This is a genomic window from Nocardiopsis sp. SBT366 (assembly GCF_001083815.1).
Classification (GTDB): Bacteria; Actinomycetota; Actinomycetes; order Streptosporangiales; family Streptosporangiaceae; genus Nocardiopsis; species Nocardiopsis prasina.
Window position 1 is genome coordinate 1 of record NZ_LAVM01000040.1, and the last position, 55,594, is coordinate 55,594.

Consider the following 55,594-nt stretch of genomic DNA (forward strand, 5'->3'; position numbering starts at 1 on the left):
CTGTCACGGTCTACAGGTGGGGCCTGCCTTCGGGGACGCCGTGTCTTCGAGGCGGGCCCGTGGGTGGGGGCTCGCCTCGAGGACACGGCGTCCCCGAAGGCAGGCCCCACCTGTAGACCGTGACAGTGGGTGACCGCTCTCGCGACCCAGGGCAGTCCGACTCGCGGTGGTCTCCCACCGCACACGGTTGCAGGTCAGCGCCGGATTCCCACCGGTCTTCCCCCTGGATCGCGACTATGTACTTATGTGTTCCTTATCCGCTGGAACGTCGTCATCGTACAGCAGCGCCCCCCGCACGCCTACGGTGCAGGCGCACCCGGGCAGGGTGCGCACGGACGGAAAACGGGTAACGGGCAGGCGTGGGCCCCAGAACCCCGCCGCTTCCCTCCTCACCCCCCGGAGTCCCCCTTGAAGCTGTACGCCGACACCCCCGTGCGAGCCAGTCTCCAGCTGATCTCGGACCTGTTCGCCCTGGTCTGGGTGGTCGTGTGGGTGCACGCCGCCCTGACCCTGCGCGAGGTCATCCTCTCCCTGAACCGCCCCGGTGAGCTGATGTCCAGCACCGGGGAGGGGTTCACCGAGCACATGAGCACCGCCGCCGAGAACGTCCGGCAGGTCCCGCTCGCCGGGGAGGCCCTGGCCACGCCCTTCGTGAACCTCAGCGAGACCGGTGCGACCCTGAGCGAGGCGGGGGACTCCTTCCAGGAGACCGTGGCCTCGCTCGCCGTCACCCTGCCGACGCTCGTGGCGGTGCTCCCGCTGTTCCTCATCGCCGCGACCTGGCTGCCCATGCGGGCCCGGTGGATCGGCCGGGCCACCGACACGAGGCGGCTCGACCGGCTGGCTCCGGAGGCCCGGACCCGGCTCCTCGCGCTGCGGGCCCTGACATCGGCCTCCGCCACGAGACTCATGCGGGTGCACGACGACCCTGCCGGAGCCTGGAAGGAGAACGACCGGGCGGCGGTGGCCGGGTTGGCCGCGCTCGAGCTGCGGAGCCTGGGACTGCGCCAGGCCACCACGCGGGCGAAGAGGTCCTGACCTCGCGAACGCGGGCCGAGGCGGCCTCGGTCCGCCGCGCCTCCTCGCGGGCTCGGCCCGTACGGCCGCTCCGGCGGCGCGAACCCCGAGCACGCGTCCGGTTGCCGGGTGCCCGGACGCTGCGGACCAGCATGTGGAGACGCGCGACGGTCGGCTGCGCCAACTGGTGACCGACCGTCTCCGCGCCCTGGGACCCCCTTGTGGTCAGGGCCCGGTCAGGGCACCTGGTAGGCGGTGTCCCGGACGTCCGTGACCGCCATGTGGCCCGGGGCGTGCCCGATGGCGAACTCGGGAGCGGACGCCGTCACCGCCGCCTGCGGGGTGACACCGCAGGCCCAGAACACCGGCACCTCCCCCTCCCGGACCTCCACGGGGTCACCGTAGTCCGGCCGGTCCAGGTCGGTGATCCCCAGAGCGGCGGGGTCACCCACATGGACGGGTGCCCCGTGCACGGCCGGGTAGCGCGAGGTGATCCGCACTGCGTCGGCGACTTGACCGGCCGGGATCGGGCGCATGGACACCACGAGGGGTCCCGAGAAGCGACCGGCCGGGCGGCACTCCCGGTTGGTCCGGTACATGGCCACGTTGCCGCCGGTCTCGATGTGGCGGACCGGCACCCCTGCCTCCAGGAGCGGGGTCTCGAAGGTGAAGCTGCACCCGATGAGGAAGGACACCAGGTCGTCCCGCCACAGGTCGGTGACGTCGGTGCGCTCCTCCACGAACTCGCCGTGGCGGTACACGCGGTAGGCGGGCAGGTCCGTGCGAAGGTCACCGTCGAACACCGAGGCCGACACCTCGCCGGGCTCGGTCACGTCGAGGACCGGGCAGGCCTTGGGGTTGCGCTGGGCGAACAGCAGGAAGTCGAACGCGAGGTCACGCGGGAGCGAGATCAGGTTGGCCTGCGCGTACCCGGGGCTGTAGCCGGAGGTGGGCACGCGCAGTCCGCCCCGGAACAGCGCCCGGGCCCGAGCGGGAGAGAGGTCGGCCGGGGACGGACCCTCGGGGCCGGTGCGGTCGGGTGCGTGGTTCATCGTTTCCAGGCCTCTCTCTTCACTGGGCGAGGTGATCACAGGACGAAGCGGATCCGGGTACCGGGGCGGGCCTGGGCGGCCTTGGGCAGGTCGGCGGAGCGCACCACCGCGATCACCGGGTACCCGCCGGTCACGGGGTGGTCCGCGAGGAACAGCACGGGTTCTCCGCCCGGGGGCACCTGGAGCGACCCGGCGACCATGCCCTCGCTGGGGAGTTCGCCCTCGCGGGAGCGTTCCAGGACAGGCCCGGCCAGCCGGGCGCCGACCCTGTCGCTCCGGGAGGTCACCTCGTACTCCCGGGAGAGCAGGGAAGTGACGGCGTGGTCGGTGAACCAGTCCTCGCGCGGGCCGAGGTCCACGCGGAGGTCGACCACGTCGCCGCCGACGGGCCGGACCGGGGCGTGGTCCAGGTGGGGCAGGGCGGCCGGGGCCGGGCCGACCGGCAGCAGGTCACCGGCGCCGGGCAGGGCGGGGCCGAGCCCGGCGAGCACGTCGGTGCTGCGCGAGCCGAGGACGGGCGGCACCGCGACTCCCCCTCGCACGGCCAGGTAGGACCGCAGACCGCGAGCGGGGACGCCCAGGGTGAGTTCGGCCCCGTCGGGCAGGTGCAGGACCTCGTTGACCGCCGCGCCGCGCCCGTCCACACGGACGGGGGTCTGCGCGCCGGTCACCGTGACCGTCACCGCCCCGCGCGCGCGGACCCGAAGGCCGCCGAGGGTGACCTCCAGGGCGGCCGCGCCCTCGGGGTTGGCCAGGAGCCGGTTGGCGAGGGCGTAGGAGGCGGCGTCGGCGGCGCCGGAGCGACCGACGCCCAGGGCGGCGTGGCCGAAGCGACCCGCGTCCTGGACGGTGGTCATCGGCCCGGTCGCCAGGATCTCCAGGGCCGCACCGGACGCACGGTCCGCCGTCCGAGCGGTGTGTTCCCGGGCTCCCGCCCCGGCGGAGGGCGCGGGCTGACCCATGGCCTCGCGCGCCGAGGCGGTTTCGTCAGAGGTCACCGGCTTCACGAGACCTCCTCGAAGCGCACGCGGACGCCGGGGCGCAGCAGGCCGGGCGGGTCGCGGTCCAGGTCCCAGACCACGGCGTCGGTCCGGCCGAGCAGCTGCCAGCCACCGGGTGAGCTGCGCGGGTACACCCCGGTGAACTCCCCCGCCAGGGCCACGGAGCCCTTGGGGACGCGAGTGCGGGCCTCGCCCCGGCGGGGCACGTGCAGGCGCGGGTCGTCGCCGACCATGTAGCCGAAGCCGGGCGCGAACCCGCAGAACGCGACCGTCCACGTCGCGGCGGTGTGGGCGCGCACCACCTCAAGGGGGCTGAGGCCGGTGAGTTCGGCGATGTCGTCGAGGTCCTCCCCGTCGTAGTGGACGGGGATGGTGACGGTCTCCCCCACCCCACGGCTCACTCCGGCGGTCAGGGGCAGCCCGGTGACGGCCTCGGCGACGTGCGCCGGGTCGGTGCCGGGTTCCAGCCGCAGCAGGACGGTACGGGCGGCCGGGACGACGTCGGCGACGCCGGGCAACGGTTCCGCTTCCAGGGCTGCGCCGAGGGCGATCACCTGCGAGAGGTCGGCGACCTCCACCAGGACCCCGGTGTCTGCGCACTTCAGGACGCGCACGGACGACTCCAAATCGGGACGGGCTCGGTCAGTCGGACTGGGCGGAACCGGCGAAGGGCGCGATGCTCACGCCCTCTGAACGCAGCAGCTCGGCCACGGCGCGGGCGATGCCCACCGCTCCGGGGCTGTCGCCGTGCACGCACAGGGAGTCGGCCCGCACGAGGATCTCGGTACCGTCCACCGCCTCGATGGGTTCGCCCCTGGCGATCCGCAGACAGCGGGCGGCGATGGCCTCGGGGTCGTGCAGGACGGCCCCGGGCTCGCGGCGTGAGACCAGGGTGCCGTCCGGCGTGTACGCGCGGTCGGCGAAGGCCTCGCGGTAGGTGGGCAGCCCCGCTCTGTCGGCCTGTTCGAGGAAGCTCGACCCGGGCAGGCCGAGCACCGGCAGGTCCGGGTCGAAGGCGCGGACGGCCTCGACGACCGCCGCGGCCTGCTCCTCGTGGTGGACGATCGCGTTGTACAGGGCGCCGTGCGGCTTGACGTAGCGGACACGCTCGCCGGTCAGCGCGGTGAAGGCCGACAGCGCACCGAGCTGGTACAGCACCTCGTCGGTGAGTTCGGCGGGCGGGACGTCCACGAAGCGGCGCCCGAACCCGGCCAGGTCCCGGTAGGCCACGTGTCCGCCGACGGCCACCCCGCGCGCGGCGGCCTCGGCCGTGGTGCGCCGAAGGACCGAAGGGTCACCGGCGTGGAATCCGCAGGCCACGTTGGCGCTGGTCACGATGGACAGCAGCGCCTGGTCGTCCCCGAGTTCCCAGCGGCCGAAGCTCTCGCCGAGGTCGGAGTTGAGGTCGATGCGCACGTGCTCCTCCTAGTTCTCGTACCCCTTGGTGCCGACGCCACGCGCGGTGGCGTCGGCACCACTGTGCCCGAGGGGCGGTGTTCCGGGCCCCGGAGCGGTGGCCGCCGCTCCGGAACGCTGTCTGCTACTGCCAGAGCGCGGCGATCCCGCCCAGGGCGTTGACCGCCATGTAGACGGTGAGAAGCCAGGCGGCGACGCCGATGACCAGCAGCCAGCGCGGGTAGCGGTAACCGTTGAGCAGGGTCTTCGAGTGACGGGCGGCCACCCACAGGAGGAGGCCGAGGCCGACCGGCAGGATGACGCCGTTGAGGGCGCCCGCCATGACCAGCAGGGTGCCCGGCGCCTGCCCGGAGACCAGGTAGATCGCCAGGGAGATGCCGATGAAGCCGGTGACCAGCTTGCCCTTGTGCCGCTCCAGCCACGGCGAGAACGTGGTGACGAAGGAGATGGAGGTGTAGGAGGCGCCGATCACGGAGCTGACGGCGGCCGCCCACATGATCATGCCGAACAGTCGCATGCCGACCTCTCCGGCGGCCTGGTAGAAGGCCTCAGCGGAGGGGTTGGGCGCGTCCATGATAGCGACGCCTCCGGCGACCACGCCCAGGATCGCGAGGAAGAGGAGGACCCGCATGAGACCGGTGACGATGATGCCGGTGACGGAGGTCTGGGTGATGGCGGCAATGTTCTCGCGGCCGCCCATGCCGTTCTCGATGAGCCGGTGGGCACCGGCGTAGGTGATGTAGCCACCCACGGTGCCGCCGATGATGGTGATGGTGGCGAGGAAGAGGTCGCTGCTGGCCGCCTCGGGCAGGACCGACTGGCGCAGGGCGTCGCCCACGGGCGGGCTGGACACGAGGGCCACGTACGCGGTGAGGGCGATCATCATGACGCCGAGGACCACGAGGATGCGGTCCAGGGCCACGCCGAGCCGCTTGACGGCCAGGATGACGATGGCGACGAGAGCGGAGATCGCGGCGCCCACGCGCGGGTCGAGACCGATCATGGCGTCGAGGCCCAGACCGGTACCGGCGATGTTGCCGACGTTGAAGATCAGGCCGCCGAAGACGATGAGGACGGCGAGCAGGTAACCGGCCCCCGGCAGGACCTTGTTGGCCAGATCCTGGGCGCGCATGTTGGAGACGCCGATGACGCGCCAGATGTTCAGCTGCACGGCGATGTCGACCAGGATCGACACGAGGATCGCGAAGGCGAACGCGGCGCCGAGCTGGGCCGTGAAGGTCGTGGTCTGGGTGATGAACCCGGGTCCGATGGCGCTGGTGGCCATCAGGAACATGGCTCCGAGGAGACCGCTGCTCAGAGTGACTCTGCCAAGCCTCGGACGCACCTTCTGCTGCGGTGCGGGGGGCGTTTCGCCCATGGCTGACTCTCCAGGTGTCCGGGAGGGTTGTGACGCCAACCTCATTGTTGGATTGTTGAACAATACTGCAATCCTGCACCTCAAGTAAGGCACGGATAAGTAAAATCGCGAACCCCCGGTACGTAACATTGGTGGGACCACCCCGTCTCCGGTGTGGGCGCACGAGACAGGCGGAGGGCTCACGTGACGGCGACAGAGGACCACATCGACCGGTTGCCCGCACCCGCCCTGGCCCGGCCGACCAGTCAGGCGGAACGCGTCGCCGACCTGCTCCGCACCTTCGTCATCGACGGCGAACTGGCCCCCGGCGTGCGCCTGTCCGAGGAGAAGCTCAGCCGCAAGTACGAGGTCTCCCGCAACACCCTGCGCGAGGCCTTCCGGCTCCTGAGCCACGAACGCCTGCTCGTGCACCACATGCACCGCGGGGTGTTCGTCAGCCGCCCCACCAGCGAGGACGTCCGCGATCTGTTCAATGCGCGGCGGTCCCTGGAACTTCCCGCCGTGCGCGGAGCGGCCCACGCCCCCGCTGACCTGGTACGCGCCGTGGGCTCCGCCGTCGACGAGGGCGAGTGGGCCCGGGCCCGGGAGGACTGGTGGCGGATGGGCAGCGCGAACATGCGCTTCCACGAGGCGCTCGCGGCCCTGGCGAGCAGTGCCCGGGTGAACGAGTTCATGCGCCAGGTCCTGGCCGAGACCCGCCTGGTCTTCCACGTGATGGCCGCGCCCCGCGAGTTCCACGACCCCTACCTCAAGTGGAACCGGCGCATCCACCTGGCGCTGGCCGACGGGAACGCCGACACCGCCGCCACCGAACTCGGCGCTTACCTGGACACCTCCGAGGAGCAGTTGGTGACCGCGTTCACCGCGATGGAGACGGGATCCCGGAGCCCGAACCCGAAGGTCTGAGGGCGGCGCGCGGAGCTGCGGGAACCACCCCTGCCAGAGGTCCCGAAGTGCCAGAATGGGCCCCGTAATGGAACTGAACGGACGCCCCGTCAGCGCGGGAGAACTCTCAGGCCTCGCCCTGTACGGCTACGGGCACTTCACGACCATGCTCGTCACCGACCTGCGGGTGCGCGGACTCGACCTGCACATGCAACGACTCACCCGGGACTGTGCGGCCCTCTTCGGCGCCGAGCTCGACGTCCCACGCGTACGTGAACTCGCCCGCCGCGCGGCCCGCGCCCATCCCTCTCCGTGCGTGGTGCGGGTGACCGTGCACGACCCGGAGATCGACCTGGGCCGCCCCGCCGCTCGGACCATGCCCCAGATCCTGGTCTCCACGCGCCCCGCGCCGGTGTCGGTCCCGCCGCCGGTCCACCTCGGCACGCGTCAGTTCACCCGGGACGCCCCCGACATCAAGGGCACCGGGCTGTTCGGGGTGATCCGGCAGCGGCGCGCCGCCCAGCTGGACGGACTGGACGACGCCCTCTTCATGGGGGTGGACGGCCGCGTCTCCGAAGGCCCCACCTGGAACATCGGTTTCCTGGACGGCGAAGGGCTGGTCTGGCCCCAGGCGCCCTGCCTGGAGGGGGTGACGGCGCGCCTGGTCGACCGGGTCGCCGGGTCACTCGGGGTCCCTGTCTCCACCCGTCCCCTGGCCGCCGTCGCGGCCACCAGGATGCGGGGGGCCTTCGTCACCAACGCCGCCACCGGGGTGCGTCCGGTGGCCTCGATCGACGGGGTCGACCTGCCCCGGCCCGGGCTCTCGCTGAGGATCGCCCGGGCCTACCAGGAGCTGCCCGGCGACCCGCTCTAGCGGGGCCGGGCCGCGCGGCCCGGCCACCACAGGCGCGGGCCCACGTCCAGGGAGAGGGCGGGCACGAGCAGCGTCCGCACCAGCAGGGCGTCCACCAGCACGCCGAAGGCGACCAGGAAGGCCAGCTGCAACAGGAACAGCAGCGGGATCACGGCCAGCGCGGCGAAGGTGGCCGCCAGCACCACCCCGGCCGAGGTGATCACCCCGCCGGTCACTGTGAGCGCCCGCAGGACCCCCTCCCGGTGCCCGTGCACGAGGGTCTCCTCACGGGCGCGGGACATCAGGAAGATGCTGTAGTCGATCCCCAGCGCCACCAGGAAGACGAAGGCGAACAGCGGCACCACCGGATCGGCGCCCGGCAGCCCGAGGACGTGGTCGAACACCAGGGTGCCGACGCCCAAGGCGGCGGCGAACGAGAGCACGTTGGCGGCCATCAGGAGCAGCGGCGCCACCAGCGACCGCAGCAGCGGGATCAGCACCAGGAAGACCACCAGCGTCACCAGTGGGACGACCACCACGAAGTCCCGCTGCGCGGTCTCCAGGGTGTCGAGGTCGGTGGCGCTCACTCCGCCCACCAGCGCGTCGGCCCCCTCGACCGCGTCCAGTTCGGCGCGCAGGTCGCGAACGGCCTCCACCGCCTCCGGGGACTCCGGGTCGGCGGACAGCACCACCTCGACCAGGACCCGGCCGTCCTCCACGAGAGGTTCGGCCTCCGCGCCGGGCGGACCGGGTTCGGTGACCGGCACCGCCCCCTCCACCTGGGGGACCCGCTCGGACGCGGCGACCACCTCATCCAGGCGGCTCTCCTGGGCGACCACGAGGGCGGGCGCCGCGCTGGAGTCGGAGCCAAACCCCCGGGTCAGGGTCTCCTGTCCATCCACGGCCTCGACCTCGGTGCGGAAGACCTCCGCCTGGCCGGTGCCCTGGGCGCTGAACTGCGGCGCGAACACGGCGGCCGCGAGCAGCAGGGCGGCGGTGCCCAGCCAGTAGGCGCGCGGGCGGCGGGAGACCGTGGCGGCGATCCGCCCCCAGAGCGGGTGCTGGCGCAGGACCTCGTCGGTGGTGTTCCCGGACTCCTCGCGGACGCGGTGCGGGGCGCTGGGCCAGAAGGCGGCGCGCCCGCACAGCGCGAGGGCGGCGGGGAGGAAGGTCATGGCGGCGAGCATCGCGGCGGCCACTCCGAGGGCGACCACCGGGCCCAGGCTGCGTGTGGAGGCGAGGTCTGCGGCGAGCAGGCAGAGCACCCCGAGGATCACGGTTCCGCCGGAGGCCAGGACCGGTCCGGTGACCCCCCGGACCGCGGCGAGCACCGCGTCGGGCACCCGTTCCCGGGCGGCCAGCTCCTCTCGGTAGCGGGCGACCAGCAGCAGCGCGTAGTCGGTGCAGGCGCCCACGACGAGGATGAACAGGATGCCCTGGCTCTGGCCGTTGAGGCTGACCAGCCCGGCGTCGGCCGCCGCGTAGACCAGCGCGCCGGACAGCCCGAGGGCCAGGAGCGAGGCGAGGATCACCAGGACCGGCAGCAGGGGTGACCGGTAGACCGCCACGAGGATGACCAGGACCGCGACGACAGCCACGATGAGCAGGGTGGAGTCGATGCCGCCGAAGGCCGCCACGAGGTCCGCCGCGTACCCCGCGGGCCCGGTGACCTGCGCCTGGACCCCGTCCGGGGAGTGGTCGGCCAGGAGCTCCCGGAGTTCGGTCACGGAGTCGCCGGTGTCGTTCTCCGAGGCGATCGGCACGATCAGCTGGGCTACGGAGGGGTCCTCGGTGCCGGGCACGGGACCGACGACCTCACCGGAGACCCACGGCTGGTCCCCGATCCGCTCTCCGAGGGCGCCCACGTCGGTGAGCTGGGTCTCGGTGAGCTCCTGGTCGGCGGACAGGACCACGATCGCCGGGACGGTGTCGCCGCGGTCGAACTCCTCGGCCAGCTCACCGGCCTCGGTCGACTCGGCCCCGACCGGCAGGAAGGCGCCGGGGTCGTTGGTCTGCACCTCGCCGAGTTTGCCGAGGAAGGCGCCGAGCGGGCCCGCTCCGAGCAGCCACACCAGGCTGACCAGAAGTGCGGCGCCGACCCACCAACGGGATCGTCTGGCCGGGGGTTCGTGTCGTGTCGGCAACGTGGGAAGTCCTTCCGGGCCCGCGTCCAGTGGACGCGCGGCCCCAACTGTGTCCAAATGACTCGGAAACCGAGTCTCTCGGATTTCTAGCTAATTCTTCCCACAACGTAGCGCACCCCGGCGGTGCTCCTCCATCGGGGCTCAGGTCCCGGCCGTCACCTCGGCGTCCTCCTCCGCGCGGGCCGCGATGTTGCTCGCCATCGAGCCGAAGACGATTCCGTGGAAGGGCGTGACCGCCTTCCAGTACAGGTGGCCAGCCAGCCCCCTCGGATGGAACAGGGCGCGCTGGCAGTAGACCGTGCGCCCCTCCAGACGCGCCACACGCAGTTCCAGCCAGGCGGGGCCGGGCAGGCGCATCTCCGCGCGCAGCCGCAGCAGTTCGCCCGGGATGATCTCCTCCACCCGCCAGAAGTCCAGGGAGTCCCCCACCCGCAGGCGTTCGGGGTCGCGTCGCCCGCGCCGGGGTCCCACTCCGCCCACGGCGAGGTCGATCCATCCCCTGGCCGCCCAGGCCAGCGGCCACGAGTACCAGCCGCGATCGCCCCCGATGCCCTCGACCACCCGCCACAGGCTCTCCGGGGAGCCGTCCACGTACCGGGCCCGCCGGTCGGTGTACAGGCTGCCCCCGGTCCAGTCGGGGTCGCTGGGCAACGGGTCAGAGGGAGCGCTGGGCCAGGCCGCGGAGGACCAACGCGTGTCCACGCGGTCCTCGTCGATCCGCCGCAGCGCCAGGCGCACCGCCTCGTCGAACCCGAGCCGCCGCTCGTCCGGCAGCTCGCGCGCCAGGTCGTTCTCCGCCATCACCGCGTCGTGCCGCAACGACTCCACCAGCGGCCGGGCCACCGAGGGCGGCACCGGTGTGATGAGGCCGACCCACAGACTCGACAGTCCCGGGGACAGCACGGGAACCGGGACGATCAGCCGTTTGGCCAGCCCCGCCACGGTGGCGAACCGCTGGATCATCTCGGCGTAGCTGAGGACCTCCGGCCCGCCGATGTCGAAGGTGCGGTTGGTCCCCTCGGGGAGCTCGTCCGCGCGCACCAGCAGGCGGAGCACGTCCCGCACGGCGATCGGCTGCACCCGGCTGCGCACCCACCGGGGCGTGGTCATCGCCGGGAGCCGTTCCGTCAGGTGGCGGAGCATCTCGAAGGACGCCGACCCCGACCCCAGGATGACGGCGGCCCGCAGCACCACCGCGGGCACCGACGCCTCCAGGAGGATCCGCCCGACCTCCTCCCTGGAGGCCATGTGCTCCGACAGCTCCGTGCCCTCCGGGGCCAGGCCCCCGAGGTAGACGATCCGCCCCGTCCCCGCCTGCCCGGCCGCCTCCGCGAAGCGCCGAGCCCCCTCGGCGTCGGTCCGCACGAAGTCCTTGCCACCGCTCATGGAGTGCACGAGGTAGTACGCCACGTCCGCGCCGGACAACGCCTCGGCCAGCCCCTCACCCGAGACCACGTCGCCCCGGACCACCTCCACCCGGTCGCGCCACGGTTGGTCGCGCAGCTTCTCGGGAGTGCGGGCCAGGCAGCGGACCCGGTACCCGGCGGCCAGGAGTTGCGGGACGAGCCGTCCGCCGATGTAGCCGCTGGCTCCGGTCACCAGGGCCAGCCGCCCTGAGGGCGCGCTCATCCGCGACGCTCCTCGGGGCTGTCCTCGCGCTCACGCGCGGATCGCGGCCCGGGCACGCCGTGGTCGGTGCGTTCGTCGGCCGAGGCACCGGCCGCGCCCTCCGCGCTCGCGCGCTCGGCGTCCGCTCCGCCCTCGTCCGCCCCCTCGCCGCGGTGCCGGTACCGCCGGAACGGGTTGTCCGCCGGAAGGTTCCCGGTGAACCGGCCGTACATGCCGAAGGTGATCAGGACCAGACCCACCACGTAACTGAAGATCACGTTGGGGACGCTGAAGGCCAGGATGTTGAAGTCGGTGCTCATCAGGACCAGGTTCACGAGGCCACTGACCAGGAAGGCCCCGCCGACAGTGACGCACACCGTCGACGCGAACTTGCCGCCCAGGATCGCCGCGCCCACCAGCAGCGAGCCGAACGCGATGGACAGGAAGCTGAGCGCGCCGTTCGTGGACAACCCGGCGACCACCTCGCCCTGCGTGTCGAACAGCGGAAGTCTGATCGTCATGCCCGCGCTGCCGAAGCCCACCAGGACCAGTCCGGTGAGCCCGGCCCCGAACCGGTAGACGTGATCCAACCGCCGGTCCGCCCGGCGCGTGGTGTCCAGATCCATGTCGTCGCCCCTTTCGGTGCTCTCAGGCTCTAGAGTCAGAGGTCAGCGGCCTGCGTCACAAGTCGCACCGCTTTCGCAACGTGTTGGGGTGCCATGACCGACGCACTCAGCCCGGGCGCCGCGGCCCGGCTCCTCGGGGTCGCGCCGACCACCCTGCGCAGCTGGGACCGGCGCTACGGCATCGGTCCGCGTGAGCGAAGCCCGGGCGGGCACCGACGGTACTCACCCGCCGACATCGCCCGGCTGCGCGAACTGTGCCGCCTGGTCGGCGAGGGCGTCCCCTCCGCCGAGGCCGCGCGCCGGATCGACTCCGCGACCCGCACCGCGACCGTCCCGGAGCCGCGTGCCGCCTCCCCGGGCGGCCCCGTTTCCCTGTCTACGGTGGCCGTACCCGCGCGCGAGCAAGAGCACACCCCGACACTCCAGGGCGTGGCCCGCGCCGCCATGCGCATGGACTCCGACCTGGTCGAACACCTGCTCCAGGCCGCCGTGGAACGCAACGGGACCGTCGCCACCTGGGAGGACCTGGCGATGCCCCTGCTGTACGGCATGGGCCGGCGGTGGGAGGACACCCAGCGCTACGTGGAGGTGGAGCACCTGCTCTCGTGGAGCGTGTCCTCGGTGCTGCGCCGGGTGCCCGCGCCACCCTCGGCCCCCGGCCCGCACGTGCGCCCCGTCGTCCTGGCCTGCGTCCCCCACGAGATGCACAGCCTCCCGGTGGAGGCGCTGGCCGCGTCCCTGCGCGAGGCGGGGCTGGCCCACCGTGTCCTGGGACCCTGTACCCCGACCGACGCCACCGTCCGCACGGTCGCGCGGATCGGTCCGCGCGCGGTGGTCCTGTGGTGCCACACGAGCGGCGAACACGACGCGGAGACACTGGTGGCCACGGCGCGCGCGACGGTCCGCGCCCCCGAACGCACCGCCCTCTACACGGCCGGTCCCGGATGGCGCGACGCCGGGGACGCCCTGCGCTTCGCGGACGGGCACCTGGGTTCCCTGGCGGAGGGCGTGCGGATGCTCAGCGGCTGACCCCCCGGGCCCGCCGGGCCGGATTCCCCCACCGGACCGGGTTCCATCGCGACGGGTCGGGGACCACCGAGCGCAGCGTGTGCCAGAGGTGGTCTGCGGTGCTCAGGGACATCGCCCCGACCGGGGTGGTCAGCCCCATCGCGAACTCGCGCGCCGGAAGTGAGTCCCCGTCCAGGAAGGCGAGCACGTCGCCGAGACGGTTGGCGGCGAAGAGCCGGGTGAAGAAGTCCGCTCCGGACACCCGGCCGCTGTCCAGGGCCCGCAGCATGACCGCGTCCATGGCCAGGTGCCTGGGGTGGTGCGGGACCGGGGGCACCGGGACGCGGCGCAGTTCCAGGGCACGCGCGATCGCGGCGGTCTGGCGGGCCGTGCCGCTGAAGGTGTAGCCGGTCGAGGGACGCGTGGCGCCCCCGGCCGCACCGACACGGAACAGCCGCCGACCGACCCTGGTGGGCAGTCGCGCGTCGGTCATGGGGATGGCGCCCTGCTCGGACGCGGTGACCTCGAACCCGTGGAGCCCACTCATCTCGCAGTAGTCCGTGAGGGCCCGCTCGTACTCGGCGGTGGTGAGCGCGGCGCGGCCGAACTCGGTGTACTCGACCAGCGCCTCCCTGCTCGAGAGCGGAAGCACGTAGCCGAAGGCCACGCCGTGCCGTGGCTGGGGCGGGCGCAGATCCATGAGCACGGCGGCGGTGGGGTCCAGGGCGTCCTCCGGCAGGCGGACGAACCATCCGCGGAAGTGCTGGAGGAGGCGGGTGCGCCCTCCCCGGGGCGGGCCGGAAGGGCGTGAGTCGAAGACCCAGCGGGCGGTGAGGTCGACCGGATCCCCTCCGGGGGCGAGCGCCCGGACGGTGGCGTGCTCGGGACCGTCCTCCGTGTCGTTCACGCGCAGCGGCCGGAACTCGACCCCGTCGCCCGCCGACTCGCGCACGTGCGCGTCCAGGTCGGTGGAGCGCAGCATCTTGTAGACGTAGGGCCCCGCCGGGGAGCGGTGTTCCCCCCCGTCCGGGCCGATGACCGACAGGTCCGCCCACGAGGCGGCGAGCAGGTGGTCCCATCGACCCGGCCCTGACTCCCAGTAGCACCAGGTCCGAGGGGGCGGGGTGTGCGGGCCGGAGGGCGGCTCCAGGACCGCCGTCCTCAGTGGCGGGTCGCGCCGATCGTTGATTTGCCCGATCCGATGAGCCAGGGTGAGCCCTGCGGCCCCCGCTCCGATGATCACCACGTCGTAGTCGGCCATCCCCCCAGCATGGCCCTTGCGGCGGTCGAAGTCCCTCGACCACCCCGACCAGTCCGGAGGACCGATGACCACCTCGACCGAGGGAATGAAGACCGCCGCCGTGACCGAGGAGTTCGACCACGCCGCGCCCGCCTACGACCGGCTGGTCGCCTCCAGCCCCGGATACCACCACGACCTGCGCTCGTCGGCGCGGCGGCTGTTCCTCCCGGGCCTCGGCGCGGACCGGGTGCTGGTGGACCTCGGCTGCGGCACGGGTGCCTCCACCGCCGCTCTGGCCCGCGAGTACCCAAGGGCCAGGATCGTCGGTGTGGACTCGTCCGAGGGCATGCTGCGCGAGGCCGCGGCCAAGGACTGGCCGAGCGGCGTCAGCTTCCATCTGGCGCGCGCCCAGGACCTCACCCCGGAGTGGGCCGAGGAGGTGCTCGGCGGGCCAGCCGACGCGGTGTTCGCCGCCTACCTGGTGCGCAACGTGCCCGACCCGGACGCCTTCCTGGCGCGTGTGCGCGAGCTGCTGCGCCCGGGCGGACGGGTGGCACTGCACGAGTACTCCGTGGCGGACTCCGTCGCCGCCCGCGCGGTGTGGAACGCCGTGTGCTGGGGCGTGGTGATCCCGACGGGCCGGGCCCTGGCCGGTCGGGACGACCTGTTCCGGTACCTGTGGCGCAGCGTCCTGGACTTCGACGGCCGCGCCACCCTGCTGGACCGCATGCGGGCGGCGGGACTGGGGTCGGTGGCCAGCGCGCCCATGCCGGGCTGGCGGTACGGGATCACGCACACCTTCGTGGGGGCCAGGCCGTGAACCCCGACGTCAACGACCCCCGGGCCGAGCGGATCCGCGCGCCCGAGCCGCGTGGGCCGCGCCCGCGGAGCGCTCCCCGTGTCGCGGTGGTGGGCGGGGGCATCGCCGGGCTGGCCGCCGCGTGCGGGCTGGCCGAGCGCGGAGTGGGGGCGGTGGTGTTCGAGCGCGAGGACGGGCTCGGCGGACGCCTTCGCGGGTGGGACACCACCCTCGCCGACGGCAGCACGGCCACCATGAGCCGCGGGTTCCACGCCTTCTTCCGCCAGTACTACAACCTGCGCGGGCTGCTCCGGCGCGCGGACCCCGGCCTGGACTCCCTCGTGCCGGTGTCCGACTACCCGCTGGTGCACCGCTCCGGTTCCCGTGACCGCTTCTCGAACCTTCCCACCACCCCGCCGTGGAACGCGTTCGCGCTCGCCGCGACGAGTCGGAGCTTCCCCGTCTCGGAACTGGCCGGCGTGAACGTCCCGGCGGTACTCCAGCTCCTGGACGCGGACGTCCCCGGGGTGCACGAACGCCTGGGACACCGCAGCGCACGGGAGCTGCTGGAGGTGACCCGCTTCCCGCGATCCGCCCGCCACCTGGCCTTCGAGGTCTTCAGCCGGAGCTTCTTCGCCGAGCCCGAGCGGCTCTCCGCCGCCGAGATGGCGGTCATGTTCCACGTCTACTTCCTCGGGTCCTCCGAGGGCCTGGTGTTCGACGTGCCGCGCTCGCCCTTCCCCCAGGCCCTGTGGAACCCCCTGGAGGGCCACCTGCGCCGGGTCGGGGTGCGGTTCCGGACGGGGGTCGAGGTGGAGCGGATCGCTCCCGGGGAGCACCTGCCCCACGCGGTCACCTGGCGCGAGGACGGGGAGGGCGACCGGGAGGAGTTCGACGCGGTGGTCCTGGCCGCCGATCCACGCGGGCTGCGCGCCCTCGTGGCCGCGTCCCCCGGGCTCGGGACGGCCGCCTGGCGCGAACGGGTCGCGGGGATCGGGTCCGCGCCACCGTTCCTGGTCTCCCGCTACTGGCTGGACCGCCCGGTCCGGCCGCACCGCCAGGCCTTCCTGGGCACCGCCGGGTATCCGACGCTGGACAACGTGAGCGTCCTGGACCGCTACGAGGACCAGGCACGGGAGTGGGCCGCGCGCACCGGGGGCTCCGTGGTGGAGCTCCACGCCTACGCGCTGCCCGAGGACCACGATCCCGCCGCGGAGCGGAAGTCGCTGTGGGAGCAGGCGACGGCGGTCTACCCGGAGCTGGCGGCGGCGCGCGAGGTGGACTCGCGACACGAACTGCGCGCGGACTGCGCGCTCTTCCCGCCCGGCGGGTACCGGGACCGATGCGCGGTGACCACCCCCGACCCCACCCTGGTGGTGGCGGGTGACCACGTCCGCGTCGACCTGCCGGTCGCGCTCATGGAGGGGGCCGCCACCACCGGGCTGAGCGCCGCCAACGCGTTGCTGTCGCGCTGGGGACTGCCGGGGCACACGCTGTGGACCGTGCCCCGGCGGGGGCGCGACGCGGTCCTGCGCGGCCTGGCCCGGGCCGCCCGTCAGCCCGGCCAGCGACCGGAGGTCCGCAGCAGGTAACGGCGCTCGGCGTAGGCGAGGTCGTCCTTCCACAGACGGCGCGCCACCAGCCGCATCGCGGGCCGCACCGCGCCCGCCACGCGCCGGGCCAGGGCGAAGCCGGTGCGCCCGGAGGCCGCCACCGTCGCCTCGATCACGGCGGTGCGCGGCACCCCGTCGCGGTCGGTGCCGAGCGGGGTGGCGTGGGTCTCCACCACGCTGCCCGTCCCCTCCCCCTCGATGATGCGCATGACGACGGTGCGTGGTTCCGGGCAGGTGAACTCGGCTCGGACCGGCACGCCCCACCTGCCCGCCACCCGGAACCCGACGTCCGCGACCAGCCGGTCCGGGTCGGGATCCGGCCCCTCCGGGACCTCGCTCACCCTCAGTCCGACGAACGAGTAGGGGTGGAACCACGAACCGTGCCAGGGGTCGAGCCGGTTGGCCACCACGTCCTCGGGCTCGCAGCGTCCCGCCAGGCTCGCCACCGCCACGATGCTCGCGTCCGCCCTCGGGCGCTCCGGGACCACGGGGGCCTCCGTCGGCTCCTCTCCTCCGCACTCGTCCAGGCGGACCCACACGAGCACGCCGTCGTCGTGCACCGGGTACGGGCTCCACCCGGGCATCCCCCCGGACTCCAGCGAGAGCCCGTGCCAGCGGCACACCAGGCGCCCCTGCGCCACCGCCCCCCGACACAGCGGCGCCCCCAGATGGGGACAGGCGCCCGGGCCCGCGTGCGCGGTCCCGTCCGGGGTGCGCCAGGCGACGAGTTCGGTTCCGGACACCACCCGTCCGAACGGCCGGTCCGTCCGTACCTCCGAGCTGGCGGCCAGCACGAACCAGTTCCCGGAGGGACGGGCGAGGGCCCGCTTGAGGGCGGCACCGATGACGGAGGGCGAGGCCTCGCGCCAGGTCGGTTCCTGTCGCGCCCAGGTGCTCCTGGGCATGCGCCGCAGCGGCAGACGGCGCGGCTCGGGGTCGGGCAGTGTCATGGGGGCCTCCTCAGCGACCTCTGTCGGACCCCTCCCGGCCGGGAGGGTCAGGTACCGACCCTGGGGCGGGGCACGGTCCGCGCCCAGAGCGCCCGGACCAGGGCGGGCGCGGCCACCGCCAGCTTGCGGGTGTCGGAGACGCGGTGGCGCACGCTCCACACATCGAAGTCGGCGGTGGTGATCTCGTCCAGGATGGCGCGGTAGAGCCGGAAGGCGGTGGTGACACACGGTCGGGCGACCGGCGAGAGCATCGCGATGCCCGGCTCCGCCTCCCGGTAGAATCCCTGGTTGGCCTCCACGAGCGCGGCGAGGGCGTCCCGCACCCGCGGGTCGGGCCGACGGGTGACCGCGCAGTGTTCCAGGAGCTGCCGGTCCACGCCGTGCGCGTCCAGGACGTCGGCGGGCAGGTAGACACGGCCCCTGCGCAGGTCCTCCGACACGTCACGGAGAAAGTTCGTGAGTTGGAAGGCCTCGCCCAGCGCGGCGGCGTGCGGCGCCGCCTCCTCCCTGGGCGCGCTCGTCCCCAGGACCGGCAGGACCTGGAGTCCGATCACCGCCGCCGACCCGTACATGTACTCGCGCAGGTGGGGCAGGTCCCGGTAGGCCGTGGTGTCGAGGTCCATCCGCATCGAGGCCATGAACGCGGTGAAGTAGTCGCTCGGGAGGCCGTACCCCTCCACCGTGTGCGCGAGGGCCCGCAGCACCGGCTCCCGCGGTTCCCCTCCCGAGAACGCGGTCTCCATGTCGGCCCCGATCTCGTCCAGCCGGGCCCGCTGTTCGTCCGGGGTGGTGTCCTCGCCCGGCTCGTCGACGATGTCGTCCACCCAGCGAGCGAACCCGTAGAGGGCGTGGATGCCGGGGCGGCGCTCGGGCGGGAGCACCCGTGTGGCCGCGAAGTAGGTGCGGCCGTGGCGGGCGTGCAGCTCTCGGCACAGGAGGTAGTCGGCGCGCAGCCTCCCCGCCTCGATCCCCGCGGCGTCCAGTTCCCCGGTGGCTGAGGTCATCATCGTGCGCGCCGCTCCGTTCCGGCCACGACGCGCGCGGCCGCCAGTTTCCCTGAGATGAGGACCGTCGGCAGGCCCACCCCGGGGGTGGTCCCGCACCCGGCCAGGACCGCGTTGGCGGTTCCGGGGACGGTGTTGCGCGGCCGGAAGGGCCCGGTCTGCGCGAAGGTGTGGGCGAGGGAGAAGGGGGTGCCCCTGGCCAGGCCCTGTCGTGCCCAGTCGGCTGGCGTGACCATGTGTTCGGCGCGTACCGAGGCGTCCAGGCCGGTCATACCCCTGGCTTCGAGGACGGCCACGATCCGGTCCCTGTAGCGGGGGCCCTCGGTGTCCCAGTCGATGTCGGCGGCGGCCAGGTTGGGCGCGGGCGCCAGCACGTAGAGGAGGTGGTGGCCCTCGGGTGCCAGGCTCGGGTCGGTGACGGTGGGCTGGGTGACCAGGAGCGAGGGGTCGCTCATGGTCCGCCCCTCGTCGATGATCTCGGTGAAGGTGCGCTCCCACTGCGTGCCGAAGGAGATCGTGTGGTGGGCCAGCTGGTCCCAGGTGCGGTCGGTGCCCAGGTGGAGCACCACGGCGGACGGGGAGTAGCGGTGCGGTACGGGACGCCGGGAGCGGTGGTCGAGCAGCCGGTGCGCCGCGGCGAGGTCGGTGGTGAGCACCACGTGGTCGCAGGCCAGGCGCTCGCCTTTCCCGGTGATGACCGCCGTGATCCGGTTCCCCCGGCGCTCCAGGCGGTGCGCCGACTCCCCGTAGCGCAGGTCCGCCCCGGCCTTGGCCGCGGCACCCGCCAGCGCCTCGCCCATGGCGCGCATCCCGCCCTTGGGGAAGTGGACGCCCGCCACGGTGTCCATGTACGCGATGACGGCGTAGGCGGCCAGGGCCCGGTCCGGGGCGACCCCGGCGTAGAGCGACTGGAAGGAGAAGATCCGGCGCAGGCGCTCGTCCTTCACGTGGCGCCCGACCGCCCTGGACAACCGACCGAACCCGCCCATCGCCGCGAGCCGGACGAGGTCGGGGCCGAGCAGGTCGAGGGGTGAGTCGAAGCGAGCGTCGATGAACGAGCGCATCTCCACCTCGTACAGGCGGGTGAGCCAGTCCCGCAGCCGCAGGTAGCCCACCGCCTCCCGGAGGCCCGCGACCCTGGCCACCTCGGCGGCCATCCGTTCGCGGTCGGTGTGGACGTCCACCGTGGAGCCGTCGGTGAAGGCCGCCCGGTAGGCGGGTGCCAACGGCAGGAGTTCGAGTCGGTCGCTGACCGACTCCCCGACCGCCGCGAACGCCTCCTCGAGGAGTTCGGGCATGGTGAGCACGGTCGGCCCGGTGTCGACGCGGAAACCGTCCATGTCGAGGCGCCCGGCGCGCCCGCCAGGATGGTCCTCGCGTTCGACCACCACCACCTCCCGCCCGGCTCCCAGCAGGTGGAGCGCGCAGGAGAGCCCGGACAGTCCGGCCCCCACCACGACCACGGGGTCCCTACCGTTCCTCTGCGCCACGTCGACGGGTCCTCTCGGTGCGGGGTTCACGTACGGGCCGCCGTCTCGGCGAAGCGGCGCAGGCCTTCGGAGACGGCGGGGTGGAGATCGAGTCCGCGGATCCGCCCCAGTCCGCGTTCGGCCAGGAGCCGGCACCGGCTGCGAACCTCCTCGCGGGCGCCGACCCGCTCCAGCACGCGGGCCGCCTCCTCGGCGTCCACCCGTTCGGAGGGGTGGCCGACCCGGGCGAGCACCCGCTGGGCCGCGACGTCCCCCGTCTCGGCCGCCCTCCGGACCCCGCAGGCCAGGAGCAGCGTGTTCTTGCCCTCCCGCAGGTCCTCGCCGGTCCGCTTCCCGGTGTGGTCCGGGGCGCCGTAGGCGTCCATCAGGTCGTTCCTCAGCTGGAAGGCCACGCCCACGTCGGTTCCGTAGGACCGCAGGGCGGTCACCGTGCCCTCGTCGGTCCCGGCCATGACGGCGCCCATGTGCAGGGGGCGTTCGACCGTGTAGGTCGCGGTCTTGAGCTGGTCGATGCGGACCGCCCCCTCCTCGGAGCGGTCACCGTGGGCCTGTGCGCTGAGGTCGAGGTACTGTCCGGCGATGACCTCGGTCCGCATGTCCCGCCACACCGCGTGCGCGGCGGTCCCGGTGGGCAGTTCGGCCAGGGACTCGTGGAGGAGGTCGTCGGCCCAGACCATGGCGAGGTCGCCGACCAGGATCGCGAGGGACTCGCCGTATCGGCGCGCGTCCCCGCGCAGGCCCCTCTCCCGGTGTTGTGTCGTGTACACGGCGTGGAAGGAGGGGGCTCCGCGCCGGAGCGGGGCGGCGTCCATCACGTCGTCGTGCGCGAGGGCGAAGGACTGGAGCACCTCGACCGCCGAGCACGCGCGCAGGGCCGACCTGGAGGCGGGGCCGGTGTCCGCGCCTCCACCGGCGAGCCAGCCCCACCAGGCCAGGACGGAGCGCAGTCCCTTGCCACCGTGCAGTGTGAAGGCGGACATCCTCGCGCAGAGTTCGGCCGCGAAGTCGCGATCGGTTCCGCACGCCTCCGTGACCCTGTCTCCGAGATATTCGGCCAGGAGCCCGTTCACCGCGTCCCGAACACCGTCGAGGTCGGTGGGAAGCGGTTCCTCCAGTGTGTCCGCAGGCGAGACGGTGATGGCTACCCCCGGTGAGTGTCCGATTTTTCGGGAAATACCTTGGAAACCGAGCATCTTACTCTGGAGATCATTTCACGCGGCCCTCTCCGTGGCCAAGCGACACTTGGGGGGCGGCCTAGACTCGACGACAAGTGACCGGAGGGACCGTTCACGGAGCGGTAGGGAGATCCATGGACACCGTGCCCAGCACCGAGCCTCCCGGGAAGGCACTCGGAGACGGCCACGGTCACAGGACACGTGGGGAGCTGTACGAGGCGCTCCAGAACGACGGGCAGCAGCTCGCGGTGCGCCTGGTCCGGCTCCTGCACCGCATGGCCGACCACACGGGGATGAACCCGACCGACTTCCAGTGCTACACACTGCTCCGCGTGAGCGGCACCATGACGCCCGGCGAGATCGCCGACAGCCTCTGTCTGTCCACCGGTTCCGTGACCGGCGTCGTGGACCGGCTGGAGGCACACGGGCTGGCCGAGCGGGCGCCGCACCCGCTGGACCGGCGCAAGATCGCCGTGCGGCTGCTGGAGGGCGCCGAGAGCGCACTCGGACCCCCCGCGCCGGGCATGCGCCAGGCCATGACCGACCTGCACTCCGGCTACACCGAGGCGGAACTCGCGGTGATCGCGGACTGGCTGGGTCGCGTGGGCCTCACCCTTGAGGAACTGATCACCTCGGGACCGCCCGAACCCTGATCCTCCGAGTGTCCTCCGGGTCCCGCGAACACCGCGTCACACGGGACTCAAGTCCGGCATGCCGATTTTGTCGGAACACTCCAAATCGTGGCATTACTTTGCTGCAAGGGACCAACGGCCCTAACATCCCTCGGGACCCATCCGTGGCCGGCAGCGGGACCGGCAGACTCTCCCAAACACCGCTGGTCCCCCGGCGGTGTCGGGAAGGAGACACCATCTCATCCCTGCGCACATACATAAAAGAAAAGACGAACCCCACGGTCTTCGGCGTTTCGGGCCTCGTGATCATCGCCTTCATCATCATGGGCGTCGCGTTCACGGGACCCATGCTGGAGGCCACCGAGGGCGCCCGCACGTGGCTCGGCGAACAGGTCGGCTGGATCTACGTCCTGGCGACGGTGTTCTTCGTGGGCACCGCGGTCTTCCTCATGCTGAGCAGGTACGGGAGCATCCGGCTCGGACCGGACGACTCACGGCCCGAGTTCAGCACACTCGCCTGGTTCGCGATGCTCTTCACCACGGGTATGGGCATCGGACTGGTCTTCTGGGGCGTGGCCGAGCCCATCGAGCACCTGCACTGGCCGCGTGACGCCTCACTCATGCCCGGTCCGGACGGCGCTCCGCTCCCCGAAGCGGCGTCGGAGTCGCTGGCACTCACGTTCTTCCACTGGGGCTTCCACCCCTGGGCCGTCTACATCGCCCTCGGGCTCTCCCTGGGCTACTTCGCCTACCGCAAGGGCCTGCCCCTGCGCCCGGCCTCCGCGCTCTACCCGCTGCTCGGCGACCGCGCCTTCGGCTGGCCCGGCAACGTCGTCGACATCCTCGCCGTGTTCGGCACGATCTTCGGTCTGGCCACGTCCCTTGGCCTTGGCACCCTCCAGATCAATGGCGGACTCAGCGACGTGTTCGGGGTTCCGAACAACGCGTTCGTCCAGACCGTGATCATCGCGGTCATCACCGCGGTGGCACTGTTCAGTGTTCTGTCGGGCATCGACAAGGGGCTGCGCCGGCTGTCGGTGATCAACCTGTGGCTGGCCTTCATCCTGTTGGCGTTCGTCTTCGCGGTCGGACCCAAGCTGTGGATCATCGCGAGCACCACCACCGCGACCGGCGAGTACCTGAGCAACCTCGTCTCGTGGAGCCTGTCGTTCCCCAGTTCCCGGGTCGACGCGCAGGCCGCCGAGTGGGTCCAGGCCTGGACCATCTTCTACTGGGGATGGTGGATCTCCTGGGCGCCCTTCGTCGGCATCTTCCTGGCCCGCATCTCCTACGGCCGCACCATCCGCGAGTTCGTGATCGGCGCCCTGTTCGCCCCCACCGCCGTCTGCGTCCTGTGGTTCGGTGTGTTCGGCGGCTCGGGGCTCTTCTACGACCTCGCGGGCAGGGCCAACTTCATCGACGGAGACGAGGCGCAGGCGGCGTTCACCCTGTTGGAAGCACTTCCGATCACCGGTGTGGTCGCCGTGATCGCCGCAGTGTGGCTGCTGGCGGTCGTGGCCATCTTCTTCATCACCTCGGCGGACTCCGGTTCGCTGGTCGTGGACATGCTGACCAACGGCGGCACCAAGAAGCCGAACCGCATCCAGCGCGGCTTCTGGGCCGTCTGCCTGGGCGGTGTCACCTGGATCCTCCTGGTGGCCGGCGGCGACGACGCGCTGTCGGCGCTACAGGCGGCGTCGGTGATCACCGGTCTGCCCTTCGCCGTGATCCTGTTGTTCATGGTGGCGGGTCTGTTCAAGGGCCTGGGGACCGAACGCGCCCCGGGCGAACCCAAGAAGGTGCGGGGCGAGGACCGGTCCCGCTCCGGGACCGGGCACAGTAGGGACCAGTAGTTCCTGAAGGTGGACGGAGCGCCACCGACGGCGCATTGAGGAGGTAACGGTGGCACCCAAGAGGTTCAGCAACCCCTTCCACGGGGTGGTGGACATGATCACCGAGATGAACAGGATGTCGGACACGATCTCCACGATCGAGACCACCCAGGTGGGTGAGCGCGAGAGGACGTTCGCCGACGCCTGGAGCCCGTCCACGGACATCCTGGCCAAGGGCCGCGACCTCGTCATCCGAGCGGAGCTGCCCGGGGTCAAGGAGACCGAGGTCTCCGTCAGCCTGGCGCACGGCGTGCTCGTCATCAGCGGCGAGCGGCACCGCGAGGAGGAGGACAGCACGATCTACTACACCTCCGAGCGCTTCATGGGCTCGTTCCGGCGTGAGATCAGCCTTCCCGAGGACATCGACGACGAGGACGTGGAGGCGGCCTTCGGCGACGGCCTGCTGGAGGTCGTCGTCCACGGGGGCGCCCACACCGGCGGACCCCGGCAGATCGCGATCAAGAAGCGCGGTCGGCCGCGGGGACGCCCGTTGTAGACCGAACGACTCGGGCAACGCGAGAGGGGAGCCCGTGACCTGCGACGGTCACGGGCTCCCCTTGTCTTTGGGCCTCAGAAGGCCCGGTCGGCCTCGTACGGGCCGATGACGGCCAGCGCCCTGGGCCGCGCCAGCAGTTCGGCGGCGACCTCGGCGACGTCGGCCTGGGTGACGGCGTCGAACCAGGCCAGGTCCTCGTCGATGGAGAAGTGGCGCGGCTGGGTGAGCTCGTGCGCGAGCAGACGGCCCATGCGGGCGTTGGTGCCCTCGCTGCCCAGCACCATGGCGCCCTGGATCTGACCCTTGGCACGGGTCAGCTCCTCGGCGGTGATGCCGGAGGCGGCGACCTTGGCCAGCTCGTCACGGCAGACCCCGATGACCTCGTCGGCCTTCTCCGGCAGACAGCCCGCGTAGATCTGGAAGGTTCCGGTGTCCGCGTAGGCCGTGTGGTAGGCGTGCACCGCGTAGGCCAGGCCGCGCTTCTCCCGCACCTCCTGGAACAGACGCGACGACATGCCGCCGCCCAGCGCGGCGCTGAGAAGCCTCAGGGCGTGCCAGCGCGGGTCGGTCCGGGTCAGCCCCTCCGAACCCAGGATGATGTGCGCCTGCTCGGTCTCACGCGGCTGCACGACCGTGCCACCGAAGGTCCGCACCGGCTCCCCCGCGCCGCGCGGGCGGGACGGACGGGCGTCACCGGCGGCGCCGAGCCGGTTGGCGAACATGGCGCGCACCTGTTCCACGACGCTTTCGTGGTCCAGGCTGCCCGCCGCCGTCACGATGAGCTCCGAGGGCACGTACGCGTCCCGGTACTGCTCGGCGATCCGCTCGCGGGACAGGGCCTTGATGGTGTCCGTGGTGCCGAGGATCGGGCGCCCCAGCGGGGTGTCACCGAAGAAGTGCTCCGCGAAGACGTCGTCCACCAGGTCGGCGGGCTCGTCCTCGTACATGGCGATCTCCTCCAGGATCACGCCGCGCTCGGTCTCCACCTCGCCCTCGTCCAGGACCGAGTTGGCGACCATGTCGCCCACCACGTCCACCGCCAGCGGAAGGTCCCGGTCCAGGACCTTCGCGTAGTAGCAGGTGTGCTCCTTGGTGGTGTACGCGTTGTGGTCGGCGCCCACCCCGTCCAGCAGCGCGGAGATCTCCAGAGCCGACCGGTTCCCGGTCCCCTTGAAGAGCAGGTGCTCCAGGAAGTGCGCCGACCCCGCGTGCGCGGAGTCCTCGTCACGGGAGCCGGTGGTGGCCGAGATCCCGAAGGCGGCGGACCGGCCCCCGGGGATGTTCTCGGTGACCACGCGCAGGCCGCCGGGCAGCACCGTCCGACGCACCAGACCGGAACCGCCGTCGGGCTCCAGCAGCGTCACGGTCGTTCCCGGCTCCTGCTCGGCGGCGATGGGGACAGAACTCATGAATCCTTCTTCTTCGCGTCGGGACATCCAGCAGAGCATACGCCCGGGACGACGGCGGGGCGGCCGCGTCGTGCAGACGCGACCGCCCCGTACAGGGTCGAACAGGCGTGGATCAGGTGTTCTCGGAACGCCCGCCCGAGCTGCGGCGACGACGGCGGCGCGGGGCGCCGTCGGACTTGTCGTCACCGTTGTCGGCGTCCTCGTCCGCGGCCGCGGGAGCCGCCGGGGCGGCCTCGGGCTTGTCGGACTTGGCGGCCTCGGACTCCACGACCTCGACCGGCACCAGGGAGAGCTTCCCCCGGTCGTCGATCTCGCGGATCTCGACCTGGATCTTCTCGCCGATGCTGATCACGTCGTCGAGGTTCTCGATGCGCTGGCCGCCGTGCAGCTTGCGGATCTGCGAGATGTGCAGCAGACCGTCCTTGCCGGGCAGCAGCGAGACGAACGCGCCGAAGGCGGTCGTCTTGACGACGGTGCCCAGGTAGCGGTCGCCCACCTCGGGCATGGTCGGGTTCGCGATCTGGTTGATCGTGTCCCGGGCCGCCTCGGCGGAGGGGCCGTCGGTGGCACCGATGTAGATGGTGCCGTCGTCCTCGATCGAGATGTCCGCGCCGGTGTCGTCCTGGATCGAGTTGATCATCTTGCCCTTCGGGCCGATGACCTCACCGATCTTCTCGACGGGCACCTTGACGGTGAGGATGCGCGGAGCGTTCGGGCTCATCTCGGCCGGACGCTCGATGGCCTCCTGCATGACGTCGAGGATGGCCAGACGGGCGCCGCGGGCCTGCTGGAGCGCCAGGGCCAGCTGCTCGGCGGGGATGCCGTCGAGCTTGGTGTCCAGCTGGAGCGCCGTGATGAGGTCACGGGTACCGGCGACCTTGAAGTCCATGTCGCCGAAGGCATCCTCGGCACCGAGGATGTCGGTCAGCGTGACGAACTCGTCGCCCTCGCTGATCAGACCCATGGCGATGCCGGACACCATCTCCTTCAGGGGCACACCGGCCGCCATCAGGGACATGGTGGAGGCGCAGACCGAACCCATCGAGGTGGAGCCGTTGGACCCGAGGGCCTCGGACACCTGACGGATGGCGTACGGGAACTCCTCGCGGGCGGGCAGAACCGGCAGCAGGGCCCGCTCGGCCAGGGCGCCGTGCCCGATCTCGCGCCGCTTGGGCGAGCCCACCCGACCGGTCTCACCGGTGGAGTAGGGCGGGAAGTTGTAGTTGTGCATGTAGCGCTTGGTCTTGTCCGGGTTGAGCGTGTCAACCGTCTGCTCCATGCGCAGCATGTTCAGCGTGGTGACGCCCATGATCTGGGTCTCGCCACGCTCGAAGAGGGCCGAACCGTGCACGCGGGGCAGAATGCCGACCTCGGCGCTCAGCTGGCGGATGTCCTTGGGACCACGGCCGTCGATGCGGACCTTGTCGCGCAGGACGCGCTCACGCATGAGCTGCTTGCTGAGGCTGCGGAAGGCGGCGCTGACCTCCTTCTCACGACCCTCGAAGTCCTCGGCCAGCTTCTCGGCGGCCGACGCCTTGATCTTGTCGAGCTCGCCCTCGCGGTCCTGCTTGTCCGCGATGGTGAGCGCCTTGACGAGCTCCTCGCGCACGGCGCCCTCGACGGCGGCGTAGGCGTCGTCCTCGTAGTCGAGGAAGATCGGGAACTCGCCCTGCTCACGGCTGGACTGGTCGGCGACGGCCTGCTGGGCCTTGCACAGCACCTTGATGAAGGGCTTGGCGGCTTCGAGGCCCTCGGCGACGGTCTGCTCGTTGGGGCCGACGGCGCCCTCGGCGACCAGCTTCAGGGTCCTGGTGGTGGACTCCGCCTCGACCATCATGATCGCGACGTCGCCGTCCGCCATGACGCGGCCGGCGACGACCATGTCGAAGGTGGCGCCCTCAAGCTCGGCGTGGGTGGGGAAACCGACCCACTGGCCGTCGATCAGGGCGACGCGGACGCCGCCGATCGGGCCGGAGAAGGGCAGACCGGCGATCTGCGTGGACATCGAGGCCGCGTTGATGGCGACGACGTCGTACAGGTGCTCGGGGTGCAGCGAGAGGATCGTCTCGACGATCTGGATCTCGTTGCGCAGGCCCTTCTTGAAGGACGGGCGCAGCGGCCGGTCGATCAGACGGCAGGTGAGGATGGCGTCCTCGGACGGACGGCCCTCACGCCGGAAGAACGAGCCGGGGATGCGGCCGGCGGCGTACATCCGCTCCTCGACGTCCACCGTCAGGGGGAAGAAGTCGAGGTTCTCCTTGGGGCGCTTCGAGGCGGTGGTCGCCGACAGGACGACGGTCTCGTCGTCCAGGAAGACCGTGGCCGAACCGGCGGCCTGACGGGCCAGACGACCGGTCTCGAAGCGGATGGTACGGGTGCCGAACTTGCCGTTGTCGATAACGGCCTCGGCCGAGTAAACGCCCTCCATGGGCGACCTCCTGTTACACGTTGCGGGCGCCGCGCCGGACCTTCCCGGTCCGTGGCACGGCGATGTTGTTCCCGTGTCGTGCCCCGGAGGTGATGACGGTCGGTCATCGATCGAAGCCCACGGCTCGCCCGTACGGGCGATGTCCGGAGACCACTACCGAGGACCGACCCCTGGGTCCGGGGTGGCGGCACGGATGGTGCGGGCGGCGTCCTGTCGCGGACACCACTCTGGTCACACCTTACTAACAAAGAGGGAGCGGCCGAGGCCACTCCCTCCGAAACGACCTAGCGACGCAGGCCCAGACGCTCGATGAGCGAGCGGTAGCGGGTGATGTCCTGCTTGGCCACGTACTTGAGCAGACGGCGGCGACGGCCGACCATCAGGAGCAGGCCACGACGGCTGTGGTGGTCGTGCTTGTGGTCCTTCAGGTGCTCGGTGAGCTCGGTGATGCGGTGCGTGAGCAGCGCGACCTGAACCTCGGGGGAGCCGGTGTCACCTTCGACGGTGGCGTACTCGGCGATGATCTTTTCCTTGGTGGCGGTGTCGATCGACACGTCGCTCCTTCACTGAGAAGTCGGTACGCAGGGGCGAACCCCGGTACGTGGCAGGGTTCAGACGCGGTGACCGCGCGTACGAGCAGTCACCGTCGCGTGTGGTGTGCGCGGCCCTGCGCCGATGGCGTGGGTGCGCCGCGCTCCCGCGGAATCCGCTCCCGAAGGGGGGCACGACCGACCGCGGGCACACGTGGACGGACCCCACCCTACCGCAGGTGACATGGCGGGGAACCCCGTCGCCCGGTGACGACGGACTCAGGCGACGCCGAGGACCTCGCGGCAGCGGTCGACGTCGCGGCGCATGGCCACGATGAGCGCGTCGATGTCGTCGAACCGCTCCTGGCCCCGGATGCGCGCGGTGAAGTCGACCGCCATGCGCAGTCCGTACAGCTCCAGGTCGTCACGGTCCAGGGCGTAGGCCTCCACGGTGCGCTCGGCGCCGTCGAACGTGGGGTTGGTGCCCACCGAGACCGCCGCGGGCCAGCGCGACTCGTGTCCCTCGACCGGCTCCAGGAGGCTCAGCCACCCCGCGTACACGCCGTCCCCGGGAACCGCCGCGTCCGCGGGCAGGTCCATGTTGGCGGTGGGAAAGCCCAGGAGCTCTCGGCCGCGGGCCGCCCCGTGCACGATCTCTCCGGACACCCGGTGCGGCCGGCCCAGGAGTTCGGCGGCGGCGACCACGTCTCCCCCGCCCAACAGCGAGCGCACGCGCGTGGAGGTGATGGTCTCCCCCTCCGCGACCAGGCGCACGCCGTCGACGGCGAAGTCGTACCTCCCGCCGAGGTCGGCGAGCACGGCCACGTTCCCGGCTGCCCGGTGGCCGAACCCGAAGTCCTCCCCCACCACCACGGCGGCGGCGCCGAGCCCGTCGGACAGCACGAGACGCACGAACTCCTCTGCGCTGAGGGCGGACAGCTCCTCGTCGAAGGGCAGGACGCACACGGCGTCGACTCCGAGGGGTTCCATCAGCTCGACACGGCGGTCGACCGGGGTGAGGACCGCCGGGGTCGTCCCGCGCAGCACCAGCGCGGGATGGGGGTCGAAGGTGACCGCGACCACCGGCAGACCGAGCCGGTCGGCGTGGGCGCGCGCGGATGCCAGGATCGCCTGGTGCCCCCGGTGCACGCCGTCGAAGACACCGATCGCCACCACGGACCGCCCCCAGTCGGAGGGGGTGTCCCCCAGCCCGTCCCATCGCAGCACGTTCGGTCCCCTTCGCTCACGTCTGATCGGTCAGGGTCAAGCGTGCCACGTCACGGCCCCCGCTTCCGCCACGCACCCGGTGTGGTCCCGCGCACCCCTGCCCGCCGAGGGCAAAGACGGGTTGGCACGAGCCGGACACCCGGTTTACCGTGCCCGGATGGCGATGATCGACACCGGTACGACACGTTTGGCCTATGACGAGGCCGGGTCCGGGCCCGCGATCGTCCTGGTCCACGCGGGCGTGGCGGACCGGAGGATGTGGGACCACCAGTTCGCGGCCCTGTCCGCGGACCACCGGGTGGTGCGCTACGACCGGCGCGGCCACGGGGGTTCGGCCGATCACGAGGGACCGGTCCGGCACCACGAGGACCTGCTGGACCTGATGGACGCCCTGGAGATTGCCGAGGCCACCCTGGTGGGCGCCTCCTTCGGCGGTGCCCACGCGGTCGACGCGGCGCTGGCCGCCCCGGACCGGGTGAACGCCCTGGCCCTGGTCTGTCCGGGCCTGTCGGGGTACGTGTGGCCGGAGGCCTTCGTGCGGACCGGCCAGCAGATGGCCCTGGCCGCGGTCCCGCACGAGCGCCTGTCCTCGTACCAGGAGGGCAACGCGGTCCCCGACCCCTCGGACGTGGCCGCGATGGCCGAGGTCCAGGCCGGGTTCATGGTGCTCGGCCCGGGCCGCTCCCCCGAGGAGATGCCGCTGGAGGCCTGGGACCTGTCGTTGCTGATGCTCCGTGAGATGTACGCCCGCCGCTGGTCGAGCCCGCCCAACCACCCCGAGTGGCCCGAGGCCCCCGCGGTGGACCGTCTGCACGAGATCACCGTGCCGACCCTCGTGGTCAAGGGCCTGTCCGAGGTTCCCCAGGTCCAGGCGATCGCCGACCGGTACACCGAGGGGATCCGGGGCTCCCGCCTCCTTGAGCTGCCCGAGACAGGGCACCTGCCCTCGGTGGAGCGACCGGGTGAACTGACCGCCGCCCTCGCCGCCTTCCTGGACGAGGTCACACGGCGCCCCTGACCCGGATCCAGAGAAGGCTCGGGGCCTCACGGAACCCGCACACATCCAGTGACGCCTGGCTGTCCTCGCCCTTGTGAACAACACGCTGACATCGGACTTCAGCAACCGCGCCGCGCTGGGGTGGCAGATCTCCCGATTGACGATCGAACCGGTGACCGAGCACGTCGCCAGGGAGGCCGCCCGGTTGCTGAGCTCCGCGGGACCACACGGCCACCGGCACGCGATCGACGCGATGTTGTGCGCGACCGCGCTCACCGCGCCAGGACCGGTCACCATCCTGACCTCCGACCCGGACGACCTACGGAAGCTCTGCGGAAACAGAGCAACCGTCATCAGGATCTGATCAGGCCGGAGAGAAGACGACGACCGGCTTCATGTGGCCGGGGCGGTTCTCCCCCAGCGCGACCACGGTGCCGTCCGGGGCGAACAGCCCCACCGGCCCGTCACCCAGGGAGCTCTCACCGATCCGGTTGCCGTGGCGGATGGCGCGGGTCTCGGCCTCGTCCATCGTGCGCACCGGGAACGCGGCGGCCACCGCCTGGGCCAGGGGGATCTGGGTGAACTCCTTGCCGAGTTCGTCGAGCGTGCGGGCCTGGGACAGGTCATAGGGACCCACCCGGGTCCGGCGCAGGGCGGTGAGGTGCCCGCCCACGGCCAGGTCCGCGCCCATGTCGCGGGCGAGCGAGCGGATGTAGGTGCCGCTGGAGGCGGTGACAACCGCGTCCACGTCCACGAAACCGTCCGGGGTGTGCCGAATCGCGGTCACGTCGAACTGGGAGACGGTGACCGTCCGCGCCTTGAGCGCCACCTCCTTGCCCTCCCGAGCCGACTTGTAGGCGCGCTTGCCGTCCACCTTGATCGCGCTGACCTGCGGCGGGACCTGCTGGATGGGCCCGGTGAGCTTCGCGACGGCCGCGTGCACGTCCGCGTCCGTGACGGCCGAGGCGTCCACCCGGGCTCCGGGTTCACCCTCGGCGTCGTCGGTGTTGGTCACCAGTCCGAGGCGGATGGTGCCCTCGTAGGTCTTCTCGGTCAGCGTGAGGTGACCGAGCAGCTTCGTGCCCTTCTCGATGCCCAGGACCAGGACCCCTGTGGCCATCGGGTCCAAGGTGCCCGCGTGGCCCACGCGTCGGGTGCGCGCCAGGCCTCGGGTCTTGGCGACCACGTCGTGTGAGGTCCAGTCGGCGGGCTTGTCGACGACCACGACACCGCTGTCGGCCATGGGGCTCCTTCTGGGAAAGGGGCGGCGGCCTCTGCCGCCGCCCCGGGGGGAATCCGGTTACTCGTCGTCCTCGTCCTCGTCCTCACGAGGGGCCTTGTACGGGTCGGCTTCACCCGCGTGCTTGGCACCGGTGGCCTTCTGGGCCACCTCCTCGTCGGACTTGCGCGCCTCGACCAGCAGCTTCTCGATGTGCTGGGCGTTCTCCTGCACCTCGTCGATGACGAAGGTCAGGCTGGGCGTGTGGCGGATGCCGGTCTGGCGACCGACCTCACTGCGGATCACGCCCTTGGCGCTCTCCAGCGCGGCCGCGCTGGCCGCCTTCTCCTCGGGGGTGCCGAACACCGTGTAGTACACCGTGGCGTCCCGCAGGTCGGCGGTGATCCGGGCGTCGGTCACGGTGACGAAACCCAGGCGCGGGTCCTTGATTCGCCGGTCCAGCATCTCGGCGACGATCCGCTGGATACGGTCGGCGATCTTTCGCGCGCGTGCGGCGTCAACCATCGTCAGTCTTCCTCTTCGTTGAAGAGCCGCTGCCTCGCGGAGAGCAGCTCCAGTTCGGGACGGCCCGCGACGAAACGCTCGCAGGTGTCCATCTGGTCCCGGGCGTGGGCGGCGGTCGGCGCGACCACCGCGACACCGATCTTCGCCCGACGGTAGAGGTCGTGCTCGCCGACCTCCGAGACCGACACCGAGAACTTCCGGCGCAGTTCGGCGACGACGGGCCGCACCATCGAGCGCTTCTGTTTGAGCGAGTGGACGTCTCCGAGGAGCACGTCCAGAGTCAGCGCCCCAACGTACAAGTGATCACCTGTGGTGTTGTGTGAGCCGTCAAAGGCGGGGCCCCGGACACGATCGTCCGGGGCCCCAGGTGGATCAGTCCTCGCGACTAGTCGCGGGGCTTCTCCTGCATCTCGTAGGTCTCGATGACGTCCTCGACCCGGATGTCGTTGTAACCGACACCGATACCGCACTCGAAGCCCTCGCGGACCTCGGTGGCGTCGTCCTTGAACCGACGCAGCGACTCGACGTTGAGGTTGCCGGAAATGACCTTGCCCTCGCGGATGAGACGTGCCTTGGTGTTACGGCGGATGATGCCGTCACGGACGATGGAACCGGCGATGTTACCGATCTTCGGCACCTTGAAGACCTCGCGGACCTCGGCGCTGCCGAGCTGGACCTCCTCGTAGATGGGCTTGAGGAGACCCTTGACGGCGGCTTCGACCTCGTCGATGGCCTGGTAGATGACCGAGTAGTACCGGATGTCGACGCCCATGCGGTCGGCCAGCTGGCTGTTCTTGCCCTCGGGCCGAACGTTGAAGCCGACGATGATCGCGTCCGCGGACGACGCCAGGTTGATGTCGTTCTGCGTGATGGCACCGACGCCGCGTCCGATGATCCGGATGCTGACCTCGTCGCCACCGGCGTCGATCTTGAGCAGCGACTCCTCGAGCGCCTCGACCGAACCGGACATGTCGCCCTTGATGAGGAGGAGCAGCTCGGAGCGCTCGCCCTCCTTGATGGCGGACTGCCAGTTGTCGAGGGTGACCCGGCGGGCCGACTTCGCCTGCTGGGCGAAGCGCTCACGCGCCTCACGCTGCTGGGCGATCTGACGGGCCACGCGGTCGTCCTTGACGACCAGGAAGCTGTCACCGGCGCTGGGCACGTTGGTCAGACCGAGCACCTGGACCGGACGGGACGGCTCGGCCGACTGCACGTTCTCGCCGTGCTCGTCGAGCATGGCGCGAACGCGACCGAAGGCGTCGCCACAGACGATGGAGTCACCGACGTTGAGCGTGCCCCGCTGGACCAGGACCGTGGCCATGGAACCGCGACCGCGGTCCAGGTAGGCCTCGATCGCCAGACCCTGGGCGTCCATGTCCGGGTTGGCCTGGAGGTCCAGGGCCGCGTCGGACGTGAGGACGATCGACTCGAGCAGCGAGTCGATGTTGTCGCCCTTGAGCGCGGAGATGTCCACGAACTGGACGTCGCCGCCGTACTCCTCGGCCACGAGACCGTACTCGGTCATCTGGGCGCGCACCCGCTGCGGGTCCGCTCCCTCGACGTCGATCTTGTTGACCGCGACCACGATCGGCACGTCGGCCGCCTTGGCGTGGTCGATGGCCTCGGCCGTCTGCGGCTTGACGCCGTCGTCGGCCGCCACGACCAGGACCGCGACGTCGGTGACCTTCGCACCACGGGCACGCATGGCGGTGAACGCCTCGTGACCGGGGGTGTCGATGAAGGTGATCTTGCGCTCTTCGCCGTCCACCTCGGTCGCGACCTGGTAGGCACCGATGTGCTGGGTGATTCCGCCGGCCTCGCCGCTGACGACGTTGGTCTTACGGATCGTGTCCAGCAGTCGGGTCTTACCGTGGTCGACGTGACCCATGACGGTGACCACCGGGGGACGCGGACGCAGGTCGGCGTCGCCGCCCTCGTTCTCGCCGAACTCGATGGAGAAGGACTCCAGGAGCTCGCGGTCCTCGTCCTCGGGGCTGACGACCTCGATCCCGTACTTCAGTTCCTCGCCGAGCAGCTGAAGCGTCTCGTCGGGCAGCGACTGGGTCGCGGTGACCATCTCGCCCAGGTGCATCATGACCTGGACCAGCGACGCCGGGTTGACGTCGATCTTGTCGCCGAAGTCCGAGAGCGAGGCGCCACGGGACAGACGGATGGTCTGACCGTTGCCGCTCGGGATCTTGACGCCGCCGAAGGACGGGGCCTGGAGGTCGTTGAACTCCTGACGCCGCTGCTTCTTGGACTTGCGGGCACGCCCGGGACGACCGCCCGGACGACCGAACGCACCGGCCGTTCCGCCACCGCGACCACGGCCGCCGCCACCGGGACGACCACCGAAGCCGCCGGGACGACCGCCGCCGCCACCGGGACGCGGACCCGCACCCGCGGGAGCGCCGCCACGGCCGCGGCCAGCGCCGCCACCACCGGGACGACCGCCGCCGGCACCGCCACGGCCGCCGCCAGCGGGCGCGGCCGGACGGGACGAGGGCATGTTCATCGGGCTGGGACGCGGACCACCGGGTCGCGGAGCGCCGCCGCCACCCGGGCGCGGAGCACCGCCACCGGGACGGGGAGCGCCCGCGGCACCGCCGGGACGCGGGGCGCGCTGTTCGCCGCCGCCCTGCGGGCCACCGGAACGGGGACCGGGACGCGGGCCACCGGCACCGCCGGGACGCGGAGCGCCGCCGCCGGGACGGGGAGCGCGCTGTTCGCCGCCGCCCTGCGGGCCACCGGGACGGGGGCCCGGACGCGGGGCGCCGCCGCCGGGACGCGGGGCGGCCGGCTTGGAGCCCATGCCCGAGGCGTTGGACGCGAACGGGTTGTTGCCCGGACGCGGGCCCGGACGGGGACCGCCCGGACGCGGGCCGCGGCCGCCGTCACGACCACCCTCGCGGCCGCCGGAACGCTCCGGACGGTCACCGCGCTGGGGACGGTCGCCGCGGTCGCCGCGGTCGCCACGCTCACCGCGGGCACCCTGGGCGCCAGCGGGCTTGGGGCCGCCGGGACGCGGGGCGTCGCCGCGAGCCGCCTTCGGAGCCGGCTTGGGGCCGGGCTTCGGAGCGGACTCGGGCCGCTCGGCGGGCTTCTCGAAATGCGGAACCGCGGGCTTCTCCACCGGCGCGGCGGGCTTCTCAGCCGGCGCAGGCTTCTCCACCGGCGCGGCGGGCTTCTCAGCCGCCTCGGCCGGCTTCTCCGCCTCGGCCGGCTTCTCGGCCTTGGGGGCCGCGGAGCGCGCGGCCGGGCCGGGCTTCGGGCCCGGCTTGGGCGCGGGACCGGGCTTGGGAGCCGCGGGACGCGCCGAACCTTCGGCGGCGGGCTTGGGACCGGGCTTGGGAGCCGATCCACCCTTCTTGCCGCCGTCGGAACCGTTGTTGAAAGCTTCCTGTAGGCGTCGAACGACGGGGGCCTCTATCGTCGAGGACGCCGAACGGACGAATTCGCCCATCTCGTTGAGCTTGGCCAGCACGGCCTTGCTCTCTACACCGAACTCCTTAGCGAGTTCGTACACCCGGACCTTCGCCACACTTCTCCTTCAGCTTCGGTCCGGGACATGGGCTTGTGCCGGACCGTCGTTAGCTCGAGTTACTCATCGCTGCGTACTCATCAGGCGCTCATCGCAATCTCGACCTGCTTCCTCATCGCTACACAACAATGGGCCAGCTCATAAGTGCCGACACAGCACTACACGCCGACCTCGGTCACATCAACCACGGGGCCGGCGCGGACATTCCAACCCTATCCGGAACCGAGTCGCACTCGATCAGGCGGGGGCGTCACCAAGTAGGGACGTCACTAGCGAGACATCCCACCCGGTGGCGCCACCACCGTTCCGGTTCCGGAAGGCACGGGACCATGCTCTGCGCCGTTCGGCGAGCTCCAGGCATCGCCGATCGTGGTGCAGATAGGCGCCGCGCCCCGGACGTCGACCTCGGGTGTCGGGCGTGATGACCGTGCCCACGGCCACCAGCCGCACGAGGTCGGACTGGACTGTCCGCGACCGGCACCCCACGCACGTACGCACGGGGCGGTCAGGACCGTCTCCGGCCACCCTATCGCGTCGGGACATGGGCGCGACCCGATTAACCGGCCGAAGGGGTGTCTTCGTCCCCCCGGACGGTCTCGTCCGCGTCCTCGTCCGGCGCCGGGACGGGCTCGGCGTCGGAGCGGATGTCGATGCGCCAGCCGGTGAGGCGCGCGGCGAGACGGGCGTTCTGGCCCTCCTTGCCGATCGCCAGCGACTGCTGGTAGTCCGGCACGATCACGCGGGCCACCCGCGCGGCCATGTCGAGGATCTCCACCGAGTTGACCCGGGCCGGGGAGAGCGCGTTCGCGACGAACACGGCGGGGTCCTCGGAGTAGTCGACGATGTCGATCTTCTCTCCGTGGAGCTCGGCCATGACGTTGCGGACACGGCTGCCCAGCGGGCCGATGCAGGCGCCCTTGGCGTTGACGCCGCCCCGGTTGGAGCGGACCGCCATCTTCGTGCGGTGACCGGCCTCGCGGGCGATCGCGGAGATCTCGACGGTGTGGTCCGCGATCTCGGGGACCTCCAGCTCGAAGAGCTTGCGCACCAGGTTGGGGTGGGTGCGCGAGAGGGTCACCGAGGGGCCGCGGTGGCCCTTGCGGACCTGCACCACGTAGGCGCGCAGCCGCTCGCCGTGGGTGTAGTCCTCGGTGGGGACCTGCTCCTGCGGGGGCAGGACGGCCTCGATCTTGCCGAGGTCGACCAGGACGTTGCGAGGGTCGTTGCCCTGCTGGATGATCCCGGAGACGATGTCGTGCTCGCGCCCGGCGAACTCGCCCAGGGTCAACTCGTCCTCGGCGTCGCGCAGACGCTGGAGGATGACCTGCTTGGCGGTCGAGGTCGCGATGCGACCGAACCCGGTCGGGGTGCCGTCGAACTCGCCGACGACCCCGCCCTCCTCGTCGGTCTCGGAGACCCACACGACCACGTGGCCGGTGGAGCGGTTGAGCTCCACGCGGGCCTTCCTGTCGGGGCCCTCCTCGCGGTGGTAGGCGATCAGGAGGGCGTCCTCGATGGCCTTGGCCACCAGTTCGACGGCGATGTCCTTCTCGCGCTCCAGGCTGCGCAGGACACTCATGTCAATATCCATGGGGCTCCCCCTCTAGTCCGCCGCGTCGGTGTCGGCTTCGCGACGGAATTCCACCTGGACCTTGGCCTTGGCGATCTTGTCGTAGGCCAGAGTGCGGGGGCGGCCCTTGACGTCCAGGGTGACGCCCTGGTCGTCGGACTCGGTGACGCGTCCGGTGAGGTCGCCACCCTCGACGAGGGAGACCTTCACCAGACGGCCCTGGGAGCGCCGCCAGTGGCGCGGCAGCGTGAGTGGACGCTCCACCCCCGGGGAGGTGACCTCCAACACGTAGGGCTGCTCGCCCATGACGTCGGAGGCGTCCAGGCTCTCGTTGACGGCCTGGCTGACCTCACCGACCGCGTCCAGGTCGACCCCGTTGTCGGAGTCCACGACCACGCGCAGCACCCGGCGTTTGCCCGCGGGTGTCAGCTCGACGGCCTCCAGGTCCAGTCCGGCCGCGGCCAGTACCGGCTCAAGCAGCTCGGCGATGCGCTCGTTGCGCGCCTGCGCTCCCATGCGTGATTAGCCCCTCAAACGGCGAAATCCCGCCCGCTCGGCCGTGTGCCGTGAACGGGGCGGTCCAGCTCTGTACGTAGTCTTCGTCGAATCCGCTCCGCGCCCCCGTGAGGGGAGCTGGAGCGCCGCGCGTCGCGTGCGACGGCGGTTGTGGTGCAAGGGTATCCACACCTGAGCGGCGCCCAGGTCGGTACACGCGGACGGGGGTGCCCACGGGTGGGGGCCCGGGTGGCCGGAACACCGCCCTGGCAGGGGGTGTCAGTACGACCCGTGGCCGTCGCCGACCGTGGAAAGATGGGGGCTGACCGCCGGAGACGGCGGTCCTGTCGACGCCGTGGGCACGGGAGGAGAGCGCGTGGACCAGGGGGATGTCAGCGGTCGCACGGTACCCGGGCTGACGAGGAGGTCCTTGGCGGCCAGGAGCCTCGTGCTGACCGGTGTCGCGGTGACCGGCGCCGTCGTGGGCACGGTCGGGGTGAGCGGTTGCGCCGGGGCCGACTGGTACCCGTTCGACGTGACCCCGGACGTCGCCGTCCTGCGCTCGCTCATCCGCGAGAAGGAACGGGCGATCGTCCGTCACGAGGCCGCGCTGGCGCACGGCACGGGCCCCGCGGAGCTGCTGGAGCGCCTGTTGGAGGACCACCTCACTCACCTGGACGCCCTGTTGGACGCCCTGCCCGAAGGCGTGGCCGCGCACGACGACACCGGCGGTGACGAGGCCGAGCCCCCGGCCCCGGTCGGGGAGGCGGCGTTGGAGGCCGTGCCCGACGCCGCGGGACTGCGCGCGCTCGCAGCGGCCGCGACCAGTGCCCGCCTCGACCAGGCCGCCGCGGTGACGGACCCCGGGCTGGCCCAGCTGGTGAGCGGGATCGGCGCCTGCGAGGCCGGGCACGCCCACCTGCTCGCGCGTGCCTGAGCGCGGAGGCGGCGGGGCCGCGCGGCGGAGGAAGGGCCGAGGAACATCCCAGGGACGTCCGAGCGACGTGATGGCGGAAGGCAGGTAGTCAGGTGAGCGAGATCCCCACGCCCGCGGGGGGCTCCCAGGGGCCCGGCACGGGTCCCTCGCCGTCCGAGGGCGGCGACCCCACCGGCGCGGCCCTGGCGGAGGCCCTGAGCGCCGAGCACGCGGCCGTGTACGGGTACGAGTTCGTGGGCGGCGCCGCCGGGGACCGGACCCGGCGCGAGCGCGCCTCGGCGTCCGCCTACGAGCACAAGGCGCTGCGGGACGCCCTGCACGCGGCCTCGGTCGAACGCGGTGTCGATCCCCCGGCGGCGCTGGCCTCCTACCCGTTGCCCCAGGGACGCGACGGCGACGACATGGACGACTTCGCCGTGGGGCTGGAGGAGACCACCATGGGCGCCTACCTGTGGCTGAGCGCGTCGGCCGACACCGATCTGCGGGTGACGGCGGCGCGCGGCCTCCAGGAGTCGACGGTGCGATCCCTGGAGTGGGGCGCCGAACTCGACCCCCTGCCGGGCTTCGAGCACGGCTGACCCCGGCGGCGGGCGCCGCGACCGAGGGACGAGAAAGGGGGCTCCCGCGCCGGTGCGCGGGAGCCCCCTTCCTGTCGGTGCGTGGACCTACTGGGCGCAGGCGGCGGCGGTGCTCTCGACGATCTCGCCGACCGGTACGTCGGTGCGCTCACCGGTGCGGCGGTCGCGCAGCTCGACCAGGCCGTCCTTGAGGCCGCGACCGACGATAACCACGGTCGGGATCCCCAGCAGCTCGGCGTCGTTGAACTTCACGCCGGGGGCCGCCTTGCGGTCGTCGACCAGCACGCGCAGGCCGCGGGCCTCGAGTTCGCCACCGATCCGCAGGGCCTCCTCGACCTCGCCGCCCTTGCCGGTGCCGACCACGTGCACGTCGGCGGGGGCGATCTCGCGCGGCCAGACGATGCCCTTGTCGTCGTGCGACTGCTCGACGACGGAGGCGACGGCGCGGGAGACGCCGATGCCGTAGGAGCCCATGGTGACGCGGCGGGGCTTGCCGTCCGGGCCGAGGGCGTCCAGCTTGAAGGCGTCGGCGTACTTGCGGCCGAGCTGGAAGATGTGCCCGATCTCGATGCCGCGCGCGGTGTACAGGGTGCCCTGGCCGTCGGGCGAGGCGTCTCCGTCGCGGACCTCGGCGACGTCGATGGTGCCGTCCGGGGTGAAGTCGCGTCCGGCCACGAGGTCGATCACGTGGTGGTCGGCCCGGTCTGCGCCGGTCACCCAGGAGGTGCCGGTGGCCACGCGCGGGTCGACGAGGTAGCGCACCTTGTTGTCCAGCAGGGCGCGCGGGCCGATGTAGCCCTTGGCCAGGAAGGTGTTGGCGGCGAAGTCGGCGTCGTCCAGGAGCGCGACCTCGGTGGGCTCCAGGGCTGCTTCGAGGCGCTTGAGGTCGACCTCGCGGTCACCGGGCAGCCCGACGCCGAGGAGCTCCCACTCCTTGCTGCCGGGGGCGCGGGTCTTGACCAGGACGTTCTTGAGGGTGTCGGCCTCGGTGAAGTCGCGGCCCATGCCGGCGCCGTTGAGGAAGTCCACCAGCGTCTGGATGGTGGCGGTCCCCGGGGTGTGGTGCACCTGGGCCTCGGGCAGCCCTTCCACGGGGCGCTCGGCGGGGGCCGGGGTCCGCACGGCCTCGACGTTGGCGGCGTAGTCGGACTCCGTGCTGCGCACGAAGGTGTCCTCGCCGGTGGGCGCGACCGCCAGGAACTCCTCGGAGGCCGAGCCGCCCATGGCGCCGGAGGTCGCGGAGACGATGACGTAGTCCAGGCCCAACCGGTCGAAGATCCGGATGTAGGCGGCCCGGTGCTTGTCGTAGGACTCCTGGAGGCCCTCGTCGTCGATGTCGAAGGAGTAGGAGTCCTTCATGTGGAACTCGCGGCCGCGCAGAACGCCGGCGCGGGGGCGGGCCTCGTCGCGGAACTTCTCCTGGATCTGGTAGAGCACGACCGGGAAGTCCTTGTAGGACGAGTACTCGCCCTTGACGAGGAGGGTGAAGAGCTCTTCGTGGGTGGGGCCGAGCAGGTAGTCGGCGCCCTTGCGGTCCTTGAGCCGGAAGAGGGTGTCCCCGTACTCCTCCCAGCGGCCGGTTGTCTCGTAGAACTCCTTGGGGAGCAGCGCGGGCAGCAGGACCTCCTGGCCGCCCATCGCGTTCATCTCCTCGCGCACCACGCGGGCGACGTTCTCCAGGACGATCTTGCCCAGGGGCAGCCAGGTGTAGATGCCGGGGGCCGCGCGGCGGACGTACCCGGCGCGGACGAGGAGCTTGTGGCTCGGCACCTCGGCGTCCGCCGGGTCCTCACGCAGGGTGCGCAGGAACAGGTTCGACATCCGCAGTAGCACGGCCACTCCTCGGTGATCGCGCCCCTGAGGGGGCGCGGGTTGGGTCTTCTGGGGAACCCCAGGCTAGCGCTCCTTCGAGGGGGATCGCGCGTCCGTTTCCGAAGGCTCCCGGCTGCGCCTAACGTTGGGGGATCGCGAGGAGTGAGGCGGGGGCATGGGCAGACGTGTGCGTGACAGGGTCGAGGCCGAGGAGGAGGTCTCGGTGGTGCCGGGGGTCGACCTGCTCGCCGACGCGGACCGCGCCAACTCGTGGTTCCTGCTGGTGGAGGGCACACCGCAGTCGCACGTGGACCTGTCCGACCCCGGTTACCTCGACTTCTCGTACGTGCGCCGGATCGCGCACGCGACCGACCTGGTCGCCCCGGAGGGCGAGCCGGTGGAGGCGATGCACCTGGGCGCCGGGGCCCTGACGGTGGCGCGGTACGTGGCGCACAGCCGTCCGGGATCGCGCCAGCGCGCGGTGGACGTGGACGCGGCGCTCGTGGAACTGGTGCGACGGCGCCTGCCGTGGGACCGCAGGGCGCAGCTGCGAGTGGGCATCGGCGACGCCCGGGACTGGATCGCCGCCCGGCACGACGACAGCGCGGACCTCATCGTGTCCGACGTCTTCTCCGGGGCGCGGACCCCGGCGCGGCTGACCTCGGTGGAGTTCTACGCGGAGGCGGCGCGGGTGCTGCGGCCGGGGGGCTTCCTGGTGGTCAACGTCGGGGACGGCTACGCGTTGAAGCACACGCGCGCCCAGGTGGCCACCGTGCGGTCGGTGCTGCCGCACGTGGTGATGAGCGCCGAGCCGGGCGTTCTGCGCGGGCGCCGGTTCGGCAACCTGGTGCTGGTGGCGGGCCACCGGCCGCTGCCCACGGAGGAGCTGGGGCGGGCTGCCCACCGGGACCCGGAGATGGCCCGGCTGGTGGAGGGCGAGGACCTGGACCGGTTCCTGTCGGGCCACTCCCCCGTGCACGACGCGGACGCGCGGGACTCCCCCGCGCCGCCGACCGACATCTTCTGAGGTCCGCGTACTCCGAGGGGAGTGGGTGCGTCGGAGGCGGAGAGCGCGGACTCCGCCGCCCGGGCGACCCGACCCCTGGCCCGGGTCGCGTTGGCGGCCGTGGTGTCGACCGTGCTGGTCGGGTCGGCTTTGGCGGCACCGTTCCGGCGCCCCGAGGTCGCGGCGGCCCTGGTCGTCGCGCTGGTGGCGGCGCTGGCGGCGACGAGCGGGCTGACCGGTCCCCTGCTCTCCCGGCACACCTCGGCGTTGGCGATGGCCGCGCCGGGGCTGGTGGTGGCGCTGTCCGCCGAACTGCCAGCCATGGGCCTTCCCGGGATGGCCGGTGTGTTCGTGTGGTCCATGCTGCTGCCGGTGGTTCCGGTCATGCTCCTGGGCCAGGTTTGGCTCTACCGAATGACACGCCGACCGGTCACGGCCTCGAACTTCTTCGTCTGACCTCGAAAGTGAAGGCACTGGTCAGCATGGGCACCCCGGGTGTCCGCGTCGTGACGTCCCACGGTCACGGAAGGGCAAGGTTCCCGTCTTCGATTGGAAAAGCCGGGCAGCGGGCACTTCCTGGGGCGGGAAACTCGCCCGTGGCGCCGGGTCCGATCCCGGACCGGGTGTGATCGCGCACGGGTGACGGCGTCGAGCCCTTGAGGAGGGACTGTGACCGACCCCCTGACCAGGCCGCCGGGCCTGAGCGGCTGCGGCTGCGGATCGAGTTGCGGCTGCGGCTGCCAGAACGGCGGCTCCTGCGGCTGCGGCGGCGGCTGCGGCTGACCGCTCCCCAGGCGGGGCCCGCTCGTGCGACGGGTTCCCTCCCCCCGACCTGCGGGCTGTCCCTCCCCTTGGGGACAGCCCGCGCCCCCGTCTCCCCTGGTCCGGCGGCCACGCGCCCGGGGCGGACCACACCCCCAAGTCGCGACAATACGCGACGAGGTGTGTACGCTATGTCACAGTGCTTTTCCTTGGGGGATGAGCCGCTGCGTATCCACCCGTTGGGGGCGATCAGCGATGCCGCCGTTCACGAGACCAGCGACAGGGAGTGTCCACACCTCCGAACACGCCAGGCTGCTCCGGTGTGTGGAGGGCATACTGGAGCGCTCCGACCGCGCGGTGCCCTGGGAGCCGGATACGGTCGGGCTCCCCGACGCCCGCTCCGACAGCGCCCTGGCACGGATCAACGACGTCGCCTTCTATGCCAACGCGCGCAACGAGGTCTCCGCCCTGGCCGGAGTCTGCATGGATCTGCTCGGCCTGCACAGGCCCGACGAAGGCGACGACCCGCACTGCCAGGGCTGCCGTCTGCCCTGGCCCTGCCCGACCTTCGCAGAGATCTCCCGGCTCCTCGGCTGACCCCCACCGCCCCCTTGGAACGGACGACGCCCGCCGAGGCCGGGGCGCGATCCGACTTCGACGGGCGACGGTCGTTCACCTGCCGTCGGGAGCACCCCACGACCGAACTGTCGGGCACCCCCGCCGAGCGAGGCACACCCAGAGGCTAATACTGGAACTCGTTCTACCGCAAGACCAGAGCGCCGCTCGGTCTGACTGGAATGTCCTGCGTGCATCGCGGAAGAGGGCCACTGCGGACGCGGCGAGCTTTCTGCAACCTGATCCACTCTCGCCCAGCGGGGCAGCCCGCAGCCGACCGAGGGCGCGCCGACGGAGAACGGAGGAGAAGGTGAAGGAGAGGGCGCCGGACCTGCCCCGCCAGGGGCGGTCGGGGCGACACGGCCCGGGGAGCGAGCCAGGCCCAGGGGCGGGGGACAGCCCCTGGGTCCGACGGTGACCGGCGCGACCACCCGTGTTCCCGGTGGACGACGGACCCTCCCACACGCTCAGGGGGCGCGCCTACTCCACAAACGTTAACGATGCACCGGTCACGCGAACACCCCCCTTCGGGTAACCGGAATGTCTCGATTACCCTCCGGGGGATTCCCCGCGCACCAGCGCCGACCTGCGATAACTCAGTGCCACCGAACCGTCGCACACGTGCGCGAACACCTCGGGGCACGAGAAATCCTGATGAGGACAAACAAAGAAGCCCTCGTCGGTAAAACCGAAACAGGAAACGTTCCACCGCGACCAACAGAACGGTCGCGAGGGGCGGCGATTCCGACGAGGGCCAGAAGAAAACCTCCCCGAGGCCCGCCCGGGGAGTGACCTCAGCTAATCCGTGTGGCCAGCAGATACGCACTCGGCGAATCGGCGTCGACGATTTCCGTCACCCGCCAGGCCTGGCCACCGACGCTGAACACGTCATTGACGCGGACGTCGATCATGGGCGTGGGCCGCCACTCCTTCGGGCCGCCGATCTTGGCGACCGGCTGACCGTCGTCGTCGGTCCAGAAGCTACCGCCACCGACGGGCCCGCCGGCGAAGCGGTCGTTGCGCCCGTAACTGATCTTCTCCTGCGCGCCGATCTCGTGGACCACCGTGGATTCAGTCCCAACCGTCTCGAATAACCTGGAAAACGCATCCATTTTAACCCGTGCCCACCAATTAAACAGGGAACCGACGGGTTTGATTAGCGCTTCAGCAGACTAGCCGACAAAAGTAATGCGCGGGCCGGGACTTTGGTCCCGACCCGCGCGAGTGGCGGTTCCGCGAATTAATCAGTCACCGCTCGACGTACCCCGACCGCCCTTGAGCCTGCCCACGAGCGTCTCCAGGGCCGAACTGAACGGGTGGTCGTGCACCATGTAGGTCCAGGTCATCGACGGACGCTTCACGCCCACCGAGCTGACGTCCAGCTCACCGTCCACCACCTCCAGCTCCTCGAAGCTGTCCGCGGCACGGGACCGGGCCTCGTCCAGGAAGCCCTTGAAGACCGGGACCGCCTCGCGGTTGAACTCGTCCAGTGGGTCGCGTCGGCCCAGGTACCTCAGGTGGATGCCCTCGCGCAGTTCCGAGAGGAACGCGTTGTGGTCGGTCCACCCCCGGTCCAGGTGGTAGAGCGTGATGAGCTTGGCGGCGCGGGCGACCTCGTCGGCGTCCAGCTCCTCCACCAGCTCGTCGTGGCGCGCCTTGCGGTCCGCCGCGACGTGCCGGTCCCCCTGCCCGCCGGACAGGACCAGCTCCCGGTGCTCCAGGACCACCTCGCGCTGCACGTCGATGAGCTTGTTGTAGCGCCAGGTGTTGCGGTGCACCTCCAGCAGCTGACCCTCGGAGACCCGCTGGGCGTGGTCGACCATGGCCAACCAGCCCTCGTCGGTGATCTCACCGTCGGCCGTGGTCTTGTAGCCGGTGGTCTCGGGGGCGTGGTTCACCAGCAGGTCGTCGTCCATGCTGACGAAGAAGATGGAGTCGCCGGGGTCGCCCTGACGCCCGGCCCGCCCGCGCAGCTGGCCGTCCAGACGGCTGCTGGGGTAACGGCCGAAGCCCATGACGAACAGACCACCGGTCTCCACCACCCGGTCGCGGTCGGTCATGTCGCTGCCGCCCAACCGGATGTCGGTACCGCGCCCGGCCATCTGGGTGGAGACGGTGATCGCGCCGTGGGTACCGGCCTCGGCGATGATGGAGGCCTCGTCCGCGTCGTTCTTGGCGTTGAGGACGACGCTCTCCAGCCCGGCCTGGCGCAGCCGGTCCGCCAGCAGCTCGGACTCGGCGACGTCCTGCGTGCCGATCAGGATCGGGCGCCCCGTCCGGTGGATCTCCTCCACCTTGGCGACGAGGGCGTCCTCCTTCTCCTCACGCGTGGCGTACAGGAGCGAGCCGTGGTCCTCGCGGACGTTCGGCTTGTTGGAGGGAACGACCGCCACCTCGAGCTCGTAGAACTCGCGCAGCTGCTCGGCGACGCTCATGGCGGTACCGGTCATCCCGGCCAGCGTGGGGTAGCGCAGGACGAGGGACTGGACCGTGATCGAGTCCAACACCTCTCCGGTCTCGCTGACCGCGACCTTCTCCTTGGCCTCGACCGCCGCCTGGAGGCCGTCGGGCCAGCGCTGGAGGAGGGCGATCCGCCCGCGGGACTCGTTGATGAGCCGCACCTCGCCGTCGCGCACCACGTAGTGCACGTCGCGCTGGAGCAGCACGTGCGCGTGCAGGGCCAGGTTGACCTGGGGCAGCACGGAGGTGTCGTCCTCGGAGTACAGGTCCACGCCGCCCAGGGACTTCTCGACCGCGTCGATACCGGCGTCGGTGAGCTGGACGTTGCGTCCCTCCCCGTCGACCTCGTAGTGCAGGCGCGGCTTGAGGCCCCGTACGACGTCGGCCATCTCGACGTCGGCGGCCACGGCCTCGGCCGCACCGGCCAGGACCAGGGGGACGCGGGCCTCGTCGACGAGCACGGAGTCCGCCTCGTCGATGATGGCGACGTGGGGTTCGGGCACGACCCGGTCGTCGACGTCGGTCACCATGCGGTCGCGCAGAACGTCGAAGCCGAGTTCGCTGACGGCCGCGTACGTGACGTCGCAGCCGTAGGCCTCCTTGCGCTCGTCGACGGTGGACTCCTCGCTGACGGAGCCGACCGTGACTCCGAGCATCGCGTAGAGGGGGCCCATCCACTCGGCGTCACGCCGGGCGAGGTAGTCGTTGACGCTGAGGACGTGGACCCGCTTGCCGCGCAGGGCGAACCCGGCGGCGGCGAGGGTACCGGCGAGGGTCTTGCCCTCACCGGTGGCCATCTCGGAGACGTGGCCGTCGAGGAGGGCCATCACACCGAGCAACTGCACGTCGAAGGGGCGCTCGTCGAGGGTGCGCCGGGCGGCCTCACGGCCGACCGCGCACAGACTCACGAGGTCACTCTGGGAGTAGGGAAGCTCGGCGTAGCCGAGGTCGATGGCCTTCTCCGTCAGCTCGCCATCGCTGAGTTCTCGCAGACCCTCCTCTTCGGCCTCGATCGCCGGCAGGAGCTTGGTATAGGGCCGCAGGTCCACCGCACCGGGCTTGCCCAGTAGGCGGCGGACGCTTTCCGCCATTCGTCCGAACACCACGCCAGGGTAACGCCGGACACAAGCGAATGGTTCCTCTCGGGTACCAGCTTGTCGGCTCCAAGGGGGACAGAACACCCAGGACCAGCGACTCGTGCGCAACCCCGGTGGGCCCGCTCAGTTCACCAGCTGACGCTGGTGGCGCTGTCGCGCCTCCAGAGCCATCCCGTGCTTGACGAGGGTGACCAGGACCTTGACCACGGACCTGCGGTCGCGCGCGTCGCAGTAGACCACGGGCACGTCGGGGGTCAGGTCGAGGGCGTCGCGCAACTCGTCGGCGCTGTACGCGGCCTCGGGATCGAACTCGTTGACCGCCACGACGAAGGGCAGCCGGTACTGCCGCTCGAAGTAGTCCAGTGCCTGGAAGGTGTCCTCCAGCCGCCGGGTGTCCGCGAGGATCACCGCGCCCAGGGCGCCCCGGACGAGGTCGTCCCACATGAACCAGAAACGCTGCTGGCCGGGCGTGCCGAACAGGAACAGGGTCAGGTCGGTGTCCAGGGAGATACGACCGAAGTCCATGGCGACCGTGGTGGTGGTCTTGTCCGGGGTGTGCGAGAGGTCGTCCACACCAGCACTGGCCGCGGTCACGGCGGCCTCGGTGCGGACCGGGGGGATCTCCGACACAGCCCCGACGAACGTGGTCTTGCCGACCCCGAAGCCCCCGGCGATGATGATCTTGGTGGACAGCTCACTGGGTGCGTGGACGTTGTTCGTACTGTTAGCTGAGTGGATCACTGTTAGTCCTAGCGAGAGTGCCGGGCCTGCACGGACGGACGGCGCACACGACCCGGGCTGGAGGGGCACGGCGATCCCGGGTTCCGAACTCACGGGAAACGACCGCTACTGGAACCTAACACCGGACAGCAGTGGAATCCGGGGTTTCGACACAGTGCGGGAAGACGTCACATCCCCGACCACAGCGCCCATGCGGGTCGAAACGCAGCAGAAGGGCCACGAGGGTGGATGTCCACCTCGTGGCGAGGAGTCCGTCGTGTCCGACGGACCGTAGTCAGACAAGCACACTCCTGTACCCCGGCAGGTTGACTTTACGACATTGTGAGCGGCCATTTTCGGCCGCTTTCGGCCGCGCCGATCCCTGTCCGGCACCGGCCCCGCCATCTACGGTGGAGAGCAGGGCACCCGCCTGAGCGCGGTCGCAACGACCTCCTGGCACGAGGACGTGACCACCACGGGACCCTGGCGGCGCCCAGGGGCGCACGGCCGACCCCGACGTCTCGCTCTTCGACGTCGGCCCGGCCGCACACCCCACCGACGGGCGCCCACAGCCCCACCGGCCCACAACCGTCCACGTGGGCCGGTGGGTGTGGTGGCTGTGTTTTCTTTGCACCTCCGCTTCGCTTCGGTGCGTGTTCGGCGCCTTTGCAGAGGGATTCTTCGTCGTCGTCCACGCCTGACGCTCGTTCCTCGCTAGCGGCTCGACTCCTCCTGCAGAACCCTCTCCGGCGCTCGAACGGGTACCCCCCAGTGGCAAAGATGTACGGGTGAGGCTCACACCCGCGAGGGGGCAGGGCAGCACACCGGCTGTGGCTGAGCCGCGCAGTCGGCACTCCGTCAGTGGCTGGGGCGCACGCACGGACGGGACTCCACCTGAGCGGGCCCCTGGGTGCGGCTCGGGTGCGTAGGATGGACGGGCACCCTCCCCCTGCGGCGACGGCCGCGGTCCGGGTCGAGGGGCGCCTTCCCGAACACGCCGCACACTCCCAAGGGAGCCGAGAACCCCACATGTCCGATCAGCGCGTCGTCCGCCCCACTCCCATCAGCGGTTTCCCCGAATGGACCCCACAGGTCCGGGCCGTGGAGCAGCGTTGGCTGGACCATATCCGCGCCGGGTTCGAGTCCTTCGGCTTCGCGTCCGTGGAGACCCCCTCCGTGGAGAACCTGGACGTGCTGATGGCCAAGGGCGAGACCTCCCAGGAGGTCTACACGCTGCACCGGCTCCAGGCCGACGCCAAGGACGACTCCGACGCCAGGCTCGGTCTGCACTTCGACCTGACCGTGCCCTTCGCCCGGTACGTCGCCCAGCACTTCAACGAGCTGACCTTCCCGTTCAAGCGCTACCAGACGCAGCGCGTCTGGCGCGGTGAGCGCCCCCAGGAGGGCCGCTTCCGCGAGTTCACCCAGTGCGACATCGACGTCATCAACGTGGACTCGGTGCCGCTGCACTTCGACGCCGAACTGCCCCGCATCGTGCACCGGGTGCTCAGCGGGCTGGACATCCCGGCATGGACCCTCAACGTCAACAACCGCAAGGTGCTCCAGGGCTTCTACGAGGGGCTCGGCGTCAAGGACCCCATCGCGGTGATCCGCGCCGTGGACAAGCTCCACAAGATCGGTGACGACGGCGTCCGCGAGATCCTGGAGGGCGAGGGCCTGACCACCGAGCAGATCGACCCCTGCCTGGCGCTGGCCCGGATCAGGGGCGCCGGTGTCGTCGAGGAGGTCCGGGCGCTCGGTGTGGTCTCGGAACTGCTGGAGGAGGGGCTGGAGGAGCTCGCCTTCGTCCTGAACGACCTCGCCGACCTGCCCGAGGGCAGCGTGGTCGCGGACCTGTCCATCGCGCGCGGCCTGGACTACTACACCGGGACCGTGTACGAGGCTTCCTTCGACGACGACCCCGGATACGGCAGCATCTGCGCCGGTGGCCGGTACGAGAACCTCGCCGGGCAGTTCATCCGCAAGCGGCTGCCGGGTGTGGGCATCTCCATCGGCCTGACCCGCATCTTCGCCAAGCTGGTGGCGGAGGACCGGATCGAGGCGGGCCGGGTCTGCCCCACGGACGTGATGGTCGTGGTGCCCAACGCCGAGCGTCGCGCCGACGCCCTGCGCACGGGTGAGCTGCTGCGGGAGCGCGGGTTCAACACCGAGGTGTTCCACTCCACCGCCAAGGTCGGCAAGCAGATCCAGTACGCCTCCAAGAAGGGCATCCCCTTCGTGTGGTTCCCGCCCTTCGAGGAGGGCGGCGAGCACGAGGTCAAGGACATGGCCAAGGGTGAGCAGGGCGCTGCCGACCCGGCCGTGTGGTCCCCCGCCACTTAGCAGGTTCTGGTCCGGCACGGGCGGTTTCCGACCTCCCGTGCCGGAACCGGCCATTCGCGAGACAGCCTCAGGGCCCGGGTGCGAGACTGGGACAGGCTGTACTCCGTGCCGTACCTCAGGCACGGGCCGATTGGTGTTCTAGTTATCGAGGCCATGTCTCCTCCTCGCCACAACCTGCCCCTGTCCGCTGGTGAGTTCATCCAGTTCGTCGGACGTGAACGCGACATCGTCGACCTGAGCCGCCTCATGGGCACGGCCAGGATGATCACGCTGACCGGCACCGGCGGAATCGGCAAGACGCGGCTCGCGCTCCACCTCGCCGAGCGCGTCCTGCGCCGGTTCCCGGACGGTGTGCGGTTCATCGACCTCAGCGAGGCCACCAACCGCGAACAGGCGCTGCGCGCGGTCGCGGCGGGCCTCCAGGCGGTCAACGGCGACTCCACGACGCTCATGGACGGCGTCATCACGGCGTTGCGCACCCAGCACCTGTTGTTGCTGCTGGACACCTGCGAGCACGCCGTGGGCCCCATGGGGGAGCTGTGCGAGGCCGTACTCCGGGACTGTCCCCGCGTCCGGATCCTGGTGACCAGCCGCCAGCCGCTGCACGTGCAGGAGGAGAACATCTGGCGGGTCCCGCCGCTCTCGCTGCCCGCGCGGCCCACACCGACCGATCCCTACGCGGCGGTCCCCGCGCCGATCCCCCGGCGGGACGCGCAGCGGTACGAGTCGGTGCGCCTGTTCCTCACCCGGGCCCACGCGGCGCGCTCCGGGTTCGAGATGACCCGCGAGAACTCGGGTTACGTGGCGGAGATCTGTCGCATGCTCGACGGCATGCCACTGGCGATCGAGCTGGCGGCGGCCCGGGTCCGGGTGCTGTCCGTCCAGCAGATCCTGCGCCGACTGGACGACCGTTTCCAGCTCCTGACCAGTGACGGCACCGGCCACCTCCCGGCACGCCAGCGGACCCTGCGGGCCGTGCTGGAGTGGAGCCACGACATGCTCAGCGACACCGAGCGGCTGCTGCTGCACCGGTTGTCCCTGTTCTCCACCTGGTACCTGGAGGCCGCCGAGGACGTGTGCTCGGGCGACGGCGTGGACCCCACGGACGTGCTCTCCCTGCACTTCTCCCTGTTGGACAAGTCCCTGGTGGTGATGGACGCCGAGGTCAACGGGACCGCGCACTACCGGCTGACCGAGACGGTGCGGGCCTACGCGGCCGAGCGCCTGGGAGCCGACAGCGACCGGCGCTGGGACCGCTACCTGCGGTTCACCGTGGGTCGGCTGGAGGAGGCGGCCAAGAGCTCCGCCACCTCGCAGACCTGGGACGAGTGGCTCGGGCGGCTGCGGATGTACGACCACCACCGGGAGAACCACTCCCGGTTGGTGGAGTGGGCGCTCTCACACGGCCGCGTGGACGACGCCCTGCGGGTGTGCGTGGCGCTGCGGGCCTACTGGCTGATGCGGGACCTGTCAGCGGAGGGCAGCAGGCTCCTGGAGCGGGTGCTGTCGCACCAGCCCGACGATCAGGCGCCCGTGCTGCGCGCCAGGGCCCTGGCCCTGCACGCGGAGCTGCGCCTGGACGTGGACCCCGCGCCCAGGGTCGAGAGCCTGGCCTCCTGCGCGCTGGAGTCCGCGCGGGCCTGCCGCGAACCCATCGCCGCCGCCTCGGCCCTGACCACCCTGGCGACGCTCACCATGCGCCTGGGTTCGCTGGAGGAGGGTGAACGGCAGGCGGCCCGGGCCCTGGACTGGGCGGGCCTGTCCGGTGATCCGATGACCGAGGCGAGCACCCGGGGCGTCCTGGCCGAGCTGGCCCGGCGGCGGGGCGCCACCGGGGAGGCCGTCGCTCACCTGGAGGAGAGCGCCGACTCCTCGCGGGGTCTGGGCGACCGCTGGAGTGAGGCGCGCGCCCTGTACGGACTGGGCACCATCGCCGCCGAGGCCGACGACCACGAGCGTGCCCGGGAGCTGTTCTCCGAGGCCCTGGAGGTCTTCGTCGAGCTGCCCTCCGACCCCTACGCCGCGAGGTGCGCCGCGGACCTGGGCCGCCTGCACCTGGCGACGCGGGACCCCCTGTCCGCCCGGGAGCCGCTGGGCCGGTGTCTGCGGGTGAGTTTCACCTCGGGTCGCCGGATCGCGGTGGCCGAGGCTCTGGAGGCCCTGGCGGAGCTGGCGCTGGCCGAGGAGGAGCCCACGCGGGCGGCGGCCCTGGCCGGGGTGGCGGCCGACCTGCGGACGGCGCTGGACCGGCCCTCGGCCGAGACCGTCCGGCTGCGGTCGGCAGTGGAGCGAAGAGTGGGGGCGGGACGGGCCACCGAGGCCTGGAACGCCTGGCGTCCGCTGCCGTTGGAGCAGGTGCGCGACCGGGCCCTGGCCTTTCCCCGCCCGCCCGCGCCCCAGCTGTCCGGGCCGGACTCGCTGACCCCACGGGAACGGGAGATCGCGACGCTGGCGGAGCGGGGGCTGTCCAACCGGGAGATCGCGACCCGTCTCACCATCAGTCAGGCCACCGCCGCCCGCCATATCGCGAACATCTTCAGAAAACTTTCGATTTCGTCGAGGACGCAGTTGACCGGCTGGGCCTCACCGAGAGAACCCGGCTGAATTCAGGGTGTTCGCACCGAAGCACTTGCACAGTGCGCGTGCACCCGCTAAACCAGAAAGTCCAAGCCACTTCGCCCACCTCGATGACGCAAGCCCCCGTCCCCCCTCGTATCCTCCGTGGTGAGAACACCCCCAACAGCCCCTACTTGTGAAGGCCATGGCACCTTTGACCGCGCCAGCGCGGCACAATCTCCCCCTGCCGGGCACCAGTTTCGTGGGTCGGGAGCGAGATCTCAGCGATCTGCTCCGCCTGCTCGGCTCCAGCAGGTCCGTCACCCTGTGCGGCGCGGACGGCATCGGCAAGACGCGCCTGGCCCTGCGCGTGGCCGAGCAGTCCACCGTCTCGTTCCCGGACGGGGTGTGGATCGCCGACCTCACCGACGTGCGCACCCCCTTGGAGGTGCACGCGCGCATCGCCGAGGCGGTGGGGGTGGTCGAGGAGCCCGGGCTGCCGCTCGGAGTGACCGTGACCGAGGCCCTGCGGGACCGCAGACTGCTGTTGGTGCTGGACTCCTGCGAACACATCGCGGACGAGGTGATCGCGGTCGGGGAGACCCTGCTCACGGAGTGCCCCGCCCTGTCGGTACTGCTGACCAGCGAGGTCCCGGTGCGGCTGACCGGGGGGACGGTGTGGCGGGTGCCCGCCATGGCCCTGCCGGTGGTCCCGCGCAACGCCCCTCCCCCGGACCCGGCCGACGCGGAGTCGGTGCGGCTGTTCCTGGACCGGGCCCGCGCCCGTGACCCACGGTTCACCGCGACGGGTCCGGAGCTGGACGCCGTGGCGACCCTGTGCGATCTGAGCGGCGGGGTTCCGTTGGGGATCGAGGTGCTGGGCGCCCGTGCCCCGGAGGAGGGCATCGCCGCGCTCACCGAGGGGCTCCGCGCGCATTTGGCCTCACCCGTGTTCCAGCCCGGACCGGGGCAGGCCGTCTCGCGCAGCGATGTGCTGCCCCTGGTGCTGGACTTCGTGTACCGGGGCCTGCCCGAACCCGAACGCGTGCTGCTGCGCCGCCTGTCGGTGTTCCGGGGCTGGGACCTGGAGCTGGCCGAGCAGGTGTGCGCCGATGAGTCGCTGCCCGAGTCGGCCATCCTGGACCTGCTGACGTCGCTGCTGGACCGTTCCCTGATCACCGTCACCGGCGAGTTCGAGGGCCGGGTGCGCTACCGGCTGCCCGAGGCGGTGCGCCGGTTCGCGCAGGAGCGGTTGGTCGCCTCGGGCGAGTCCGAGACGATCCAGGAGCGTCTGCTGACCCGCATGCTGAGTCTGGCGGAGGACCTGGGGCAGCGGCTGGAGTCGAGCCGGTCCATGCCGTGGTCCGAGCGGGACTCCGGGCGCCAACGGGTGATCGCCGAGTACGACACGCTTCGGTCGCTGCTGCGCTGGTCCCTCCAGAAGGGCGCGGCCGAACCCGGGCTGCGGCTGTGCGTGAGCCTGGTGGCCCACTGGGTGAGCCACAACAACTACTCCGAGGGCGCGCACTGGATGGACCGGCTGCTGGCGCTGGAGGAGACCGCGAAGGCTCCCTCCCGGGCGCGGGCTCTGGTCGGCCGGGCCCAGTTGGCACGTGTGCGCCGGGACCACGAACTGGCCCTGGAGGCTGGCGAGGAGGGACTGCGGTTGTGCCGGGAGGCCGGTGACGACGCGTTCGTGCGCACCTGCCTGAGCCTGCTGGCCCTGGTGGAGGTGCGTGAGCGCAACCTTGACCGCGCCTCGGTCCGGGTCGAGGAGGCCCTGCGTCTGTGCCGGGAGGCCGGTGACCTGTGGGGCGAGGCGATCGCCCTGGGCTGCCGGGCGGCCCTGGTGTGCCAGCAGGGCGACTACCCCACCGCCGACCACCACTACAACGCCGCACTCACGCTGCTGCGGGGCATCGACCACCGCTGGGGGGTGGGGGTGACCCTCATGAACCAGGCCCGCGCAGCGGAGACGAACGACGACCTGATCACCGCCGACCGCTGTTACCGGGAGGCACTGGACACCCAGCGGCTGATCGGTGCGGTGTCCGAGGAGGCGCGCTGTCTGGCCGGGATCGGCCGGGTGGCGCACGCGCAGGGTCACACCAGTCAGGCCTACGACTACCTGAGCGAGGGGCTGCTGCTCAGTCACGCCAGCGGCCAGCGGGCCGAGGCGGCCCGGAGCCTGGTGTCCCTGGCCCGGGTGGCGTTCGGATCCGGGCTGCGCGAGCCCGCCTGCCGCCTGGCAGGCGCCGCCACCGCGCTGCGCTCGCGGATCGGGCTGGCCGAGCCGGAGGCCCCGTGGCCGTTCACGGACGAGGAGCGGGGCCGTCGGCGCCGTCGCCAGTTGGTGGTCTGGTGGGAACAGGGACACGCTCTGAGCCAGTTCGAGGCGGTGCGTGAGGCGGAGCTGTTGGCCGAGGAGAGCCGTCGCCCGACCCCGCGGCGCCGTACTCGTCCCCAGCCCCCGGCCGCCCCCATGCTG

The 55,594-nt window shown here is 71.5% G+C and carries 47 protein-coding genes and 1 riboswitch; of the genes, 19 read left to right on the forward strand and 28 right to left on the reverse strand.

Features of this window, described 5'->3' with window-relative positions; genetic code table 11:
• Window positions 1–149: 149 nt before the first annotated feature.
• Window positions 150–225, reverse strand: a riboswitch (cobalamin riboswitch).
• Window positions 226–408: 183 nt separating this feature from the next.
• The gene (locus ADX84_RS13940; protein ID WP_049573468.1) at window positions 409–1,038 is read left to right on the forward strand and encodes a hypothetical protein; all 630 of its coding nucleotides are present in this window, start codon (window positions 409–411) and stop codon (window positions 1,036–1,038) included.
• A gap of 215 nt (window positions 1,039–1,253) precedes the next feature.
• Here the strand turns inward: ADX84_RS13940 and ADX84_RS13945 are convergent, their stop codons facing one another.
• The 5 genes from ADX84_RS13945 to ADX84_RS13965 all read right to left on the reverse strand — a co-directional run bounded on the left by ADX84_RS13945 (window position 1,254) and on the right by ADX84_RS13965 (window position 5,864).
• Window positions 1,254–2,069: a putative hydro-lyase gene (locus ADX84_RS13945; RefSeq protein WP_049573469.1), complete on the reverse strand. Its 816-nt coding sequence runs from the start codon at window positions 2,067–2,069 to the stop codon at window positions 1,254–1,256.
• A 35-nt stretch (window positions 2,070–2,104) separates the two neighbouring features.
• A complete protein-coding gene (locus ADX84_RS13950; RefSeq protein WP_049573586.1) occupies window positions 2,105–3,031 on the reverse strand; it encodes a biotin-dependent carboxyltransferase family protein in 927 nt (308 codons plus the stop codon).
• A gap of 41 nt (window positions 3,032–3,072) precedes the next feature.
• On the reverse strand, window positions 3,073–3,684 hold the full coding sequence (locus ADX84_RS13955) for an allophanate hydrolase subunit 1 (protein WP_049573470.1): 612 nt from the start codon (window positions 3,682–3,684) through the stop codon (window positions 3,073–3,075).
• 28 nt (window positions 3,685–3,712) lie between these two features.
• Complete coding sequence (locus tag ADX84_RS13960; RefSeq protein WP_049573472.1) at window positions 3,713–4,486, reverse strand: LamB/YcsF family protein; 774 nt, start codon at window positions 4,484–4,486, stop codon at window positions 3,713–3,715.
• Between the two features lie 124 nt (window positions 4,487–4,610).
• Complete coding sequence (locus tag ADX84_RS13965) at window positions 4,611–5,864, reverse strand: NRAMP family divalent metal transporter (RefSeq protein ID WP_049573474.1); 1,254 nt, start codon at window positions 5,862–5,864, stop codon at window positions 4,611–4,613.
• 183 nt (window positions 5,865–6,047) lie between these two features.
• Between ADX84_RS13965 and ADX84_RS13970 the strand changes: the two genes are divergently transcribed.
• Together ADX84_RS13970 and ADX84_RS13975 are read left to right on the forward strand one after the other, a co-directional pair.
• Window positions 6,048–6,770 carry a GntR family transcriptional regulator gene (locus ADX84_RS13970; protein WP_049573476.1) on the forward strand — a complete coding sequence of 241 codons (723 nt, stop codon included), beginning with the start codon at window positions 6,048–6,050 and terminating at the stop codon, window positions 6,768–6,770.
• A 67-nt stretch (window positions 6,771–6,837) separates the two neighbouring features.
• Window positions 6,838–7,623 (forward strand): aminotransferase class IV, encoded by a 786-nt coding sequence (locus ADX84_RS13975; RefSeq protein ID WP_049573479.1) that lies wholly within the window; start codon window positions 6,838–6,840, stop codon window positions 7,621–7,623.
• Here ADX84_RS13975 and ADX84_RS13980 read toward each other — a convergent pair.
• From ADX84_RS13980 to ADX84_RS13990, 3 genes are all read right to left on the reverse strand, one after another.
• Window positions 7,620–9,746 carry an MMPL family transporter gene (locus ADX84_RS13980; RefSeq protein WP_049573482.1) on the reverse strand — a complete coding sequence of 709 codons (2,127 nt, stop codon included), beginning with the start codon at window positions 9,744–9,746 and terminating at the stop codon, window positions 7,620–7,622. The genes ADX84_RS13975 and ADX84_RS13980 overlap by 4 nt on opposite strands.
• 141 nt (window positions 9,747–9,887) lie before the next feature.
• A complete protein-coding gene (locus ADX84_RS13985; RefSeq protein ID WP_049573485.1) occupies window positions 9,888–11,375 on the reverse strand; it encodes an SDR family oxidoreductase in 1,488 nt (495 codons plus the stop codon).
• Window positions 11,372–11,980, reverse strand: coding sequence for a DUF4383 domain-containing protein (locus ADX84_RS13990; protein WP_049573490.1), 609 nt, complete (start codon window positions 11,978–11,980; stop codon window positions 11,372–11,374). Before ADX84_RS13990 ends, ADX84_RS13985 begins: the two co-directional genes overlap by 4 nt.
• Before the next feature lie 93 nt (window positions 11,981–12,073).
• Here ADX84_RS13990 and ADX84_RS13995 point away from each other — a divergent pair, with 93 nt between their 5' ends.
• On the forward strand, window positions 12,074–13,009 hold the full coding sequence (locus ADX84_RS13995) for a MerR family transcriptional regulator (protein WP_049573493.1): 936 nt from the start codon (window positions 12,074–12,076) through the stop codon (window positions 13,007–13,009).
• On the opposite strand, the gene ADX84_RS14000 is transcribed toward ADX84_RS13995, so the two are convergent.
• Window positions 12,999–14,249, reverse strand: coding sequence for a lycopene cyclase family protein (locus ADX84_RS14000; protein WP_049573495.1), 1,251 nt, complete (start codon window positions 14,247–14,249; stop codon window positions 12,999–13,001). The genes ADX84_RS13995 and ADX84_RS14000 overlap by 11 nt on opposite strands.
• A gap of 64 nt (window positions 14,250–14,313) precedes the next feature.
• Between ADX84_RS14000 and ADX84_RS14005 the strand changes: the two genes are divergently transcribed.
• Together ADX84_RS14005 and ADX84_RS14010 are read left to right on the forward strand one after the other, a co-directional pair.
• Window positions 14,314–15,048 (forward strand): class I SAM-dependent methyltransferase, encoded by a 735-nt coding sequence (locus tag ADX84_RS14005; RefSeq protein WP_049573498.1) that lies wholly within the window; start codon window positions 14,314–14,316, stop codon window positions 15,046–15,048.
• On the forward strand, window positions 15,045–16,619 hold the full coding sequence (locus ADX84_RS14010) for an FAD-dependent oxidoreductase (RefSeq protein ID WP_049573501.1): 1,575 nt from the start codon (window positions 15,045–15,047) through the stop codon (window positions 16,617–16,619). Before ADX84_RS14005 ends, ADX84_RS14010 begins: the two co-directional genes overlap by 4 nt.
• Here the strand turns inward: ADX84_RS14010 and ADX84_RS14015 are convergent.
• From ADX84_RS14015 to ADX84_RS14030, 4 genes are read right to left on the reverse strand one after another with little or no spacing between them, the layout of a single operon-like run.
• The gene (locus ADX84_RS14015; protein ID WP_049573503.1) at window positions 16,583–17,590 is read right to left on the reverse strand and encodes a DUF5914 domain-containing protein; all 1,008 of its coding nucleotides are present in this window, start codon (window positions 17,588–17,590) and stop codon (window positions 16,583–16,585) included. The genes ADX84_RS14010 and ADX84_RS14015 overlap by 37 nt on opposite strands.
• Window positions 17,591–17,637: 47 nt before the next feature.
• Window positions 17,638–18,594 carry a phytoene/squalene synthase family protein gene (locus ADX84_RS14020; protein ID WP_049573506.1) on the reverse strand — a complete coding sequence of 319 codons (957 nt, stop codon included), beginning with the start codon at window positions 18,592–18,594 and terminating at the stop codon, window positions 17,638–17,640.
• Window positions 18,594–20,057 (reverse strand): phytoene desaturase family protein, encoded by a 1,464-nt coding sequence (gene crtI / locus ADX84_RS14025; RefSeq protein WP_049573508.1) that lies wholly within the window; start codon window positions 20,055–20,057, stop codon window positions 18,594–18,596. Before crtI ends, ADX84_RS14020 begins: the two co-directional genes overlap by 1 nt.
• Window positions 20,058–20,110: 53 nt before the next feature.
• Window positions 20,111–21,154: a polyprenyl synthetase family protein gene (locus tag ADX84_RS14030; RefSeq protein ID WP_082206498.1), complete on the reverse strand. Its 1,044-nt coding sequence runs from the start codon at window positions 21,152–21,154 to the stop codon at window positions 20,111–20,113.
• Window positions 21,155–21,393: 239 nt separating this feature from the next.
• On the opposite strand from ADX84_RS14030, the gene ADX84_RS14035 reads away from it, so the two are divergent.
• From ADX84_RS14035 to ADX84_RS14045, 3 genes are all read left to right on the forward strand, one after another.
• The gene (locus ADX84_RS14035; protein WP_049573511.1) at window positions 21,394–21,912 is read left to right on the forward strand and encodes a MarR family winged helix-turn-helix transcriptional regulator; all 519 of its coding nucleotides are present in this window, start codon (window positions 21,394–21,396) and stop codon (window positions 21,910–21,912) included.
• A 236-nt stretch (window positions 21,913–22,148) separates the two neighbouring features.
• Entirely contained in the window at window positions 22,149–23,744 is a 1,596-nt protein-coding gene (locus tag ADX84_RS14040; RefSeq protein WP_255352573.1) for a BCCT family transporter, read from the forward strand.
• 49 nt (window positions 23,745–23,793) lie between these two features.
• A complete protein-coding gene (locus tag ADX84_RS14045; RefSeq protein WP_049573516.1) occupies window positions 23,794–24,279 on the forward strand; it encodes an Hsp20/alpha crystallin family protein in 486 nt (161 codons plus the stop codon).
• Window positions 24,280–24,353: 74 nt separating this feature from the next.
• On the opposite strand, the gene ADX84_RS14050 is transcribed toward ADX84_RS14045, so the two are convergent.
• The 4 genes from ADX84_RS14050 to ADX84_RS14065 all read right to left on the reverse strand — a co-directional run bounded on the left by ADX84_RS14050 (window position 24,354) and on the right by ADX84_RS14065 (window position 29,873).
• Window positions 24,354–25,688 (reverse strand): pitrilysin family protein, encoded by a 1,335-nt coding sequence (locus tag ADX84_RS14050; protein WP_049573519.1) that lies wholly within the window; start codon window positions 25,686–25,688, stop codon window positions 24,354–24,356.
• 112 nt (window positions 25,689–25,800) lie between these two features.
• Window positions 25,801–28,116: a polyribonucleotide nucleotidyltransferase gene (locus tag ADX84_RS14055; RefSeq protein WP_049573523.1), complete on the reverse strand. Its 2,316-nt coding sequence runs from the start codon at window positions 28,114–28,116 to the stop codon at window positions 25,801–25,803.
• Window positions 28,117–28,400: 284 nt separating this feature from the next.
• Window positions 28,401–28,670 carry a 30S ribosomal protein S15 gene (rpsO, locus tag ADX84_RS14060; protein WP_049573527.1) on the reverse strand — a complete coding sequence of 90 codons (270 nt, stop codon included), beginning with the start codon at window positions 28,668–28,670 and terminating at the stop codon, window positions 28,401–28,403.
• A gap of 255 nt (window positions 28,671–28,925) precedes the next feature.
• Window positions 28,926–29,873: a bifunctional riboflavin kinase/FAD synthetase gene (locus tag ADX84_RS14065; RefSeq protein WP_049573530.1), complete on the reverse strand. Its 948-nt coding sequence runs from the start codon at window positions 29,871–29,873 to the stop codon at window positions 28,926–28,928.
• 157 nt (window positions 29,874–30,030) lie between these two features.
• On the opposite strand from ADX84_RS14065, the gene ADX84_RS14070 reads away from it, so the two are divergent.
• Window positions 30,031–30,891: an alpha/beta fold hydrolase gene (locus ADX84_RS14070; protein ID WP_049573534.1), complete on the forward strand. Its 861-nt coding sequence runs from the start codon at window positions 30,031–30,033 to the stop codon at window positions 30,889–30,891.
• Between the two features lie 73 nt (window positions 30,892–30,964).
• Entirely contained in the window at window positions 30,965–31,234 is a 270-nt protein-coding gene (locus tag ADX84_RS14075) for a type II toxin-antitoxin system VapC family toxin (RefSeq protein WP_234003963.1), read from the forward strand.
• On the opposite strand, the gene truB is transcribed toward ADX84_RS14075, so the two are convergent.
• The 7 genes from truB to rimP form a co-directional block, all read right to left on the reverse strand.
• On the reverse strand, window positions 31,235–32,113 hold the full coding sequence (truB, locus tag ADX84_RS14080; protein WP_049573542.1) for a tRNA pseudouridine(55) synthase TruB: 879 nt from the start codon (window positions 32,111–32,113) through the stop codon (window positions 31,235–31,237).
• A 57-nt stretch (window positions 32,114–32,170) separates the two neighbouring features.
• Window positions 32,171–32,614 carry a 30S ribosome-binding factor RbfA gene (gene rbfA, locus ADX84_RS14085; RefSeq protein ID WP_017584939.1) on the reverse strand — a complete coding sequence of 148 codons (444 nt, stop codon included), beginning with the start codon at window positions 32,612–32,614 and terminating at the stop codon, window positions 32,171–32,173.
• Window positions 32,615–32,616: 2 nt separating this feature from the next.
• On the reverse strand, window positions 32,617–32,913 hold the full coding sequence (locus tag ADX84_RS14090) for a DUF503 domain-containing protein (RefSeq protein ID WP_017542630.1): 297 nt from the start codon (window positions 32,911–32,913) through the stop codon (window positions 32,617–32,619).
• Between the two features lie 86 nt (window positions 32,914–32,999).
• A complete protein-coding gene (gene infB / locus ADX84_RS14095; RefSeq protein WP_049573549.1) occupies window positions 33,000–36,155 on the reverse strand; it encodes a translation initiation factor IF-2 in 3,156 nt (1,051 codons plus the stop codon).
• Between the two features lie 237 nt (window positions 36,156–36,392).
• Window positions 36,393–36,698 (reverse strand): YlxR family protein, encoded by a 306-nt coding sequence (locus ADX84_RS25490; RefSeq protein ID WP_082206499.1) that lies wholly within the window; start codon window positions 36,696–36,698, stop codon window positions 36,393–36,395.
• A 13-nt stretch (window positions 36,699–36,711) separates the two neighbouring features.
• Complete coding sequence (gene nusA, locus ADX84_RS14100; RefSeq protein WP_049573551.1) at window positions 36,712–37,734, reverse strand: transcription termination factor NusA; 1,023 nt, start codon at window positions 37,732–37,734, stop codon at window positions 36,712–36,714.
• A gap of 24 nt (window positions 37,735–37,758) precedes the next feature.
• Window positions 37,759–38,241 (reverse strand): ribosome maturation factor RimP, encoded by a 483-nt coding sequence (gene rimP / locus ADX84_RS14105; RefSeq protein ID WP_049573556.1) that lies wholly within the window; start codon window positions 38,239–38,241, stop codon window positions 37,759–37,761.
• Between the two features lie 409 nt (window positions 38,242–38,650).
• Here rimP and ADX84_RS14110 point away from each other — a divergent pair, with 409 nt between their 5' ends.
• Window positions 38,651–39,157, forward strand: coding sequence for a hypothetical protein (locus ADX84_RS14110; protein WP_247666121.1), 507 nt, complete (start codon window positions 38,651–38,653; stop codon window positions 39,155–39,157).
• A 92-nt stretch (window positions 39,158–39,249) separates the two neighbouring features.
• Window positions 39,250–39,735: a ferritin-like domain-containing protein gene (locus ADX84_RS14115; RefSeq protein ID WP_049573559.1), complete on the forward strand. Its 486-nt coding sequence runs from the start codon at window positions 39,250–39,252 to the stop codon at window positions 39,733–39,735.
• Window positions 39,736–39,822: 87 nt separating this feature from the next.
• Here the strand turns inward: ADX84_RS14115 and ADX84_RS14120 are convergent, their stop codons facing one another.
• On the reverse strand, window positions 39,823–41,556 hold the full coding sequence (locus ADX84_RS14120; protein WP_049573562.1) for a proline--tRNA ligase: 1,734 nt from the start codon (window positions 41,554–41,556) through the stop codon (window positions 39,823–39,825).
• 166 nt (window positions 41,557–41,722) lie between these two features.
• On the opposite strand from ADX84_RS14120, the gene ADX84_RS14125 reads away from it, so the two are divergent.
• The 3 genes from ADX84_RS14125 to ADX84_RS14135 all read left to right on the forward strand — a co-directional run bounded on the left by ADX84_RS14125 (window position 41,723) and on the right by ADX84_RS14135 (window position 43,912).
• Window positions 41,723–42,574: a spermidine synthase gene (locus ADX84_RS14125; RefSeq protein WP_049573565.1), complete on the forward strand. Its 852-nt coding sequence runs from the start codon at window positions 41,723–41,725 to the stop codon at window positions 42,572–42,574.
• 21 nt (window positions 42,575–42,595) lie between these two features.
• Complete coding sequence (locus ADX84_RS14130; RefSeq protein WP_053107294.1) at window positions 42,596–43,009, forward strand: hypothetical protein; 414 nt, start codon at window positions 42,596–42,598, stop codon at window positions 43,007–43,009.
• A 630-nt stretch (window positions 43,010–43,639) separates the two neighbouring features.
• Window positions 43,640–43,912 carry a hypothetical protein gene (locus ADX84_RS14135; protein WP_199776595.1) on the forward strand — a complete coding sequence of 91 codons (273 nt, stop codon included), beginning with the start codon at window positions 43,640–43,642 and terminating at the stop codon, window positions 43,910–43,912.
• Window positions 43,913–44,724: 812 nt separating this feature from the next.
• Here the strand turns inward: ADX84_RS14135 and ADX84_RS14140 are convergent.
• From ADX84_RS14140 to ADX84_RS14150, 3 genes are all read right to left on the reverse strand, one after another.
• Complete coding sequence (locus ADX84_RS14140; protein WP_026128913.1) at window positions 44,725–44,994, reverse strand: DUF6406 domain-containing protein; 270 nt, start codon at window positions 44,992–44,994, stop codon at window positions 44,725–44,727.
• A gap of 180 nt (window positions 44,995–45,174) precedes the next feature.
• On the reverse strand, window positions 45,175–47,481 hold the full coding sequence (gene secA2, locus ADX84_RS14145) for an accessory Sec system translocase SecA2 (protein ID WP_049573599.1): 2,307 nt from the start codon (window positions 47,479–47,481) through the stop codon (window positions 45,175–45,177).
• A 129-nt stretch (window positions 47,482–47,610) separates the two neighbouring features.
• On the reverse strand, window positions 47,611–48,228 hold the full coding sequence (locus tag ADX84_RS14150) for an ATP/GTP-binding protein (RefSeq protein ID WP_049573572.1): 618 nt from the start codon (window positions 48,226–48,228) through the stop codon (window positions 47,611–47,613).
• A 1,008-nt stretch (window positions 48,229–49,236) separates the two neighbouring features.
• Between ADX84_RS14150 and hisS the strand changes: the two genes are divergently transcribed.
• From hisS to ADX84_RS14165, 3 genes are all read left to right on the forward strand, one after another.
• Complete coding sequence (hisS, locus tag ADX84_RS14155; protein ID WP_049573577.1) at window positions 49,237–50,550, forward strand: histidine--tRNA ligase; 1,314 nt, start codon at window positions 49,237–49,239, stop codon at window positions 50,548–50,550.
• Window positions 50,551–50,703: 153 nt separating this feature from the next.
• Window positions 50,704–53,154, forward strand: a complete 2,451-nt coding sequence (locus ADX84_RS14160) for a tetratricopeptide repeat protein (RefSeq protein WP_049573580.1) — start codon at window positions 50,704–50,706, stop codon at window positions 53,152–53,154.
• A gap of 166 nt (window positions 53,155–53,320) precedes the next feature.
• On the forward strand, window positions 53,321–55,594 hold a 2,274-nt coding region (locus ADX84_RS14165; RefSeq protein WP_049573583.1), incomplete at its 3' end, for an AAA family ATPase.

Bases quoted from the DNA above. Each gene is read 5' to 3' on its own strand.
- ADX84_RS13990 (WP_049573490.1), bottom strand. From the start codon at position 11,980: ATGGATCTGGACACCACGCGCCGGGCGGACCGGCGGTTGGATCACGTC.
- ADX84_RS13965 (WP_049573474.1), bottom strand. From the start codon at position 5,864: ATGGGCGAAACGCCCCCCGCACCGCAGCAGAAGGTGCGTCCGAGGCTT.
- ADX84_RS14020 (WP_049573506.1), bottom strand. From the start codon at position 18,594: ATGACCTCAGCCACCGGGGAACTGGACGCCGCGGGGATCGAGGCGGGG.
- ADX84_RS13945 (WP_049573469.1), bottom strand. From the start codon at position 2,069: ATGAACCACGCACCCGACCGCACCGGCCCCGAGGGTCCGTCCCCGGCC.
- ADX84_RS14035 (WP_049573511.1), top strand. From the start codon at position 21,394: ATGGACACCGTGCCCAGCACCGAGCCTCCCGGGAAGGCACTCGGAGAC.
- ADX84_RS14005 (WP_049573498.1), top strand. From the start codon at position 14,314: ATGACCACCTCGACCGAGGGAATGAAGACCGCCGCCGTGACCGAGGAG.
- truB (WP_049573542.1), bottom strand. From the start codon at position 32,113: ATGGCCGACAGCGGTGTCGTGGTCGTCGACAAGCCCGCCGACTGGACC.
- nusA (WP_049573551.1), bottom strand. From the start codon at position 37,734: ATGAGTGTCCTGCGCAGCCTGGAGCGCGAGAAGGACATCGCCGTCGAA.
- ADX84_RS14125 (WP_049573565.1), top strand. From the start codon at position 41,723: ATGGGCAGACGTGTGCGTGACAGGGTCGAGGCCGAGGAGGAGGTCTCG.
- ADX84_RS13975 (WP_049573479.1), top strand. From the start codon at position 6,838: ATGGAACTGAACGGACGCCCCGTCAGCGCGGGAGAACTCTCAGGCCTC.
- ADX84_RS14015 (WP_049573503.1), bottom strand. From the start codon at position 17,590: ATGACACTGCCCGACCCCGAGCCGCGCCGTCTGCCGCTGCGGCGCATG.
- ADX84_RS14000 (WP_049573495.1), bottom strand. From the start codon at position 14,249: ATGGCCGACTACGACGTGGTGATCATCGGAGCGGGGGCCGCAGGGCTC.
- ADX84_RS14070 (WP_049573534.1), top strand. From the start codon at position 30,031: ATGGCGATGATCGACACCGGTACGACACGTTTGGCCTATGACGAGGCC.
- ADX84_RS13950 (WP_049573586.1), bottom strand. From the start codon at position 3,031: ATGGGTCAGCCCGCGCCCTCCGCCGGGGCGGGAGCCCGGGAACACACC.
- secA2 (WP_049573599.1), bottom strand. From the start codon at position 47,481: ATGGCGGAAAGCGTCCGCCGCCTACTGGGCAAGCCCGGTGCGGTGGAC.
- ADX84_RS13995 (WP_049573493.1), top strand. From the start codon at position 12,074: ATGACCGACGCACTCAGCCCGGGCGCCGCGGCCCGGCTCCTCGGGGTC.
- rimP (WP_049573556.1), bottom strand. From the start codon at position 38,241: ATGGGAGCGCAGGCGCGCAACGAGCGCATCGCCGAGCTGCTTGAGCCG.
- hisS (WP_049573577.1), top strand. From the start codon at position 49,237: ATGTCCGATCAGCGCGTCGTCCGCCCCACTCCCATCAGCGGTTTCCCC.
- ADX84_RS13985 (WP_049573485.1), bottom strand. From the start codon at position 11,375: ATGAGCGCGCCCTCAGGGCGGCTGGCCCTGGTGACCGGAGCCAGCGGC.
- rbfA (WP_017584939.1), bottom strand. From the start codon at position 32,614: ATGGTTGACGCCGCACGCGCGCGAAAGATCGCCGACCGTATCCAGCGG.
- ADX84_RS14160 (WP_049573580.1), top strand. From the start codon at position 50,704: ATGTCTCCTCCTCGCCACAACCTGCCCCTGTCCGCTGGTGAGTTCATC.
- ADX84_RS14120 (WP_049573562.1), bottom strand. From the start codon at position 41,556: ATGTCGAACCTGTTCCTGCGCACCCTGCGTGAGGACCCGGCGGACGCC.
- ADX84_RS25490 (WP_082206499.1), bottom strand. From the start codon at position 36,698: ATGTCCCGACGCGATAGGGTGGCCGGAGACGGTCCTGACCGCCCCGTG.
- ADX84_RS14050 (WP_049573519.1), bottom strand. From the start codon at position 25,688: ATGAGTTCTGTCCCCATCGCCGCCGAGCAGGAGCCGGGAACGACCGTG.
- ADX84_RS14055 (WP_049573523.1), bottom strand. From the start codon at position 28,116: ATGGAGGGCGTTTACTCGGCCGAGGCCGTTATCGACAACGGCAAGTTC.